Below are 53,800 nucleotides of genomic sequence, written 5' to 3' on the forward strand. Positions count from 1 at the left end.
TCCCACTGGCTTGATCCCTTCTTAAAGCCCTCTTTTGCGAGCTCTGGAATACTTTCCCAACAAGACCCGCTTGGGGGGGTCCCCGGTGTCCCCCCGGCCCCCCCCCCCCGCTGCCGTCGGTGCCGGTGGCGTCGGACGCGGCGGATACGCTGGATCCCATGCGCATCGCCACCTGGAACGTCAACTCGATCCGCACCCGCGTCGGCCGTGTCGTCGACTGGATGGTGCGCGAAGACGTCGACGTGCTCGCGATGCAGGAGATTAAGTGCAAGCCCGAGCAGTTCCCGCACGAGGCGTTCGAGCAGGCCGGCTACGAGCTCGCGATCCACGGACTCAACCAGTGGAACGGCGTCGCGATCGCGAGCCGTGCGCCCATCCACGACGTCGAGCACGAGTTCCCCGGCATGCCCGGCTTCCTGAAGGGGCACGAGGGACCCGATCTACCCCGCGAGGCGCGGGCGATCGGCGCGACCGTCGACGGCGTGCGGGTGTGGAGCCTCTACGTGCCGAACGGCCGCGCCCTCGGCGACCCGCACTACACCTACAAGCTCGACTGGTTCGCGGCGCTCACCGAGTACACCCGTGCCCAGACGAGCGCGCACCCCGAGGTGCCGTTCGCGCTCATGGGCGACTTCAACGTCGCCCCGCTCGACGTCGACAACGGCGACCCCACCGTGATCGTCGGCCAGACGACGCACGTCTCCCCCGCCGAGCGCGAGGCGTTCTTCACGCTCGAGAACGCCGGCGTCAGCGACGTGGTGCGCGCCCGCGTGCCCGAGGGCCTGTACACCTACTGGGACTACAAGCAGCTCCGCTTCCCCCGCAACGAGGGCATGCGCATCGACTTCATCCTCGGCTCCGAGGCCTTCGCCGAGGCCGTCACGAGCGCGTCGATCCACCGCGACGAGCGCAAGGGCGACGCCCCGAGCGACCACGTGCCGGTGCTCGTCGAGCTCGACCTCGGCGGCGACGACGACGGCGACCTGCCGATGATCTTCGGCTGACGATCCCGCCGGCTCCGCACGCCCCGTGTTACGCCATGGGTCGTGACGGGCTGACAGCGCGGGCGCGGGCTGGGTACCGTCGGGGCATCCACCACCGCCCTGCGCGCTGATCTCCCCCGATGGGCGCCGCCGATCGGTTCCGGCGAGCCCGGGACCCGGGAGCCCAGATGCCAGCGACGCCGACGAGCACGAGCGCAGCCGCGCTGCCCGTGGAGTTCCGCGGCCTCGGTCGCGCGTTCCCGACCGCCGCGGGCGCCCGGCCGGTGCTCCGCGACGTCGACCTCGTCGTCGAGGCGGGTGAGATCCTCGCGATCCTCGGCCCGAGCGGCTGCGGCAAGTCGACGCTGCTGCGCATCGCGGGCGGCCTCGACCGGCCGACGAGCGGTCGGGTGACGATCGCCGGCAGCCCCGTCGCCGACTACGACACGCGCAGCGCGATCGGCTTCCAGGAGCCCCGCCTGCTGCCCTGGCGCACCGTCGCCCAGAACGTCGCCCTCGGCCTGCCCCGCGGCACCGCGCGCGCCGCGGGCCGGGCGCACGTCGCCCGCCTGCTCGAGCTCGTCGGACTCGCCGAGTTCGCCGAGCACCGGCCGCGCGAGATCTCCGGGGGGATGGCGCAGCGCACCTCGCTCGCCCGGGCGCTCGCCCGTTCGCCGCACGTGCTGCTGCTCGACGAACCGTTCGGCGCGCTCGATGCGCTCACCCGGCTGCGCATGCAGGACCTGCTACTCGAGATCCACGCCGCCGAGCCCACCACGGTGCTCCTCGTCACCCACGACGTCGACGAGGCGCTGCAGCTCGCCGACCGCATCGTCGTGCTCGGCACCGAGGCGGACACCGACGCGACGCCGGGCGCGGGCATCCGCCAGACCGTCGTCGTGCCCGGCACCCGGCCCCGCGACCGCGGCTCCGCCGAGCTCGCCGAGCTCCGCGGCCGCCTGCTCGACGGGCTCGGCATCGACCGGCACGGCGCCGCCCGCGGCATCCAGTCCACCAGCACCATCCCGGCGTTCCCCTACTGAGCGCGCCGGGCCCCGTCTGCATCCCACCCCCGAGGAGTCACATGTCCCGCACCAGTCTCATCCGCACCGCGCTCGTCGCGGGCGCCGCCGCGAGCGCCCTGCTGCTCTCCGGCTGCGTCGCCGGCGAGGGCCAGGCCGCCGAGCCGGCCCCGAGCGCCGAGTCCGGCTCGCTCGAGGGCCAGACCCTCGCGATCGACTTCGCCACCTACAACCCGCTGAGCCTCGTCATCAAGGACCAGGGCTGGCTCGAGGACGCCGGGCTCGACGTCACCTGGGTGCAGTCGGCCGGCTCGAACAAGGCGAACGAGGCGCTGCGCGCCGGGGCGATCGAGGTCGGCTCGACCGCCGGCTCCGCGGCGCTGCTGGCCCGCTCGAACGGCTCGCCCATCCAGGTCATCGACCTCTTCTCGCAGCCCGAGTGGGCCGCGCTCGTCACGGTCGACGGCACCGGGATCTCCTCGGTCGCCGATCTGAAGGGCAAGCAGGTCGCCGCGACGAAGGGCACCGACCCGTACTTCTTCCTGCTGCAGTCGCTCGAGGCCGAGGGTCTCCAGCCGTCCGACATCACCGTGCAGAACCTCCAGCACGCCGACGGCTGGGCCGCGCTGCAGAACGGCTCGGTGCAGGCGTGGGCGGGCCTCGACCCGATCATGGCCGGTGCCGAGGAGCAGGGCGCGAGCCTCTTCTCCCGCAACGTCGACTTCAACTCCTACGGCTTCCTGAACGCCACGGAGGACTTCATCCAGAACAAGCCCGAGGTCGCCCAGGCCGTCGTCGACGCCTACGAGCACGCCCGCCAGTGGGCCGAGGAGAACCCCGAGGAGACCGCGCAGATCCTCGCCGACGTCGCGGGCCTCGACCTCGCCGTGGCCACCAAGGTGATCGACGAGCGCACGAACCTCGACGTCGACCACGTGCCCGGGGATGCGCAGATCGCGGTGCTCGAGAAGATCGGCCCGATCTTCGTCGAGCTCGGCGACGTCGCCAGCCAGCAGCAGGTCGACGAGGCGCTCGCCTCGATCGTGAACGACACGTTCGCCGCCAAGGCGGACGCGTCGCGCTTCGAGTAAGGCGGATCCGATGACGGCGGATGCCTCGCGCGGGAACGCGCTCACGAGCACCGACCCCGGCACCGGCCGCGCCGGCGCCGAGGACGGGCGCGCGGGCGTGAGCTCGGGCGTGACCTCGGTCGACCGGCAGTCGAACGCGCCCGTCGCGGACGGCGGCCTCGCGGTCGCCGCGGGGCCGCTCGGCGTCTCCGGGATCGACCGGCGCGAGGCATCCGCCGTCTCTCCGCGCCGCCGCCTCGTCGACCGGCGCTGGTTCCGCATCGCGGGCGGGGCGCTGCTCCCCCTCGTGCTGCTCGTCGCCTGGCAGCTCGCCTCGACCTCGGGCGCCGTGCCCGTCTCGATGCTGCCGAGCCCGGAGATGGTGTGGACGGCCGGGGTCGACCTCGCCGAGCGCGGCCTGCTCGGCCTCTACATCGCGATCTCGACGCAGCGCGTGTTCGTCGGCTTCGCCGTCGGCGCCGCGCTCGGCCTCGTCGTCGGTGCCGTCGTGGGACTCTCGAAGCTCGGCGACATCCTGCTCTCGCCGACGCTCGGCGCGATCCGCGCGGTGCCCTCGCTCGCCTGGGTGCCGCTGCTCATCCTGTGGCTGAAGATCGGCGAGGAGTCGAAGGTCGTGCTCATCGCGATCGGCGCCTTCTTCCCCGTGTACACGATCGTCGCGGCGGCGCTGCGGCACGTCGACCGGCAGCTGCTGGAGGCCGGCCGGGCGTTCGGCCTGCGCGGCGTGCGGCTGCTCTCGGTCGTGCAGCTGCCCGCGGCGGTGCCCTCGGTCGTCTCGGCGCTGCGGCTCGCGCTCGCGCAGTCGTGGCTGTTCCTCGTCGCCGCGGAGCTCATCGCCAGTTCGATGGGACTCGGCTTCCTGCTCGTCGACTCGGGCAACAACGGCCGGATCGACCGCATCATCCTCGCGATCATCCTGCTCGCCGTGCTCGGCAAGCTGACCGACGCGGTCGTCGGCCTGTTCGAGCGCTGGGCCGTGCGCAAGTGGGCCTGAGCCGCGGACGGCGCTGAAGGGACTCGCACCCTTCCGACTTGCCCGACTTTCATGAAAGTTGGGCAAGTCGGGTGAGGGTCAGTCGGGGTGAGAGCCAGTCGGGGTGAGCGTCAGTCGGGGTGAGGCTCAGTCGGGGCGCGGCAGCACCGTGAGCACGCGCGTCGTGAACTCCAGGAAGCGCCGCATGAACGTCGCCAGGAACTCCTCGGTGCTCTCGACGGTCACCTGCCCGTCCGGGCCGATCAGCCCCGGCGTGAACTGCAGGTAGGCCTCGGGCGAGTTCATCTGCGGCGCGTTCGAGAAGCTCAGGATGCTGCGCAGGCTCTGCTGCGCGACCGCGGTGCCGATCGCCCCGGTCGACGCGCCGATCACCGCGCTCGGCCGCCCGGTGAGCACGTTCTGCCCCCAGGGCCGGCTCGCCCAGTCGATCGCGTTCTTGAGCGGGCCGGGCAGCGAGCGGTTGTACTCGGGCGTGACGAACAGCAGTGCGTCGGAGTCCTGAATGGCCGCCTTGAAGTCGCGGGCGACCTGCGGGTAGTCGGCGTCGTAGTCCCGGCTGTACAGCGGCAGCTCGCGGTAGACGATCTCGTGGAACTCCAGCTCCGGCGGAGCCAGCCGCTCGAGCGCCGTCGCGAGGAGGCGGTTGATCGAGTCGCTCGCGAGGCTGCCGATGAACACGCCGACCCGGTACGGCGGCTCGTGGTGGATGGGTTCGATCTGCATGGTGCGGTCCTTCCTGCGCCGAGGCGGCACCGAACCGGCGCCGCGCCCCGCTCCAGCCTGCACCCGCGGCCGGGCGCGCACCACCCCGTTCAGCGCAGCGCGCGGTAGCGGGCCCGCTCCTCGGGAGAGAGGTGCTCGCACGCGTAGCTCAGCATGGTGCGCGGCATCCGCGCGGCGAAGCGGTCGAGGAACCCGGTGAGCGCGGCCCGGTCGACCCGCTTGCCCACCTCGCGCAGCATCCAGCCGACGGCCTTGTGCAGGAGCGGTTCGCGGTCGTCGAGGAGCATTTCGGCGACGGCGAGGGTGGGCGCGGCATCCCCGCCCTTGATCGCGGCGAAGGTCGCGAGCACGGCGACCCGGCGCTGCCAGAGCGAGGCGGATGCCGCAAGCTCCGCGATGAGCGGCGGCAGCGGTTCGGCGCCCGGCGCGGGGGAGACGACCTCGCCGACGAGCACCTCGGCGCTCGCGTCGACGAGGTCCCAGTTGTCGACCCGGCCGGCGCGCACGGCCTCGAGGTACGCCTCGTGCTCGGCCCGCCGTACGGCCTCGCCGCGACCGCGCGGCCGCCCGGCCCGGCGGAAGCGCTCGACCATGACGAGGAGCCCGGCGAGGCGTTCCTCGTGGATCGGGCTGGCGACGAGCTCCGCGGTCTCCGCGGGCGGCAGCGCGAGCGAGCGTCGCACGATGGCGCGCGTCGCGGGCACGGTGACCCCGATGAAGACGTCGCCCTCGGCGTACTCCCCGGGGCCCGTCTTGAAGAAGCGGGCCGCCCCGGCGGCGCGCTCGGGCGAGGATGCCGCGGCGAGCGCGGCCCGCACCTCGGCGGCGGTGCGCAGTTCGGTCATCCCTGCACGGTACCCGCCGCCGCCGCTGCACAACTCAGGAACATCCGGCGGATATGCGGAACGCCCGGCGGCGCGCCCGCGTGCTCACGCGGCTGCCGGCCGGGCGTTCCTGAGTTGTGTGCGTGGCCCGATCAGGCGCGCGGCGCGGCGGGGTCGGGCGCGTCGGCGGGGTCGGCCGGGTCGGCGGGGTCGGGCGCGTCGGCGGTGGGCTCGGCCGGCGCGGCCGCCTCCACGACGACCTCCTCGACGACGGTCTCCTCGACGACGACCGGCTCGAACTCGGCGGACTCGGCGACGAGTGCGGGCACGGACGCGCGCCGCGACAGCGCGCCGAAGCCGATCAGCACGGCGAACAGCGCGAGCGAGACGACGAGGCCGACGATGCCGCCGGTGAGCAGTCCCGACGACACGACGATCTCCGACTGGCTGCCGTAGACGTCGACGGCGGTGCCGGTGCCGCTCGTGAGCGCGGCGGTGAGCGTGGCGTTCGCCTGCGACGTCCACATCGCGCCGATCACCGTCACGACGGCGGAGCCGGCGAGGGCGATCGTCGGCACGACGAGCGCGACGGCGGCGGAGGGGCGGGAGTGGGTCATGAGGGACTCGTTTCGTCTGGTCGAATTCGGCGGACGCCGAGTCGGATGCCGGCGCGCCGGGCCAGTGCGGAGGAGTCCGTCGCCCGGCCTCGAGCGACGGTACGCACGCTCGCTATGCATCCCCTATGCGCCCGCTATCGGAATCGTGTGCGGGCAGGCGATCGCCAGCGCGGATTGTTTGATCGGCGCAATATTCCCGCGTCGCACCGCAACCAATCGCGGAGCGCGTGCGCCTACCCTGGGATGGGCGGCGATTCTGCGCTGCCGCAGACCACCACGACGACGGGAGGTTCCGAATGTCACAGACCACTCTTGACACCATCGTTGGCGAACCCGAGGTCCTGGAGGACGCGGTCACGCCGGAGACGATGGCCCTCGCGGCCGGGGTCGAGCACGACCCCGCCTGGCTGGCGCTGAAGGACGCGGCGACCCGGCTGCAGGCGCTCCAGGTGAAGGACGGCTCGGTGCCGGTCGAGACCGACCGCCCCGAGGCATCCGCGCTCGTCGACACGATCGTCGAGTCCGTCGCCGCGCTCGCCCCGCGCTTCCCGCACGAGGCCGCGTACCTCACGGCGTTGCAGGCCGATTTCCGCGCCTGGCAGGGCGCCGGCTTCGGCGTCCCCGACTTCCTCGACTCCCTCGTCGAGTTCCAGCCGCAGCGGCACCGCGTCGACGGCATCCGCCACCTCGTCGTGTTCCCGATGGTCACGCAGAACGGCTCGTCCGATCGGCACGTCGAGGCGCTCGTCGTCGAGACCATCTGGCCGGAGTTCATCGCCGCGCTCGAAGCCGGCGACTACGGCAACAAGCTCTTCGTGAGCCTGCGCCTCGTCGACTTCACGCCCGGCTACGACACGAACTCGGCGGTGCTCTTCCCCGAGACGGTCGCGATGCGCGAGATCCCGCCCTTCACCTGGGGCGCGATCTTCCAGGACCGCGAGGCTGCCCGCTACCGCCGCGTTGTGCGCGCGGCGAGCGAGATCACGAAGCTCGAACTGCCCGAGGACGCCGCGAGCCTCCTCGACGACCAGCAGCTGGCCGAGCGTACCTTCGTGATGTGGGACATCATCCACGACCGCACCCACATGCGCGGCGACCTGCCGTTCGACCCGTTCATGATCAAGCAGCGGATGCCGTTCTTCCTGTACTCGCTGGAGGAGCTTCGCTGCGACCTGACCGCGTTCCGCGAGTCGGTGAAGATCCAGCGCGGGCTCGACGCCCGCCTCGCGGCCGGCGAGGAGCTCACCGAGGTCGAGGAGCAGATGCGCTCCACCGGCAAGCTCGTGCAGTACGCGGTCATCTTCGACCGCATCTTCCGCTTCGCGATCACCGGCAGCCGGGTGCGCAACTACGACGGCCTCGGCGGGCAGCTGCTGTTCGCCTGGCTGCACCGCAAGCACGTGCTCGAGTGGCGCGACGTCGAGCTGAGCTTCGACTGGGACGCCGTCGCCGACGCGGTCGTCGAGCTCGGCGACGCGATCGACCAGCTGTACTGGGAGTCGATCGACCGCCCGAAGACGGTGCACTGGCTGAAGGCCTACGAGCTCGTCTCCTCGGTGGTCACGCCGAACCCCGCGTCGGTGTGGGCCGAGGGCCTGCCGCGCGAGGTGCTCGCCGGTCCACCGAAGGGCTACACCGACCTCGTGATGGACGACGAGTTCCCGCTGTCGATGTTCTTCGAGGCCCTCGACAAGAAGATGAAGCCGGTCATCGAGTCGACGGTCGGCATCACGGGCGACGCCGAGGCCTGAGCCCTGGATTCACCGGATCACCCCGAGCGCACGGAGCTTCCGTTCCGGCGCTCGGGGTGATTCGCTTTCGATGGAGCACGCACGGAGCGCACGGATGGAGAACGACATGGTGGATGACTCGACGAAGGGGCCCGCGGGCCGGGTCGTGCTGATCGCGGGCGCGACGAGCGCCTCGGGCCGCGCCGTGGCGCGCGCCCTGCTCGACGCGGGCGCCGTGGTGGTCGCGGTCGGTAGCGACCGGGGGCGGCTCGAGGCGATGGCGGCCGAGTTCCCCGGGCTCGTGACCGAGCTCGCCGACCTCACCGATCAGCAGCAGGTCTGGCCGCTCGCGATGCGGGTACACGGCCGCGTCGGCGATGTCGACGGTGTCGTACACCTCGTCGGCGGCTGGCGGGGCGGCGGCGGGCTCCCCGGGCAGACCGAGGAGGACTACCGCGTGCTCGAGCGCTCCTTCTCCGCGCTGCGCCACCTGAGCCGCGCACTGTGGGACGACCTCGTCGGCTCCTCCGCGGGCCGAATCACGATGATCTCCTCGACGACCGTGGAGCACCCCACTGCGGGCGGCGCCAACTACACCGCGGTGAAGGCCGCGAGCGAGTCGTGGATGCAGAGCGTGGCGCAGGGACTCGGCAAGGCCGGCGACCGCGGCGCGGCCGTCACCTTCCGGGTGAAGGCGCTCGAGGGGCTCGAGGACCGCTTCGCCGAGCGGGTCGTCGCGCTCTGGCACGAGGATGCCGCGTCGCTCAACGGCCGCGTGGAGACGCTCACGGCGGAGTGAGCGGGGCGGCAGCGTTCGGCTAGGCTCGCTGCGGGTCTCAGAGAGGAGAGCGCCCGTGCTCCGTCAACGTTCTTCCGTCTTCGACGCCATCGCGCATCCCGTGCGGCGGCACATCCTCGAGGCGCTCAACGGCGCCCACTGGGTGTCGATCACCGACCTCGCCGAGCGCATCGAGGTCTCCCGTTCGACCGCCTCGCGCCACCTCGACATCCTCCGCCGCAGCGGCCTCGTGAAGGCCCGCCGCGTCGACCAGGCCACGCTGCACCATCTGCGGCGCGACGCCCTGGAGCCGGTCTTCGAGTGGATCGAGCCGCTCGTCGCCGAGGACGCGCTCGCGGGCTGAACCGCGGCCCGCCCGGGCTACTCGGCCGGCGGTTCGATGGAGTCGGGCGACTCGATGGCCCCCGGGGCGGGCGCCCCGCTCGCGGGCGGCGCACCGCTCGCGGGCGGCGCACCGGAATCGGGACCGGCACCGGAGCCGGGCGTCTCCGTCGGCGGCGCGGGCTCGGGGCTGAGGCCCGGCGGCACGGCCTCCGGCGGGATCGTCGGCGCGTCGCCCGCCTCGGCGGCGCAGCCCGCGGTGCCCTCATCGCCCTGGAGGGCGACGCGCCACGCGGCGTCCCGCGGTCCGTCGAGCCCCGCGGGCTTCGGGGTGCCGCCGTTCCACCACTCCCACTCGCGGTACTCGAAGCCCGCCTCGGCCATGCACGCGCGCACCGCCCGCTGCCCGGCCGACCACGCGGCCCGGTCGGCTTCGGAGACGAAGCGCGGGTCGGCCGGGTCGAGGTAGGGGTTCTTCGGCGGGGTCGACGGGGTCGGCTTCGGCGACGGGGGCGTCGGCGACGGCCGCTCCGGGCGGGGGCTCGGCGCGGGCTCGGGCGAGGGCTTCGGAGCGGGCAGGGTCGGCAGCGGGGTGGATGGGGCCTCGGGCGGAGCCGTCGGCGCCGGCGTCTCGGGGGAGCCGGCGGCGGTGCCGTCACTCTGGCCGGTCGCCCCGCCGCGCTCCGCATCGGGCCGGAGGTCGACGCCGCGGTGGGCGAATTGCACGGCGGGGCCGTCGTTGTCGCCGATCGCCGCGTGCACGCCGACGACCGCACCGACGGTGCAGAGCACGGCGACGCCGGCCGCGGCGATCGCGATCATGGGGCCCGAGGCTCGCGCCGGACGGTCCCGATGCGCGTGCCTGGAGTGCAGCTCGGCGCCCGGCTTCGTGCCACTCGCGTTCGTGGTCCCCGCGCTGCGCCGGGTCCGCTCGGGACGCGGCGCACGAGGAACGTCGCGCGATCGGGGCATCCCTTTCCACCGTAGGCGAGGGATCCTCCCCCTGCAAGGGGGGCATTTCGCCCCGCCCCGTGAGCGAAGGTCGAAGCAGAACCCCCGCCGAGGACGCCCCGCACGCTACGCTCGCGCCATGGTGCGCTTTCTGATCCGACTGGCGATCTCGCTCGTGACGGCCGCCCTCGGCCTCCTCGTCGCGTCGTGGGTGCTGCCGGACTTTCACCTGGAGTGGGGAGGCTTCTTCGTCGCGATCATCGTGTTCTCGGTGGCGCAGGCGATCCTCGGCCCCTTCGTCTTCAACCTCGCCCGGCAGTACGCCTCGGCCGTGCTGGGCGGCATCGGCCTGGTGACGACCTTCCTCGCGCTGCTCATCGCCTCGCTCTTCCCGGGCGGCATCCACATCGACGGCGCGGTCACCTGGGTGCTCGCGACGCTCATCGTGTGGATCATCACGGCGCTCGGCGGCTGGCTGCTGCCGCTCATCTTCTTGAAGGACCGCGCCGAGAAGCGCAAGTAGCGGCCGGCATTCGGGGCGGATGCCTTGACAGCGCTCCGCCGTCGGCATAACGTAAGCAAATCCTTAATTAAGGAGTTGCTCACATGACCGACCAGCTCAGCCTCGTCTTCCAGGCCCTCGCCGATCCCACGCGCCGCGCGATGCTCTCGCGGCTCCGCTCGGGCGCCGCGACCGTCGGGGAGCTCGCCGAGCCGTTCGCGATCAGCCGGCCTGCGATCTCGCAGCACCTGAAGGTGCTCGAACGCGCCGGCCTCATCGAACGGACCGCACAGGCCCAGTGGCGCAGCTGCACCCTGCGCACGGAGCCCCTCGACGAGGCATCCGACTGGGTCGAACGTCACCGCGGCGAGTGGAACGAGCGCTTCGATCTGCTCGACGAGCAGCTCCGCCGACTGAAGGGAACCGGCGATGACCGAGCCTGACGACCGACCGCAGTTCACGATCACCCGCATCCTCGACGCCCCGCGCGAGCTCGTCTGGCGCGCCTGGACCGAGCCGGAGCGGGCGGGCGCCTGGTGGCACCCGCGCGGCATCGACGTCGAGGAGGGCAGCCTCGAGCTCGACGTGCGACCCGGCGGACGGTACCGCTACACGATGGTGAACCCCGAGGACGGCTCCCGCTACCCCACCGCCGGCGTCTACCGGGAGGTGCGGCCGCCCGAGCGGCTCGTGTTCACCTGGGGCTCGCCGGGGGATGCCGACGAGGAGGCCCCGCTCATCACGGTGCTGCTGCGCGAGCTCGACGGGGAGCGCACCGAGATGCTGTTCCACCTCGTCGGCATCGACGCGGGCCCCGGCGACGACAACGTCTACGACGGCTGGACCTCCGCGTTCGACGTGCTCGACGAGCATCTCGCGGGCGGAGCGCGCTGATGGGCCGCCTCACGCTCGAGCAGATCGTCTCCGCCGACGGCTACGCGGCCGACGAGCACGGCGGGCTCGATTTCGTCGAGGCAGTGCCCGCCTTCGACGTGACCGACGACGACCAGCTCGCCTACCTCGAGGACGTCGACGCGATCCTCCTCGGTGCGAACAGCTACCGGATGTTCGCCGAGTACTGGCCCGTCGCCGACCCCGCGACGCAGCCCGTCGCCGAGCCGATCGCCCGGCTGCCGAAGTTGGTCGTGTCGAACACGCTCGAGCGGGCGCCCTGGGGCGACGGCGAGGCGACGCTGCTGCGCGGCGAACCGGCGGAGTCGGTCGCGGCGCTGAAGGCGGAGCGCGAGCACGTGATCGTCTGGGGCAGTCTGCAGCTCGCGGGCGCGCTGCGCCTGCGCGTGGTGCCGGTGCTGCTCGGCGCCGGGCGCTCGTTCACGCCGGACGCGCCCGCCCTGCAACGCCTGGAGCTCGACCACGTGGTGAGCTTCCCGACCGGGCACCTCGGGCTCACGTACCGGCTGGCGCGCTAGCGGGAATCGGGGGCGGCGGGCTGCGCCGCTGCTTCCCCGGCCTGCGCTTCAGCGGGCGTCGTCGCCTCGGCGGTGCGGTAGCCGGCCGAGAGCGTGCGGTACGCCCGGGTGGCGAAGGCGCCCAGGCCGAGGGCCGCCGTCGCGAGGCCGCTCACGAGGAACACGAGCGCGATGCCGCGCGCCTCCCCGTCGCCGAGGAGCCATCCCCAGGTCTCGTACCCGGCGTCGGAGCGCATGAACGGGATGATCCAGAACTGGGCGATCGGCGCGATCAGGAACGCCGTGATCGGCGCCGCCGCGGCCTCGAACGCCGCCGCGAAGCCGAAGACGCGCCCCTGCCTGGTGAACGGCACGACCTTCTGGATGACGGTCTGCTCGGCGGCCTCGACGGCCGGCACGAGTGCCATGTAGAGCCAGATGCCGACCGCGTACAGCCACCACCACTCGCGCACGGTGAAGAACGCGCCGAGCAGCCCCATGCCGATGACGACCAGGAGCATCGTGCGGATCGGATTGCGACCGAGCCCCCACGTCGCGATGATCACGCCGCCGACGATGAACCCCGTCGACGCGATGCCGAAGACGACGCCCCACCACTCCACCTCGAAGAGCGTCAGGCCGTACGGGTCCATCAGCGCCATGTAGACGCCGCCGATGAGGTTGTTGAAGGTCGAGAACAGGATGAGCGCGAACAGCCCGGGCGCCTGACGGATCGCCGCGATGCTGCCGCGGAAGTCGATGGCCGGCGGGCGGCCCTCCTCGGCCACGGGCTTCGCCTCGGGGATGCGCACGAACAGCAGGTGCAGCAGCGAGACGAAGGTCAGCCCCACCGCGATGATCATGGTGCCGCCCATGCCGAGGAGGCCGATCGCGAGCCCGGAGAACACGCTCGTGACGATGAACGCGAGCCCCTGCACGGTGCCGACCAGGCCGTTCGCGTTGGCGTGCCGTTCGACGGGCACCAGCAACGTGACCGTGGTCGACAGGGCGATGTTGCGCAGGTGCTCGACGACCGCGCCGAACAGGATGACGCCCGTGAACACCCAGAACCACGGCCCGCCGAGATCGAGCAGGACCCGCTCGGGCTGCAGCAGGTAGAGCAGCCCCGCGATGGCGAACGCCGCCAGGGTGACGATGCTCGACAGCATCATGACCCGGTACTTGCGGTGCCGGTCGACGATGGTGCCGAACAGCATCGAGAAGAAGGCGATGAGGAGCATGTACGCCCCGCCGATGATGCCGGTCGCGAGCACCGACTCCGTCTCGAGGTAGACCCAGAAGGTGAGCGCGAACCAGAGGAAGCTCGTCGTGACGTTCGCCACCATCGTGTTCACGAGCACCTGCGCGAAGGTGCGCATGCCGTTCGCAGGCGGGGCTGGCGCGATCTGCGCCGTGCCCTTCTCGGCGGTCGGGCTCCGCTGCTCGTCCACGGTGCGAGGGTACTCACCGCCGCCGACATCCGGAACTCCCTTCGCTCCTCTCGCTACTCCGTGCGGGAGGAGTTCGGCCGCCGGGGAGGAGATTCCCGGCCTAATGCCCCTCCGTCGGGCACAATCTCCTCCCGCAGAGCGGGTCCAACCGGGGGTGGGGGGAGGGAGGAGAGAGATGGGGGCCGGGGCGCGGCTCCCCCGCACGGCGGATGCCCCGAGGCATCCGCCCCGATAGCGTGAAGGGATGCAGCCGCCGCCCCCGACCCAGCCCGTGCTCGAGGGCGTGGAGTGGGTCCGGCAGGGGCCGACCCGACGGCAGCTGCGCAACGACCTGCTGCTCGCCCTGGTGCTCGCCGCGGCGAGCGCGGCGAGCCTCGTGCTGTACCGGGCGGCGGGCTACAACCAGGACGGGCCGTGGTGGGCCTCGCTCAGCTGGGCCGCGGCGATGACGCTGCCCTTGGCGCTGCGGCGGCGCTTCCCGGACGTCATCGCGGTCGTCGCCTCCGCCGCGTTCGTCGCCGGCGCGGTGCTGTACGTCAGCGAGGCCCTGTTCAGCAACATCGCCCTGTTCATCGCGATCTACACGGTCGGGGCGTGGGGGCGCAGCCGCCGGCGCGCGTTCGTCGTGCGGCTCGCGATCGTCCTCGCGATGTTCAGCTGGCTGCTCTGGTCACTCATCTACTTCTCGACGGTGCAGGAGGTGGCGCCCGAGCTCGGCCGTGACGGCGTCTTCTCCCCGTACCTGGCGTACGGCCTCGTGAACGTGCTGACCAATCTGCTGTACTTCGGCGGCGCCTGGTACTTCGGGGACGCGAACTACCGCTCGGCACGCGAGCGAGCGGCCCTCGAGCAGCGCACGGCCGAGCTCGCCACAGAGCGCGAGCGCTCCCGGCGACAGGCGGTCGCCCTCGAGCGCGTGCGCATCGCCCGGGAGCTGCACGACGTGGTCGCTCACCACGTCTCGGTGATCGGGGTGCAGGCGGGGGCGGCGCGGCGGGTGCTCTCCTCGAACCCGGATGGCGCGGCCGACGCGCTCTCGGCGATCGAGACGAGCTCCCGCGAGGCCGTGACCGAGCTGCACGCCCTGCTCGGCACGCTGCGCGCCGACGGCGAGCCGGAGCCCACCGCCAGCACGCTCGGCATCGCCCAGATCGAGGCCCTCGCCGCCGAGGCGAACGCCGCCGGGCTGCCGACCGCGTTCGCGGTGGTCGGCGAACCGCGCCAGGCGCCGACCCTCGTCGAGGCGAGCGCGTACCGGGTCGCGCAGGAGGCGCTCACGAACGTGCGCAAGCACGCCGGGGCTGCGGCGACCGCCGATGTGCGCATCCGCTGGACGGCTGAGCGCGTCGAGCTCGAGGTCGCGAACACGGGGATCGTGCGGCGCAGCGCGGGCGACGGCGGGCAGGACTCGGGGCTCGGTCTCGTCGGCATGCGCGAGCGTGTCGCGGCCACGGGCGGGGAGCTCGAGCTCGGGCCGCGGGCGCGCGGCGGCTATCTCGTGCGGGCGGCGTTCCCGCTGCAGAACGACGGGCGGCGGCCCGAGAGGAACGGAGACGCCCGATGATCCGCGTGCTCGTGGTGGACGATCAGAGCCTGGTGCGCGCCGGCTTCCGCACGATCCTCGATTCGGAGCCCGGCATCGAGGTCGTCGGCGAGGCGGAGGACGGCGAGCTCGCCGTCGCCCGCACCCTGGAGCTCGCGCCCGACGTCGTCTGCATGGACGTGCAGATGCCGAACGTCGACGGCCTCGAGGCCACCCGCCGGCTGACCGCCGACCCGCGCGTCGACGCCGCCGTGCTCGTGCTCACGACCTTCGACCGCGAGGACTACCTCTTCGCGGCGCTCGAGGCCGGCGCGAGCGGCTTCCTGTTGAAGAACTCCAGCCCGGAGCGGCTCATCGACGCCGTGCAGGTGCTCGCCGGCGGCGAGGCGCTGCTCGCGCCCGACGTCACCCGGCGGGTGATCGAGGCGGCGCGCCGGCACGGCGTACTCGCCGCGGGCGGCGGGGCTGGCGGCGCGGATGCCCCGGGCGCGGCCGTGCCCGCTCCCGCCTCGGGCCCCGGCGACGAGGCATCCGCCCCGCCCGCGCGCCCGAGCGCGCCGCCGGAGCTCGACACCCTGACCGATCGGGAGCGCGAGGTGCTCGTGCTGCTCGCCGAGGGGCTGTCCAACGCCGAGATCGCCGGACGCATGTGGGTCGGCGAGGCGACGGTGAAGAGCCACGTGTCGAAGGTGCTGATGAAGCTCGGCCTGCGCGACCGCGTGCACGCCGTGGTCTACGCGTACGAGCACGGGGTCGTCTCCCCCGCGGGGTGAACGGCACCGCCCCTGCCGACTCCCGGGCGGGTCTCCCCCGCAGGGGGGAGGCGCGCGGCGGCGCGGCCGGGGGAACCCGCCGTGCGGCGGATGCCCGCGGCATCCGCCGTGCCTAGCGTGGGAGCATGCTCGAACTCCACCACCTCGGCAAGCGCTTCGGCGAGCGCGTCGCCCTCGACGACGTGTCGTTCCGCGTCGCGCCGGGCCGGCTCACCGGCTTCGTCGGCGGCAACGGCGCCGGGAAGACGACCACCATGCGGATCGTGCTCGGCGTGCTCGGCGCCGACACCGGCACGGTCACCCTCGACGGCCACCCGCTCGACACGGCCGACCGGCGCAGCTTCGGCTACATGCCGGAGGAGCGCGGCCTCTACCCGAAGATGCGGGTGCTCGAGCAGACCGTCTACCTGGCGCGGCTGCACGGCTGGTCGCCGGCCGCGGCGCGCCGCAACGCCGAGGAGCTGCTCGACCGGCTCGGCCTCGCCGAACGGCACGACGACCCCGTCGAGAGCCTCTCCCTCGGCAACCAGCAGCGCGCGCAGATCGCCGCCGCGCTCGTGCACCGCCCCGAGGTGCTCGTGCTCGACGAGCCGTTCTCGGGCCTCGACCCCATCGCGGTCGAGACGGTGCAGTCGGTGCTCTCCGACGCCGCGGATTCGGGCGCACGCGTGCTGTTCTCCTCGCACCAGCTCGACATCGTGGAGCGCATCTGCGACGACCTCGTCATCATCGCCGGCGGTCGCATCCGCGCCGCCGGCTCGGGCGACGAGCTCCGCGCGGAGCACGGCTCCGAGCGCTGGGAGCTGCTGACCGACGGCGACGCCGGCTGGGTGCGCGAGCTGCCCGGCATCGTCGTCACCGACTTCGACGGCGGCTGGGCGCGCTTCGAGGCGGACTCGGATGCCGCGCGCCGCGCCGTGCTCGCCGAGGCCCTCCGCCGGGGCGAGGTCGCCGGCTTCACCCGCGAGCACACGACGCTCGCCCAGATCTTCAAGGAGGTCGTGCAGTGAGCACGTCACGCAGCACCGCCGAGCTCCACACGCCGAAGTTCACGGAAACGGTGGGCCTCATCGCGGGCCGCGAGGTCACGACGCGCCTGCGCAGCAAGGCGTTCCTCATCTCCACCGGCATTCTGATGCTCGCCGTGCTGGCCTCGGTCGTGCTGGGCGGCATCTTCGGCGGCAAGTCCGACTCGGCGAAGGTCGCCGTCGTCGGCACGGCTGCGACGGCGGTCGAGGGCAATCCCGCCCTCGAGGCGGTGCCGGTCGACGACCGGGCCGCCGGCGAGGCGCTGCTCCGCGACGGCGAGGTCGACGCGATCATCGTGCCCGAGGCATCCGACCCGACCGGCCTGCAGGTCATCGGGCTCGATCGCGCACCGGGCGGGGTGGTGCAGGCGCTGTCGGCGCAGCCCGGCGTCGAGCTGCTCGACCCGGCGACGGTCGATCCGCTGCTGGCCTACTTCATCGCCTTCGGGTTCGGCATCGTGTTCTTCATGTCGGCGATCACCTTCGGCTCGACCATCGCGCAGTCGGTCGTCGAGGAGAAGCAGACCCGGATCATCGAGATCCTGCTGTCGACGGTCTCGGCGCGCGAGCTGCTGACGGGCAAGGTGATCGGCAACAGTGTGCTCGCGTTCGGGCAGATCATCGCGATCGCGGTGCTCGCGCTCGTCGGGCTGCTCGCGACGGGGCAGCGGGTGCTGCTCGGGGTGCTCGGCTCCTCGGTGATCTGGTTCGTGGTGTTCTTCGCGATCGGCTTCGTGATGCTCGCAGCGCTGTTCGCGGCGTCGGCCGCGCTCGTGTCGCGCGCCGAGGACGTCGGCTCGGTGACGTCGCCGGTGACGATGCTCGTGATGATCCCGTACTTCGCGGTGGTGTTCTTCTTCGACAACCCGACGATCCTGACGGTGATGAGCTACATCCCGTTCTCGGCGCCGGTGGGGATGCCGGTGCGCATCTTCCTCGGGCAGGCCCAGTGGTGGGAGCCGGTGCTCTCGCTGCTGATCCTCGTGGCGACGACGCTCGGCGCGCTCGCGATCGGCGACCGCGTGTACCGCAACTCGCTGCTGCGCACCGGCACCCGGGTGAAGCTCGCCGAGGCCCTGCGGGGGGAGCGGGCCGGTCTGACCCTCTAACCCTCTGACTTGCCCAACTTTCATGAAAGTTGGGCAAGTCGCACCGCTCGCGCGCCCGGCTCCGCCTCCCTCCCGAGGGGGTCGGATTCCGACGAGGATGCCGTCGCAGCACCTGACCGGTGTCGGAATCCGACCCCTTCGCGGCGCAGGGGGCTCCACTGGGCGGGGGCAGGGCGGGCAGCGCGGGCGCCCGCCCGTTCAGGCGGCGGTCGCCCGAGCGAGCTCCCCGGTGGCGTCGAAACCGAACGCTCCGCCCACCATCGTCGCGCCGACGGAGAGGTCGCGGATGCGTTCGGGCGCCACTTGCAGCGGGTCGTCCGAGAGCACCACGAGGTCGGCGAGCTTGCCGCGCGAGAGCGCGCCCTTCCGCGCCTCCTCGTGCACGGCGTACGCCGAACCGATCGTGTACGCCCGCAGCGCCTGCGCCGGGGTGAGCGCCTCGTGCAGCCCGATCGGCGCCCCGCTGGCCGAGCGGCGGTTCACCATGTCGTGCAGGCTGATCAGCGGCTCACCGGGCACCACCGGGGCATCCGTCGATCCGGGCAGTTCGACCCCCGCGTCGACGAAGCTGCGCATCCGGTACGCGAGCCCGGCGCGGTCCTCGCCGAGCGCGGCGAGGAAGCCGTCGCCGAGCGCCGAGACGAAGCGCCCCTGCGGCACGGGCACGAGCCCGCCCGCGACGATCCGTCGCACCTGCTCATCGGAGGCGACGCCGACGTGCTCGATCCGGTGCCGGGCGTCGGCCCGGGGCATCCGCCGCTGCGCCTCCTCGTACGCGTCGAGCACGACCTCGAGCGCACCGTCGCCGATCGCGTGCGTCGCGAGCTGCCAGCCGTTCTCGTGGCCGCGCAGGATGAAGCGGCGGATCTCCTCGGCCTGCCACTGCAGGTAGCCGGCGTTGCCGGGGGTGTCCGCATAGTCGCAGCACATCGCCGCGGTGCGCCCGATGAGCGAGCCGTCGGAGACGACCTTGATGGGACCGATCCGCAGCCACTCGTCGCCGAGCCCGCTGCGGATGCCGAGGTCGACGCCCCAGCCGTCGACCCCGTCGCCGATCGGCCCGAGGTCGTGGATCGCGTCGATGTAGGGCATGAGCGTCACGCGGGTGCGCAGCAGGCCGCGCTCCCGGGCGAGCTGGAACGCCCGCACGTCGGCGGGGCCGTGCCCGATCAGGGTGCCGCCGATGCCCGGCTCGGTGACGCTCGTGACGCCGTTGCGCAGCGCCCACTCGCTCGCGGCGGCGAGCGCGGCGACGAGTTCCTCCTGCGGCACGGGCTTCAGCACGTGGTTCACGAGCTGCATCGCCTGCTCCTGCAGCAGCCCGGTCGCCCGGCCGCCCTCGCGCACCATGCTGCCGCCGGCGGGCGCCTCGAGCGCGTCGGGGTCGGCGTGCCCGGCACGGCGGAAGGCCTCGGTGTTCGCGACGGCCATGTGGTTGGAGTTGTGCACGAGGTACACGGGGCGGCCGCCGGCGATCCGGTCGAGCACCGCCCGGTCGGGGTGGGCGCCGATCTTGTTCTGGTCGTAGCCGTTGCCGATGATCCAGGCGCCCTCGGGCTTCGCCGCGGCCCAGGCCTCGACCCGCGCGTAGAGCGCGTCGAGCGTGGGCGCCTGCTCGAAGGCGAGGTCGAGCTGCACCTGCTCCTTGCCGAGCATGGAGAAGTGCAGGTGGGCGTCGTTGAAGCCGGGCACGACGGGAGCGCCGCCGAGGTCGAGCCGCTCGTCGGCGGTGACGCCGTGCAGCTCCTCGTCGAAGCCGACGACGCGGCCGCCGAGGATGCCGATGGCGCTCGCGCTCGGGCGGTGCGGGTCGAGGGTGGTGATGCGGGCGTTGCTGAGGATCGTGTCGATGCGCATGTCGGGGTGCGGCTCCTTACTCCGCGGTCCGCAGTTCGCGCTCGCGCGCCGCGGAGAATCCGGTGATCGCGGCGAGCGCGAGCACGCCGGCGACGGTGATGACGATGAGGGCGATGAAGAACCCGGCCACGCCGCCCCAGTGCCCGCCGCCGAGGTTCAGGAACAGCTGGGCGAGCAGCGGCGTCGTTCCGCCGATGAGGGTCGAGCAGAGCTGGTACGAGAGCGAGACGCCGCTGTAGCGGACCTCGACGGGGAAGGCCTGCGCGAGGAAGCCCGCGAGCACCGCGTAGTAGCCGGTGCCGGCGATCATCGACATGCCGATGCCGAGCAGGATGAGCCAGGGCTCGCCGGTCGTGACGAGGAGGAACAGCGGCACGGCGAGCAGGGCGCTCGCGGCGAGACTCCAGATCATGAACTTCGTCGTGCCGACCCGTTCGGCGATGCGGGTGCCGATCGGCTGCCAGATGAACTGGATCACCGCGCCGACGAGCAGGATGTTCAGCATCACCTGGCGGTCGACGCCGAGGGTGGTGGTGGCATAGGAGAGCATGAAGGTGCTGACGAAGTACGCCATGCCGATGCCGAGGCCGCTCGCGAAGACGGCGGCGACGACGGTCTTCCAGTGGTGCTTCAGCAGCTCGAAGAGGGGCACCTTCACGGTCTCGGCGGCGGCCTTCGTCTGGGCGAACTCCTCGGGCTCCTCGAGGCGGAGGCGGATGACGAGGCCGATGACGACGAGCAGCGCGGACAGCAGGAACGGCATCCGCCAGCCCCACGCGAGGAACGCCTCGTCGGGCAGGAACGCGGCGAGGGCGAAGGCGGTCGTCGCGAGGATGTTGCCCGCGGGCGAGCCCTGCTGCACGAACATGCCGCCGCGCACGGCCTTCGACTTCGGCCCCGACTCGGCGGCGAGCAGCACGGCGCCGCCCCATTCGCCGCCGACGGCGAAGCCCTGCAGGGCGCGCAGCAGGGTGAGCAGCACGGGCGCGGCCACGCCGATGGTCGCGTAGCCGGGGAGGATGCCGATGCAGAACGTCGCGACGCCCATGATCAGCAGGGTGGCGACGAGGGTGTTCTTGCGGCCGAACTTGTCGCCGAGGTGGCCGAAGACCATGCCGCCGATCGGGCGGGCGAGGAAGCCGGCCCAGAAGGTGGCGAAGGAGGCGAGGATGGCGGTCGAGGCATCCACGTTCGGGAAGAACACGGGCCCGAAGGCGAGGGCGGCGGCGGTGCCGTAGATGTAGAAGTCGTACCACTCGACGGTCGTGCCGAGGAAGGCGGCGATGCGGGCGGTGCGGCCCTGCCGCTCGGGGGAGGTGCGGGCGCTGGGGCGCGTCTCGGTCTGTGCCATGGGTGCTCCGTTGCGGGGGATGGGTGCTGACGAGGTGGATGTCCCGGGGTCGCCCCATTCTGCGCGCGGCCGTGCCATGCTGTCGAATACCGAATCTGCACTGATTTCATGCCTTGGAGGCATCGCTTGTGGATGAGCGGCGTCTCGAGAGCAGGCCGGTCGCTACGGTCCAACCATGACCCGCTCGCGCATTGACGGGCATGCCGGACCACACCAGACGCTCGCGTGAGCGGCTGCCTTCAGCATGCATCTCTGCTACGTAGACGACTCCGGTGATTCGAGGCGCGGCACGACCCTCACCGCACTGATCGTCGAGGACACCCAATGGACGTCGGTGCTCGATGCCTGGCTTTCGGGGAGGCGGGAGATCCACCGGGCATTCGGGGTTCCGAAGCTCCGCGAACTGCACGCGAACGAGCTGTACAAAGGTCGAGGGAGGTACTGCGAGTCGGCCGCCGACACCGCCGCTTCGGCGCGGCGCAGCGCGCAGCGACCGGTCGGATCATGCTCAGCCATCTCAGCAAGCGCAGTGACTTCACGGTCTTCACCGTCGGCTCGACGGATCGCTCGCCCGCCACCCTCTACGCGCATTTCGTCGCGCGCCTCGAGGACTGGGCGGAGGCACGGCGCACTCACGTTCTCGTCTTCTACGACGGGCAGCAGGGAACCGACGAATCACCCGAGCTGGATGCCGCGCAGCGTCAGCACATCTGGGAACGCGCCCTCCGATCGGCGGCACCGTACCGCGCGGCGCACCGCGCCCTCGACCTCCGCTCGCGGCGCATCCTCGAGGACCCCATGATGCAGGACAGCCGCTACAGCCAGTTGATTCAGGCCGCCGACCTGCTGGCGTATGGCGCCTACCACCGCCACCGGCAGGGCCACCCCGAGATCTGGACGACGCAGCATGCTACGAGTCCGGCAGCCATCCGCGCATACCTGCAGGCGCGCGCGCACTGGCCCGAGGACAGTGACGACGGGGTCTACTGGCTCGGCTGAGCGAGGTGCGCCAACGCAAGAACCCCCGGCCGAGACCAGGGGTTCGCGGGGTGCAAGACCCTCCGAGCGACCACGGAGATCGCATAGGGCCTTGCATGAAGAAATGTACCAGTCCGTATCGACGGCCGCGCTCGTCCTCCACACGCAGCGACGCCTCGTGGCATGCTTTCGACATCCCAATCAGCCAGATGGCATGCCTTGGAGGCATCGATGGAACTCCGCGTCGTGAAGTACTTCCTGGCGGTCGCCGAGGCGGGCTCGATCACGGAGGGCGCCCGCCAGGTGCGGATCTCGCAGCCCGCGGTGTCCCGGCAGCTGCGCGCGCTCGAGCAGGAGCTCGGCGTCGAGCTCTTCGAGCGCGGCCACGGCGCACTCCGGCTCACCCAGGCCGGGCGGCGCTTCATCGAAGTGGGGCGCGACCTCGTCCGCCGCGAGCAGATGGCCCGCAACGCGGTCGGCGTCGAGCGCCCGCTCGAGACCCGGCTCGTCGCCGTCGCGCCGTTCGCCACGATCCTGCGCACACTGGCGCCCTTCGCCGCGGCGCACGGCGCGAGGCATCCCGTCATCGACGCGATCGAGTGCGAGCCGAGCCTCGTGTTCGAACGCACCGTCGCCCTCGGCGCGGACTTCGGCGTCTCGACGGTGCCGCCGCCCGCCGACTGGGCCGGGCACCGGCTCTCCCCCATCGGCATCACCGCACAGGTCGCCCCGGGGCATCCGCTGCACGGCCGGCCCGACGTCGAGGTCGCCGAGCTCGTGCGCCATCCGCTGATCCTGATGGACCGCACGAACCAGGCCCGGATGGTCTTCGACGACGCGCTCGCGGAGTCGGGCCTCCCGCTGCCGGACGCCACCGAGCTCAGCTCCTCGTTCATGGCGCAGGGGCTCGCCGCGGCCGGCCGCGGCGCGGCCGTGCTCACGAACGAGGCCGTGTTCGGGCTGCACCCGGTGCGCGTCATGCGCGACGGCCGTCAGGTGCGGATGTCGCTCTACGCGGGCTGGGACCCCAGCCACTACGCCGCCGGGCTGATCGAGCGCTGGGTCGCGGAGTACGGCGACTGGCTGCAGACCGTCGACGACGTCGCCAACGTGGATGCCCCGGCGGCGAGCGCTTAGCGACTCGCGCGGCTGACGCGGGCGACTCTCGAGCCGATCCGCGCGACGATCTCGTGCGGGATCGTGCCGGCCCAGCGCGCCCACTCGGCGACCGTCGGCTCCCCGTCCGCGCCCGGCCCGAACACGGTCACCCGCTCGCCCGGGCGGATCCGATCGGCGCCCGTGTCGACCACGATCATGTCCATCGAGAACCGTCCGACGAGGGGCCTGCGGCGCCCCCGCACGAGCACCTCCGCCCGCCCCGAGGCGGCGCGCGGCAGGCCGTCGGCGTACCCCAGCGGCAGGAGGGCGAGGTTCGTGCGGGCGGGCGCGACGTGGTCGAGCCCGTAGCCGACGCCCGTTCCGGCGTCGACCTCGCGCGAGCCGGCCACCCGCGTGGTCAACGACAGCGCCGGTCGCAACGCGGTCGAGGTGCCCGAGGGATCGATGCCGTAGAGCCCGGCGCCGATCCGATGCAACCCGAGGCCGCTGGCCTCGCCGGTGACCGTCGCCGCGGTCGCCGCGAGGTGCAGCACCCCGGGCCGGAGCCCTCGGCGCCGCGCTGCGAGCACCGCGTTCACGAAGCGCTGCCGCTCGATGCGCGTCTGCGGATGCCCCGCCACGTCCGCGCAGGACAGGTGCCCCATGACGCCGACCACCTGGATCGCCCCCTGCCGCTGCAGCTCGCGCGCCAGCTCGCAGAGGGCCGACCACCCCTCGCGCGGGCAGCCGTCGCGGGCCATCCCGACATCGAGGTGCAGGTGCACCCGGGCCCGCCGGCCGGCCTGCACCGCCGCCCGACTGACCTCGCCGAGCACCACGGGGCTCGGGACCGCGAGATCGACCCCGGCCGCGACGGCACCCGCGAAGTCCGCGCCGGGCGGGTTCAGCCAGCTCAGCACGGGCGCAGCGAGGCCCGCGCTCCGCAGTGCGAGCGCCTCATCGATGGAGGCGGCGCCGAGCCATCCCGCGCCCGCCTCGAGCGCGAGCCGCGCCACCTCCGCGTGACCGTGGCCGAACGCGTCGGCCTTGACGACCGCGAGCAGGCGGCCACCGGTGAGCGCGGCGAAGTGCGCGACGTTCGCACGGATCGCGTCGTGGTGCACGAGGAGCTCGGATGCGGGTGGGGCCATGCGGCCAGTCCAGCGCCGGCCGTGTTGCACCGCCGTCTGCGGATTCCGATACGCCCGCGCAACATCCGGGCGGCTGGACTCGACGGAGAAGGAGGCCGCCATGTCACGACCGCTCACCAGGAAAGAGCCCGTTCGCCGCATCGCCGTCGTCTCCGGCGGCACCAGCGCCGAGCACGACGTGAGCGTCGCGAGCGCCGCCGCCGTCGAGGCCGCGCTCGCCCGGCTCGGCATCGCCGTGGTTCGGCTCCGCATCGAGCGCGACGGCCGCTGGAGCACCCGCGGCCGCCCCCTCGGGCCGAGCCAGGGCGCCGGGCTCGCCGCCGCGATCGAATTGCTGAGCGAGGTCGACGCCCTGTACCCGATGATCCACGGCGCCCCGGGCGAGGACGGCGCACTCGCCGCACTCGCCGCGCTCGCCGGCATCCGGCTGATCGGCTCGCCGCTGACGGCGAGCGCCCTGACCATGGACAAGGAGCTCACGAAACTCGTCGCCGCCGCGCACGGCGTCGACGTCGCGCCGGGCCGGTGCTACGGGGCGGGCGAGCTCGACGCCGGCATCCCGTTCGTCCGCCCCGTCATCGTGAAGCCGGCGACCGCCGGGTCGAGCCACGGCGTTCGGCTCGCGAGCACCGCGGCCGAGCTCGTCGAGGCGATCGCCGAGGCTCGCCGCTTCGGCGAGCGCGTACTCGTCGAGCAGCCGGTCGTGGGCCGCGAGATCGACGTCGCCGTGGTCCGCGCGGCGGACGGCGGGCTGCTCCTGCCGCCGCCGCTCGAGATCCACGGCGAGGGCGTCTTCGACTCGGCCACCAAGTACGACGGCTCCGCACGGTTCACGGTGCCGGCGGCGATGGACGACGCCGTCGCGCGACGGCTGCAGGAGTCCGCGCGCAGTCTCTTCGAGCTGCTGGGCTGCGACGCGATCGCGCGCTTCGATTTCTTCGTCGTGCCCGACGGACGCCTCGTGCTGAACGAGATCAACACGATCCCGGGCATGACGGCGCACTCGCAGGTGCCGCGGATGTTCGCCGCCGCCGGGGTCTCCTACGACGAACTGATCGCCGCCGTCGTGGGCGTGCACCGAGGTCCACGAGATCCGAGTTGCCCGACTTTCATGAAAGTCGGGCAACTCGAGGCCTGAGCCGCCGAACCAGGGCGGGCGCTTCGACGGGCTCAGCGAACCAGCCAGCGCGCTTCGCCGGGCTCAGCGAACCAGCGGGCGCGGCATCCGTGCGTCGCCGGGGCGCGCGGCGCGCGTTCCGTGCGCGACCCGGCGAGACGCTGCCAGGGAGCGGGTGGCAGGATGGTTCGGTGACTTCGCAGCTCCACGACACGACGTTCCGCGGCTTCGCCAGCGACAACTACTCGGGCGTGCACCCCGCCGTGCTCGCCGCCATCCAGGCCGCGAACGATGGCCACCAGGTCGCCTACGGCGAGGACGCCTACACCGAGCGCCTGCAGGAGGTCTTCGCCGGGCACTTCGGCGAGGGCGTCGAGGCGTTCCCCGTGTTCAACGGCACCGGCGCGAACGTCACCGCCCTGCAGTCGATGCTGCCGCGCTGGGGCGCCGTCATCAGCGCGAAGACCGCGCACATCAACTCCGACGAGGGCGGGGCGCCCGAGCGCGTCGGCGGCATGAAGCTGCTCACCGTGCTCGCCGAGGACGGCAAGCTCTCCCCCGAGCTCATCGACCAGGAGGCGTGGGGCTGGGGCGACGAGCACCGCGCCCAGCCGCTCGTCGTGTCGATCACGCAGACCACCGAGCTCGGCACCGCGTACACCGTCGACGAGGTGCGGGCGATCGCCGATCACGCGCACTCGCTCGGCATGAAACTGCACATGGACGGCGCCCGTCTCGCGAACGCCGGCGCCTCGCTCGGCGTTCCGCTGCGCGCCTTCACCCGCGACGCGGGCGTCGACGTGCTGAGCGTCGGCGGCACCAAGAACGGCGCCCTCGGCGCGGAAGCCATCGTCGTGCTGAACCCCGAGGCATCCGAGGGCCTCAAGTACCTGCGCAAGCTGAACATGCAACTCGCCTCGAAGATGCGCTTCGTCTCCGCCCAGCTCATCGCCCTCTACGAGGGCGAGCTGTGGCTCGAGAACGCCCGGCACTCGAACGCGATGGCCCGCCGCCTCCGCGACGCGCTCGACGCCGGCATCGCGGCGGGCGAGCTGCCGGGCCTCGGCTTCTCGCAGGAGACGCAGTCGAACGGCGTCTTCGCGGTGCTCCCCGAGGGCGTCGCCGACCGGCTCCGCGAGCGCGGCTTCCGCTTCTACGACTGGGATGCCTCGCGCGGCGAAGTGCGCTGGATGTGCTCCTTCGACACCACCGAGGCCGACATCGACGCCTTCGTCGCGGGCATCCGGGAGGAGCTCGCCGCGCGCTGAGCGGCGCTCGTCACGCTCTCTCAGCGGGTGGCGGCGGCGACGTGGGCGCGGAGCGGGTTGCCGGGCGACATGGCGACGAGCCGGGCCGCGCCGTCGAGCGGGTCGGTCGAGCCGATCTCGACCTCGGCCGCCGGGATCTCGCGCTGCACCGCGCGCTCGAAGGCGTCCGCGAGGCGCGTCGAGCCGAACACCCCGCCGACGGCGCGCACGGTCGGCGCGGCGGCGAGATCCTGGCCGACCCGGCGGAGGCCGGTGACGGCGGCGTGGGCGAGTTCGCGCGCGGCGGCGTCGAGGATGCTGGCGGCGACCGGGTCCGTCTCCGCGAGCTCGGCGACGGCGCGGGTGTAGCGGGCGACCCGGCGGATGCGCTCCCCGTCGCCCTGCAGCACGATGTACGCGTCCTCGAGCTCGGGGAACTCCTCGCGCACCACCGCGGTCAGCGCCGTCGCCTCGCCGCGCCCGTCGTGCGCGCGCATGACGGCCTCCAACGCGGCCCGGCCGATCCAGTAGCCGCTGCCGGCATCCCCCATGATGTTGCCCCAGCCGTCGATGCGCGCGACGGCCGACTCCCCCACCGCGAGCGTGACGACGCCCGTGCCGGCCGCGACGACGACGCCGGGCGCCTCGTCGAGGGCGCCCAGGTAGGCGGTGATCGAGTCGTGCGCGAGGATCAGCTCGCGCGTGCCGAGGGGCGCGGCCGCCTCGATGAGCGGCTCGGCGTCGAAGTCCGGCGAGGTCAGGCCGGTCGTGCCGATGCCCACGGCCTCGGCCGAGAGCCCGCGCGCGGCGGCGCCCCGGATCGCGTCGGCGAGCTGCGGCAGCAACGGCTGGTCGGTGCGCACGCCCGGCTCGGCCCACTCGACGACGCCCGCGGACGAGCGGTGCCGGACTTTCACCCCGGTCTGCCCGGCGTCGATCGCGAGCACGCTGGCGGGGACGCGCGCGGGCGCGTCGGCTGCGGAATCCATACGGGTATTGTGCCCGCTCGCGAGCGCGCCGTCTGACGCGCGCGGAATAGGCTCGAAACTCGATACGTTCGAATAGACGGGTCAAGGGCGCCCCGGCAGAACTCCACCTCCACGAAAGCCGCACCATGACCCTCGTCACCGATCTCACCAGCCGCAAAGCCGCCACCGAGGCCCCGCTCATCGATCCGCTCGCCGAGCGCTGGAGCCCGCGCGCCTTCGACCCGGAGGCCGTCGTCGAGTCCGAGCAGCTCCGCACCATCCTCGAGGCGGCGCGCTGGGCGCCGTCGGCGAACAACTCGCAGCCGTGGCGCTTCATCGTCGCCCGCCGCGGCACCGCCGCCTTCGCGTCGCTGCACGGCGCCATGGCCGGCTTCAACAAGGAGTGGGCCGACTCGGCCGCCGTCCTCATCGTGAACATCGCCGAGACGGTGGATGACGAGGGCCGGCCCCGCCCGTGGGCCCGCTACGACCTCGGCCAGGCCGTCGCGCACCTCACCGTGCAGGCGCAGCACGAGGGGCTGCATACGCACCAGATGGGCGGCTTCGACGCGGCGGCGATCCACGAGGCGTTCGGCCTCGACGAGCGCCACGAGGTCGTCTCGATCACCACGATCGGCGCGCTCGGCGACGTCGACCGGCTCTCGGACGTGCTCCGCGAGCGCGAGGTCGCGCCGCGCCAGCGCAAGCCGCTCGCCGAGTTCGTCACCGTCGGCGAGTAGCCGCCCCTCCCACCCCCCACACAACTCAGGAACATCCGCCCGTTATGCGGCGCGTCGTTTCGGCGAGCCCCGGAAGCCCGGGGCTCGCCGCGCGGCGCTCCTGAGTTGTGTGCGGCCATCAGGGCGGCCGGCCGGCCGGGCGGGGCGTCAGTGCAGCGGCACCGGCGCGGTCGGCGGGTCGACCCGTTCGGACGCCGCGGGCGCCGGCATCGCCTCCATCGCCCGCTTCACCCGCCACGCCGCGAACACGGCGATGACGCTCACGGCGAGGTGCATGCCGAGGAACACATCGGCGAGCCCGGCGCCGAGCAGCACGCCCGCCACGAGCGGACCGGCCGCCGAGAACGCCGTCTGCAGCGCGCCGATCGTGCCGAGCGTCTGCCCGACCATGCCCTTCGGCGCGAGCTGCGCGGTGAGCGGGTTCAGCACGGGGCTGTAGATCGTCTCGCCGATCGCGAAGACGCCGTACGTCGTCACGAACAGCGCGGTCGCGATGCCCGGCGCGAACTGCGCGGCCGAGAGCGCGAGCCAGGACACCACCCAGATCATGCCGACGACCATGAGCAGCGACGGCGCGCTCCGCTTGGCGGTGAGCTTCACGACGAGCACCTGCAGCGCGACGATCACGATGCAGTTGACGGCGGCGGCGATGCCGATCGCCGAGGCGTCGACGCCGAGCACCGTGAGCCCGTAGGCGGGCAGTCCGGACTCGAACTGCGCGTAGAAGCCGAGCGCGAGCGTCACGGTGACGATCGCGGTCCACCGCAGCGCGGGCGTGCGCAGGATGGCCCGGACCACGCTCCGGTCGCGCTCCGCCGCGCGCACGTCGACGGCGGCGATCGCGCCGGTGGCGGCCTCGATCGCGCCGACCGTTCCGGTGACCGGGCGGCCGTCGGCGACCGCCGCGACCGCGAACTCGCTCGGCACGACCGCGCCGCGCCCGGCGAGCGCGATGATCGCCGAGGAGAGCACGAAGCCCGCCGCCGCCATCGCGAAGCCGACGTCGAGCCCGTCGGGGCGGCCGAGGTCGACGATCTGGCCGGCGAGGAACGCACCCGCCGCCATGCCGAGCGACTCGCCCGTGAACTTGTACGCGAACACCCTGCGCCGGTCGTCGCTCGTCGACCACTGCAGCGCGAGCACCTGCTTCGCCGGTACCGCCGCGGCGAGGCCGAGCCCGAAGACGAGCATGCCCGCGAGGAAGAATCCCGGGCTGTCGACGAAGGCGAGCGCGCCGACGCCGGCGGCGCCGATGAGCTGCGCGATCACGGCGACGAGCACGGGGTTGAAGCGGTCGCTCAGGCGTCCGGCGATGGGGGCCGCGACGAGGGCGCCGATGGAGAAGAGGGAGGATGCCCCGGCGGCCACGAGCGCGCCCCAGCCGCGCGTATCGGCGGCGTAGGCGTACTGGTAGGGGAGCACGGCCCCCCAGCCGAGCATGCCGATGGCAGAGGCGAAGATCAGCAGTTTCGCGCGCACGGGGTCGCGCCCCCTTTCGGAGTCTCAGGTTCGGATGGTGCTCGCGGCGGGCTCCCCCGGCGCCGCACCGGGCCGAGGCATCCGCGCGCTTCGAATACGAACTATTCGATGTCGAAATATTAGCAACCGAACGAGCCGTGCGAGAATTCCCAGATGGCCAGACGCATCCCGAGCGCGCCGGAGCTGCACCGCAGAGCCGTCGCCACCTACGTCGCCGCCGGCGGCGAGGAGTCCGTGCAGCGCGTCATCACGGCCGTGCAGAGCCTCACGAAGAAGCTCGACCAGTGGTACGTCCGCCAGCTCGCGGATCTCGACATGACGGCCGGCGAGTGGGCCGTCGTCACCTCGCTCGCGAAGGCCGGCGAACCGCTCACCCCGAGCCAGCTCGCCGATCTCACGAACGTCGCCCCCTCGTCGATGACCCACCGCCTCGACAAGCTCGCCGGGCGCGGCCTCATCGAACGCACCCCCGACGACACGAACCGCACGCGCGTCTTCGTGAGCCTCACCGAGGAGGGATGGCAGCTGTTCAGCCTCGCCATCCGCGGCTCCGACGTCGTCGAGTCCGACGTGCTGCAGGACCTCAGCGATCAGGAGCGGGGCGAGCTCGCCCGCCTCCTCGAGGTGGTCATCGACCGCCTCGACGACATCGACGCCTAGCCCCGGCCGCGGCAGCGGGGCCGCAGAGCACCGGACCCCGGCTCAGCCGGCGGCGCGCTCCCGCTCGGGCCGCGGCTGCCACTCCTCGAGCCTGCGGTGCAGTTCGGCGTGGGCGACGGCGGCCGCGATGAACCGCTCGCGGAACCGCTGCACGGCGGGCCGCTCGTCGGTCGCCCGCTTCGCCTGCTCCAGACGGCGAGTAACCGGCCCGACGCGCGACGCGAGGCGGTGCAGGGCGGGCGGCAGCTCGGGCAGCGTCGTCGCGGCGGCGAGCTCGGCGGGCACGAGCACGGCACCGTACTCGGCGCTCTCGAGCACGCCCCACGGCTCGACCCCCTCGGCCTCGCCGTCGAAGACGGCCGCCGAGGTGATCGTCAGCCGCGCGTAGAACGACCGCTGCAGCTCGCCCTGCCCCACCACGCCGACCGGCCGGCGCGCGCGGAAGTGCGCGTGCAGCTTCGCGACGGCGTCGTCGGGCACACGTCCGGGGTCGTACCAGTCGATCGACTCACGCACCGACGCGCACCGGGCACGGGTGCGTCGCATGGTCGCGGGCGAGAGGACACGGTCGGGGGAGGAGTGCACGCATAGGACCACTGAATCACACCGCGCCACCGCCGGTGAAGCCTGCGCGGCGGATTGGCGATCCGGCCGCCGGAGAGTCGAGCGATGGTCACGGATTGGAGGTCGTGGCATCCCGTATGCGCCTCGTCCAGCCAAGCTTCGTCGATATCGACGAAAGTCGACCCGCGGACCCCGGCGCCGACTACGCTGCCACCGGGATCCCCCTCGCCGCCGCCATCGGGTTGCGTCGGCGGCGAGGGCCACGGGGGTCGCCGATCCCTGCGGCGACCCCCGTGGCACCCACCCCTTGCCGAGTGGTATCCCCAGAGCTACACTCCAGCCGTGGGGCATGCGCCCGACCTCCGGCCGTGACGGGTCCCGACCGGTGAACCGGTCGGCGGGTGCCGTCTGCCGGCCCCCGGTTCGGGTTCCGGAGGCAGGCGGACCCGGGCGGCCGCCCGGTCCCTCGGGGCGGCCGCCCGGCTTCGCTCGCGCGCAGCGCCCAGCGCTCAGCGCCCAGCGCGCAGCGCTCAGCGCCTGCGCAGCGCCGTGGCCAGCTCCGGGGCGAGCCCGGGCACCTCGTCGACCGGCACCGCGAGGGCGAGCAGCGCCCGGCTGAAGTAGTTGCGGGCGGCCGCGGCGAGCGTGAGATCGACGATCTGCCGGTCGCTGAAGCCGGCGTCGCGCAGTTCCTGCGTGTCCGCATCGGTCATCGACTCGGGGTCGCGCGAGAGACGTTCGGCATAGCGGACGACGAGCTGCTCGTCGGCTCGGAGCGCCGAGTCGTCGCCGGCGGCGAAGGCCGCGAGCCCGGTCTCGTCGACGAGCCCGGCACGGAGCGCCTTGCGCCCGTGCGCGAGCAGGCAGTGCTCGGAGCCGATGGCGCGGGCGGCGCCGAGCGTGGCGGCCTCGTACAGGCGGACGCCGATCGACGGCACGACCGCGCGGACCAGCTCCTCGAACGCCCGGTACGCCTCGGGGTTCGTCGCCATCGCCGCGGTGTGGGCGTAGACCAGCCCGTCGGCTCGCAGGTCGTCGTCATAGAGCTCGGCGACCGTGCCGGTCGCGGTCTCCGCCGGGGGAGGGGTGATGATCATGGCCGCAGGCTAGGCCCGCGCACCGGCGACCATGCGGATCGGCGGACGTATGGCCGCGACCGGCGGCAGGCCGGGGCCGTCCGGCCACTCGCGCGCCGGCAATTGCGCCTGCGCGACCGCGCTGGCCCAGATCCGGGTCGCGAAGGCGCCGCGACGGGCGAGCGCCTCGGCGATGGCGTCCCGCTGCGATTCGTCGAGCTCGGCGAACGGGGCGAACAGGGCGACCACGGCTCGCGTCGCCCGCCCGTCGAGCTGATCCCGGCAGGCCGTCACGACCCCTTCCGGCAGCCCCTCGACGTATGCCTGCAGGTCGGCGGCGAGCCGACGGTCGAGCCGCCCCCGGGTCGGCCGCGGCAGCTCCTCGTCGGCGGCGACGGCGCCCCACAGCTCGAGCTTCGCCTCACGGCGGGTCACCCGCCCGCGTTCGAGCCGGTCGAGCAGGCGGTCGCACGCCCCGCCGGCCGTGGCGCCCGCGAGACCCGCGACCGCGGCATCCGCGGTGACGTCGACCGAGGCCCGCGCGTCGATCGCCCGCGAGAGCAGCACGTCGACGACGTCGGCGTCGTAGCGATCGATCGAGAGCGGCTTCGAGAACCCCTCGACGAGGTGGAAGCGCTCGACAGGGCGATGCCGGGGATTGAAGTCCGGGCCGAGACGCACCTCTTCGGCGAGCGCGGCGACCGCGCGGCTCGAGAGCGCCCGGCCGAGGAGGGCCTCTTCCGTCGCCACGCGTTCCTTCAGGATGCGCAGCGCCTTCGCCGTCTCGTGCCGGACCGGGCCGTTCACGAAACGGGAGCACACGGTGGTCGCCACGCGCTGCACGATCGCGCCGGGCACCGGATGGCCCGCCTCGAGCCGTTTCGCGAGCTCCAACAGGGTCTCGCCGATGGCGTCCTGCACGTCGGCGTCGCCGAGGCCCATGCGGGCGCGCAGTCCGCGGACGGCGCGAACGGTCTCGTCGAGGAGCTCGGCGGCGGCGCGACGCGCCTCGTGCGGGTCCTCGCTCGCGAGGTCGACGGTCCAGTCGCGGGGGGTCGCGGCGTGCTGCGCAGTCCGGGCCGGGCGGTCGAGGTGTTCCACGCGCCCATCGTGCGCGGCGCCGAATCACCCGGAGCCCCCGCGAATCCCCCGGATCCGACTCGGTGGTCGCGGGCGATCCACTCCCCCCGCGGATCCGGCCGTCTCGCCCGCCGCACGGCGCGGACTCCACCGGATCCCGGCGAGGCATCCGTCGAAGCGATTCACGGATCCCGCAGCGGGAATGCGCCGCCCCCGCGTCCGGGGGCCGTCGGAGGTCCGCCGCGCATGTACTGAGCGCCGGGTGACCGTCGCGGGAGCGCGATGGCCCGGCACTGAGAGTGAGGGACCCCCGGTGAAGACCGACGAACGCGATCGGATGATCGTCGAGCACCTGCCGCTCGTGGGCTTCCTGGTGTCGAAGGTGATCGCGAGCGCCACCCATCTCTCCCGCGACGATCTCGCGCAGGCCGGCGCCGTCGCCCTCGTCAAGGCGGTCGACGCGTACGACGCCGAGCGCGGGGTGCCGTTCGGCGCCTACGCGCGGGAGCGCATCCTCGGCGGCATCCGCGACGAGATGCGCGCCACCGACTGGGCGAAGCGCAGCACCCGCCAGACCATCAAGGAGACGGTCGCCGTGCAGGAGCAGCTGACCGCCGCACTCGGCCGCCGCCCCTCGACGGGCGAGCTCGCCTCGGCGCTGGGCGTCGACCGCGCCACCGCCTCCGAGTACGAGGGCCTGGCGTCCCGCCGGGTCGGCCCCTACGACGAGACCTTCGTCGGCGACGAGGCATCCGAGGTCATGCTGCCGGAGGCGGAGCTCGTCGTGCGCGAGCGGATCGAGTTCGCGCACGCCGCCGTCTCGGCGCTGCCCGAGCGTCTGCGCTACGTGATCGAGGAGATCTACTTCCACGACCGCGCGGTCACCGAGCTCGCCGAGGAGCTCGGCGTCACCCACTCCGCGGTCTCACAGCAGCGCAGCGAGGGCCTGCGCCTCCTGCGCCTCGGCGCGGCGGGCTACCTCGCCGACGAGACCGAACTGCCGTTGCAGGTGCCCGCCCCGAGCACGACCCGGGCGAAGAAGTACCTCGACGACCTCGGCGGCGCCCTCAGCGGGCGACGCAGCACCACGCTCGCCTGAGCCGGGCTCCCCCCGGCCCGGCTCAGGCGACCCTCCCTGCGCCCCGGCGCCTGCCGCCGAGCCGCATGCCGTCAGTATTCGCGGGTGCGGAGGCCCGGCGACCCGCAAATACTGACGTCGCTCGCGCTCTCCGAACGTAGGTCGCGCCGGTGCGGCTCGTCCGACTAGAGCGTCTGCGAGGCGCCGGCGCTCGCGGCGGCCGCGACGGCGATCACGATGATCACGGCGGCGACGGCGACCCAGACGAGCAGGATGAGCCCGCTGATCACGATGCCCGTGATCGCCATGCCCCGACCTGCCGGCTCCTTCTTCACCCCGACCACTCCCAGGATGAGCGACAGCAGCGGGAGGAGGAAGGTGAAGCCGAAGACGATCGAGACGAGCGCCAGCACCATCGAGGTGATGCTGAGCCCACGGGGCGGGGGCGGCGGGGCGGCGGCCACCACGATCTGCGGCGGGAGCTGAGGCGGGACGGGCGGCTGGGTCGTCATTGGGATCCTTCTCTGCGCGAATGCGGTCCGGCGCTCGTGCGCGGCCCTGGAATTCCGGCCGACACGCGCGAACACGTGGCATCCCGAAGCCTACCCGGTGCGGGTGCACGCCCCGCGCGAGGTAGGTGTCCTAACGGAGCCGGATGCCGCGACCGAGAGTGGCTCTCGACGGTCCACGGATGGACCGCGACCGATCAAGGAAGAGATCACACCATGGGTATGCAGATCAACACCAACGTTGCGGCGTTCAACGCGCACCGCAACCTGACCAACACGCAGAACGAGCTGTCGAAGTCGCTCGAGAAGCTCTCGAGCGGTCTGCGCATCAACCGTGCTGCCGACGACGCCGCGGGCCTCGCGATCTCGGAGGGCCTGCGCTCGCAGATCTCCGGCACCAAGGTCGCGGCGCGCAACGCGCAGGACGGCATCTCCGTCATCCAGACGGCGGAAGGTGCGCTGACCGAGGTCCACAACATCCTCCACCGCATGCGCGACCTCGCGGTGCAGGGCGCCTCCGACTCGAACAACGCCGAGTCGCGCGCCGCGATCCAGAAGGAAGCCGACGCGCTGAGCCTCGAGCTCCACCGCGTCTCGGAGGGCGTGAACTTCAACGGGATCGACCTGCTCAAGGGCGGCTCGCTGAACTTCCAGGTGGGCGCCGGCGACACCGCGAACGACACGATCGCGGTGAACCTCGCCAACGTGGGCACCGCGGTCGGCACGCTGGCCTCGGCCGACGGCACCGCCGCCGGTGCGGGCTTCGTCGTCACCAGCAACGCGACCGCGAACACCACGCTGACCTCGATCGACACCGCCATCACGGCGATCTCGACCGCTCGCGCCGACCTCGGTGCGCAGCAGAACCGCTTCGAGTCGACCATCCGCACGCTGAACGTCTCGGCCGAGAACCTCTCGGCGGCCGAGTCGCGCATCCGCGACACGGACATGGCGGCCGAGATGGTCAGCTACACCCGCGCCAGCATCCTCTCGCAGGCCGGTACCGCGATGCTCGCCCAGGCCAACCAGGCCAACCAGGGCGTGCTGAAGCTCCTCGGCTAAGCCGCAGGGATCACCTGACCGAACCCGGCGGTGACCGAGGCGCTGCACTCCGCCCCGTCACCGCCGGGTTCGTCCCGTTCCACCGCACCACGACCGCAAGGAGCAACGCATGGGGATCTCCCTCGACGGCCTCGTGAGCGGCCTCAACACGACCGAGCTCATCGCGAAGCTCATGGCCGCCGAGGCCGCGCCGCGCGCGCTCCTCGTGCAGAACAAAGCGAAAGCCTCCTCCGTCGTCACCGACCTGCTCTCGCTGAACGCGCGCCTCGCCTCCCTCATGGAGCTCGCCCAGGGCGCGGCGAAGCCCGAGGCGCTGTCGAAGTTCACGACCTCCGCGTCCGACCCCTCCGTCTCGGTCGCGACCCGCCCCGGCGCCTCCGCCGGCGGTATCGACCTCACCGTGACCCGCGTCGCGAGCGCGCACGTCATGGTCTCCGCCGCGATGCCGAGCCTGCCGGGCGTTCCGCCCGTGCTCACCATCGTGCGCCCCGACGGCACCCGCACGCAGCTCGTCGCGAGCAGCAGCTCCATCGAAGACGTCGCCCGCGCCGTGAACAACGCGGAGCTCGGCATCCGCGCCACCCGCATCCAGGCCGGCACCGACGCCGGCGGTGCGGCCCTCTCGCGACTCCAGCTCGCCTCGGCCGAGACCGGCGCCGCGGCATCCTTCCGCGTCTTCATCGGCAGCGAGGCGGATGTCGACGCCGGCACCGCGACCGAGCTCACCGATCAGCCCGGCGCGGCGCTGCTGCGCCAGGGCGCCGACGCCCAGGTCACCCTCTTCGCCGGCACCGCGGCCGAACAGCAGCTGACGAGCGCCTCGAACACCTTCACCGACCTGCTCCCGGGCGTCGACGTCACGATCTCGAAGGTCACCTCGACCCCGGTCACGATCGACATCGCGCCGAACACGAAGGAGTCGGCCACGGCGGCGCAGGCGTTCCTCGACAAGATCAAGGACCTGCTCGCCTTCATCGACGCGAAGTCCGCGAGCACGAAGTCGACGGATGCCTCGGGCAACCCCATCACGGTCGTCGGCAGCTTCACGAGCGACTCGAACATCCGCACGCTCCGCCAGGCGCTCGTCTCGGCCATCCAGGGCCCGGTCGCCGGCAACTCGATCGCCCCCTTCGGCATCAGCGTCTCGAAGGACGGCGAGCTCGAGTTCGACGCCGAGAAGTTCCAGAAGGCGCTCGAGACGAACCCGGCCGCGGTGCGCTCGGCCTTCGCCACCGTCGCGACCCGCATCGAGGAGGTCACCGACCGGTACTCCGATCGCTTCGACGGCCTGCTCACCAAGCAGATCCAGGGGCGCCAGACGACGATCGCCGACATGGACAAGCAGATCGAGTCCTGGACGCGGCGGCTCGAACAGCGCGAGGCGACCCTGAAGCGCACCTATTCGGCGCTCGAAGTCGCCCTCAGCAGCATGAACAAGCAGTCCGACTACCTCGCCTCGCAGCTCGCGAACCTGCCGACGTGGTCGAGCTCGAACAAGTGATCCCCGCCCGGAAGGAGTCGGCATGACCGATCGGCTGAACGACTACCAGCGCACCGCCATCCTCTCGGCGAGCCCGGCGCAGCTGCTCACCATGCTCTACGACCGCCTGCTGCTCGACCTGGACCGTGCCGAGCAGGCCCAGCTCGCCGAGCAGTGGGGCGAGGCGAGCGCGCAGTTGCTGCACGCCCAGGACATCGTGAGCGAGCTGCAGCGCACCCTCGACGTGCGCGTCTGGGACGGCGCGAGCCGGCTCATGGCGATCTACGACTACGTGTACCAGTCGCTCGTGCGGGCGAACATTTCCCGCGACGTGGAGCTCACCCGCGAGTGCCAGGCGCGGCTCGAGCCGCTGCGCCAGGCGTGGCACGAGGCCGCCGCGATGCCGGTCGCCGCGCCGGTCGGCGGGGTCGCCCGTGTCGGCTGAGCCGACCGGCTCTGGAGCGGAGGACTCGGAGACGGCCGCGTTGGGGGCGGCCGCCTCGGAGCCACCGGTGGGCTGGGCCCGATGGCTCGACGAACTGGAGCTGGCGCTCGCGGCGGATGGCCCGGTCGCGCTACCCGAACCCGCCGGGCTCGATCCCCTGCCCGCCGAGCTCGCCTCCCGCGCGGCCGCCGTGCGCGAACGGATCGACGCGCGGGCCGCCGAGCTGCGCCGCGACCGCGACGAGACCGCCGCCGAGCTCGCCCGGCTCGGTGCGGCGGGAGCCGCGGCATCCTCCGCCCCGCGCCCCGCCTACCTCGACGCCACCGCCTGAACGGCCCGGCGCACCCGAGCGGCACCGCAGCTAACGGCGGCGGCACCCGCGACCGAGAGTGACCTTCGAGCACGGATCGCTCGAGACGAGGCCAGGGATCGGCCCCCCACCACGCACCCTGGGAGGATCGTGCTCGAATCCGTCTCCTCGCTCGCCCTCGCGAGCGCGCTCGACGGCCTCGCCGAGCGCCAACGGGCGATCGCGAACAACATCGCGAACGTGAACACGCCGTTCTACACGGCCAAGCGCGTCCAGTTCGAGGACGCCCTGGCCGCCTCCATCGAGGCCGGCGACGGCCGCGTGCGCGCGACCACCCAGAACTCGCTGGAGCCGACGAAGCTCAACGGCAACAACGTCAACCTCGACACCGAGACGCTGTCGAACATCGACACCGTGCTGCGGTACCAGTTCGCGGCGCAGGCCGCGAACGGCCAGTTCACCTCCCTGCGCACCGCGATGCGCACCAACGGATGACCCGGAGGACCCCATGACCTTCGACGCGATCGGCATCGCCGGCTCCGCTCTGACCGTGCACCGCAAGTGGCTCGACGCGGTCTCGGACAACCTCGCCAACATCAACACGGCGACGCCCACGAACGGCGACGCCTTCCAGGCGCGCTACGTCATCGCCCAGGCCGGCGAGGGCACCTCGGGCGTGTACGTGCAGGGCGCCGCGTACGGCGACGCCGAGGGCCGCATGGTCTACGAGCCGGACCACCCGCTCGCCGACGCGGAGGGCTACGTGCGGTACCCGGACATCGACCTCTCCAGCCAGATGGGCTCGCTGATCATGGCGCAGCGCGGCTACCAGGCGAACGCGGCCGTCGTCGACCGCGCCCGCGAGACCTACATGTCGGCCCTGCAGATCGGACGCAGCTGATGCCCATCCCCGGAGTGAACGGCGTGCAGGCCGGCGTGCAGGCGGTGGCGCAGAGCGGCTACCTCGAGCCCGACGCGAGCCGCACGGGCGGGGTCGCCGGCACCGGCGGCGCGGCCTTCGCGGGCGTGCTCGGCGCCGTCGACGGGGCCCAGGCGCTGCAGGCCGAGTCGAAGACGCTCGCGCTGAAGGCCGTCACCGGCGACCTCACCGACATCCACCAGGCCACGCTCGCGTCCTCGCGCGCGGCCGTCACGCTCGAGCTCGTCGCCGCCGTGCGCAACAAGGGCGTCGAGGCCTTCAACGAGATCATGCGGATGCAGGCCTGATGCCCGCCCCCGTCAAGGCCGGCCTCGCCCGGATCGGTGCGTTCGTCGGCGGCTTCAGCACCGCGCAGCGGGTGCTCGCCGTGCTCGCGGTCGGCCTGCTCGTGCTCGGCGTCGTCGGGCTCGCCGCCTGGCTCACGAAGCCGTCGTACACGCCGCTGTTCAGCGGGCTGTCCGGCTCCGACGCGAGCGCCGTCGTCGAGCAGCTGCGCTCCGGCAACGTGCCCTACGAGCTCGCCGACGGCGGCACCACGGTCCTCGTGCCCGAGCAGGTCGTCTACGAGGAGCGGATCAAGGCGGCCTCCGCCGGCCTCCCGGCGAACTCCGACGGCGGCGGCTACGCGCTGCTCGACGACCTCGGCATGACCACCTCCTCCTTCCAGCAGTCGGTGACGTACAAGCGCGCCATCGAGGGCGAGCTCGCGTCGACGATCAAGGCGATGAAGGGCGTGCGCTCGGCCTCCGTGCAGCTCGCGCTGCCCGAGGAGACCGTGTTCGTCTCCGAGAAGGTCGACCCGACGGCATCCGTCTTCATCGAGACCGAAGCCGGTACGAGCCTCTCGACGACGCAGGTCAACGCAATCACCCACCTCACGAGCGCCGCGGTCGAGGGCATGAAGGCCTCCGACGTCGCGGTCGTCGACGCCGACGGCAACGTGCTGTCCGCGGTCGGCGTCGGCGCCTCGGGCGGGGCCGAGAGCCGCGCGGCCGACTACGAGACCCGCACCACGACGGCCGTGCAGCAGATGCTCGACCGGATCGTCGGTTCCGGCAACTCCAGCGTCGCGGTCGCCGCGACGATCAGCGACGAGTCAGCCGAGGTCACCACCGAGCGCTTCGAGGGCACCGACGAGACGCCCGCGCTGAACGAGTCCGTGAACACCGAGACCTACACCGGCACGGGCGGAGCCCAGGCCGGCGTGCTCGGCCCCGACAACATCGCGGTCCCGGGCGGCACGGGCGGCGACGGCACGTACACCTCCGAGCAGCGGGTGCAGAACAACGCCGTCGACAAGGTCACCGAGACCCGCAGCATCCCGGCCGGCGCCGTCGCCAGGCAGACCGTGTCCGTCGCGATCGACCGCACCGCGGCGAAGGGGCTCTCCTCGAACGCGATCCAGGATCTCGTCGCGGCGGCGGCAGGCATCGACCGCCAGCGCGGCGACGCCGTGAACGTCGAGCTCGTCGACTTCAGCACCGCCGACTCGGAGCGGGCCACCGAGGCGCTGCGCTCCGCCGAGGCGCAGGCCGAGCAGGACCGCATCGCCGAACTCATCCGCTGGGGCGCCATCGCGCTCGTGACGCTCGTCGTCGGCGTCGTCGGCGCGATCATCATCGCCCGCCGCCTGCGCCCGCGCCGCGAGCCGCTCGAGCTCGAGGAGGCCGTGCCGCACTACACGCAGGTGCTCGAGTCCGCGCCGGAGCCCATCGCCCTCGACGCGCCGACGGAGCCGATCGGCCCCGACCCGGCCGAGAGCCGCCGCAGCGACATCGCCCGGATGGCCCAGCAGGACCCCGAGCGCACCGCGAAGCTGCTGCGCGCCATGCTCGATGATCGGAGCGCCGGGTGAACGACGCCGCGACGATGACGGGCGCCCAGAAGGTCGCCCTCGTGCTGATGAACCTCGAGCGCGACCAGGCGGCCGCGCTGCTCAAGGAGTTCAGCGAGACGGAGGCGGAGGAGATCGCCGCCGAGATCATCCGGCTGCAGCGCGTCGACCTCGACGCCGCGGACCACGCGATCGCCGAGTTCCACGAGCTCGCGATGCGGGGCCGGCTCGCGGCCCGCGGCGGCCTCGACGTCGCGGAGGGGCTGCTCGAGTCCTCCTTCGGCAGCGAGCGCGCCACCGGCGTGATGAACCGCGTCGCCTCCTCGCTCGCCGGGCGCTCCTTCGAGTTCCTCGACACGGCGGAGCCCGCCCAGGTCATCTCGCTGCTCGAGGCCGAGATGGCCGAGACGGTCGCCCTCGTGCTCACCCACTTGCGCACCCCGCAGGCCTCGAACATCCTCGCCGCGCTGCCCGACGTCCGTCGCGCCGACGTCGCCGAGTGCATCGCCGGGCTGTCGAGCGCGACGCCCGCCGCCGTGGCCATCGTCTCCCAGGTGCTGAAGTCGCGCGCCGCCTCGATGATCTCCCCGCGCAGCGCCGCCGAGGTGACCGGCGGCGTGCAGCCGCTCGTCGACATCATCAATCGCGCCCCCGTCGCCACCGAGAAGGCCGTGCTGGAGGCGCTGGAGCAGCGCAACCCCGAGCTCGCCGCCGAGGTGCGCAGCCGGCTGCTGACCTTCACCGACCTGGTGCGCTTCGAGGACCGCGACGTGCAGCTCATCGTGCGCGGCATCGACATGGGCGTGCTCGCCCTCGCCCTCCGCGGGGCGCCCGCCGCCGTCGAAGAGAAGATCCGCGGCAACCTCTCGGAGCGCAACCGCGAACTGCTGAACTCCGAGGTCGAGCTGCTCGGCCAGGTGCGCGTCTCGCAGGTCGAGGAGGCGCGCGCCGAGCTCGTGCGCACCATCCGCGAGCTCGCCGAGGAGGGCCGCATCACCGTGCAGCGAGGGGACGCCGATGAGTTCGTCTCGTGAGGCCGCCTTCGGCACGATCGACTTCCCGCGAATCGGGCGCCAGGGCGAGGCGGATGCCGCGGCCGAGGAGCGCGGCTACGCGCAGGGGCTCGCCGCCGCGCGCCGACGCACCGAGGCCGAGCGCGAGGAGCTGCTGAGCGCGATCGCCGCGCAGGCCGCCGAGCGTGAGGCGCGCCGCGACGCCGAGCACCGGGCCGCGATCGAGGCGCTCGTGCTCGCCCGCACGGTGCTCGAAGCGGCCGCGCTGCCGGTGCTCGCCGCAGCCGAGCGGCAGCTCGCGGAGGGCGCGCTCGCCCTCGCCGAGACGGTGCTCGGCGCCGAGCTCGCCGCGGACCCGGACGGCGCGGCCCGGGCGGCCCTCGGCCGGGCGCTCGATCACGACGACGCCGCGCTCGTCGTGCGCGTGCGGATGCATCCTTCCGCCCTCGCCCGCGTCGCCGACGCGGCGCCCGAGCACCTCGAACTCGTCGCCGACGCCGCCCTCGGCGAGGCGGACGCCGTCGCCGAACTGCCCGACGGCCTCGTCGACGCCCGCATCGCCGCGGCCCTCGACCGGGCCCGCCGCGCCATCCGGGAGTCGCGATGACGACGCTCCTCGAGGCCCCCGCCTTCCGCTCCGCGCTGGACGCGGCCCGACCGGCCCGCCTCGGCCGGGTGCGCAGCGCCGTCGGGCTCGCGCTCGAGGTCGAGGGCCTGCCGCTCGCGGTGGGCGAGGTCGTCGAGCTCGGCGGGGCTTCCGCGGAGGTCGTCGCCGTGCGCCCGGGCGCGGCCTCGTGCATGCTGCTCACCCCGCTCGATGCCCCCGCCGTCGGCCTGCCCGTGCACCGGGTCGCGGGCACCGCGACCGCCCCGGTCGGCCGCGGCCTCCTCGGCCGCGTGATCGACGGCCTCGGGCGCCCCATCGACGGCCGCGGCCCGATCCGCGCCGAGGCGCAGGTGCCGCTGCGGCATCCCTCGCCCCCGCCGCTCGACCGCGCCCGCATCGACCGCCGGCTGCAGACCGGGGTGCGCGTGCTCGACGCGCTCGTGCCGCTCGGCCGCGGGCAGCGACTCGGCCTCTTCGCGGGTTCGGGCGTCGGCAAGTCGACCCTGCTGTCGATGATCGCCCGCGGCTCCGAGGCGGAGGTCTCGGTCATCGCGCTCATCGGCGAGCGCGGCCGCGAGGTGCGCGAGTTCCTCGAGGACGACCTCGGCCCCGCCGGCCTCGCCCGCTCGGTGGTCGTCGTGGCGACGGCCGACGAGCCGGCGCCGATGCGCCTGCGCGCCGCGCAGCTCGCCACCCGCATCGCCGAGCACGAGCGCGAGCGCGGCGCCCATGTCGTGCTCATGATGGACTCCCTCACCCGCGTCGCCATGGCGCAGCGCGAGGTCGGCCTCTCGGCCGGTGAACCGCCCGCGACCCGCGGCTACCCGCCCTCGACGTTCGCCCTGCTCGCACGGCTCCTCGAGCGTGCCGGCGCCGGCACGAGCGGCTCGGTCACCGGGCTCTACACCGTGCTCGTCGACGGCGACGACCACAACGAGCCCATCGCCGACCAGGCCAGGTCGCTGCTCGACGGGCACGTCGTGCTCGATCGGCGCATCGCCGTGGCCGGACGCTACCCCGCGGTCGACGTGCTCGGCTCGGTCTCCCGCGTCGCCGGCCGGATCACCCCGCCCGCGGAGCTCGCCGATGCCGCCGCCCTGCGCCGCGCCCTCGCCGCGCGCACCCAGGCGCAGGACCTCATCGACGTCGGCGCCTACCAGCCCGGCGCGAACCCGCTCGTCGACGCGGCGCTCGCGAACGAGCAGGCGATCGACGCGTTCCTCCGGCAACGGCTCGGCGAGTCGACGCCGCTGGAGCAGACCACCGCCGCGCTCGCGGCGCTCGTCGCTGCGATCGGAGGTGCCGCGGCATGAAGGGATTCCGCTTGGACGGCCTGCTGCGGGTGCGGCGGGTGCAGGAGGAGCGCACGGCGAGCGTGCTCGCCTCGCGCACCGCGAAGCTGCGCGACAGCGAGGCCCTGCGCGCCCGGGCGCATCGTGAGCTCTCCGCGTACGGGGAGCCGGGCACCCAGCTCGAGACCCTGCGCGCGATCGCCGCGGCACGGGCGTCGAGCGAGGCGATGCTCGCCGAGCTCCTCGCCGCGAGCACCCTGCTCGAGGCCGAGGTCGACGAGGCGAAGCTGACGCACGACGAGGCGCGCCGCCGCGTGCGCACCCTCGAGCGCATGGAGGCCGCGCACGTCGAGGCCGAGCTCGCGACCGAGCTGCGCGTCGAGCAGAACCGACTGGACGAGATCGCGAACGGGCGCAGAGCCCGCGGAGGGGAGGAGTGATGGCCGCCGTCGACGCCGTCGCCCGCATGCAGGAGATCAGCCAGACCGTCGCCGCGCTGCAGGGCCGCCAGGCCGCCGCGAGCGACGGCACGGCCTTCGCCCAGGCGCTGCTCGCCGCGCTCGGCGCGAACGGGACCACCGCCGCGAACGGGGCCTCCGGCGCCTCGCTCGACCGCAGCGGGTCGCTCGCCCAGGGCGTCACCGGGGAGGACCTCGTCGCCGAGGCGAAGACCTGGGTCGGCGTGCCGTACGTGCTCGGCGGCAACGACCGTTCGGGCGTCGACTGCTCGGGCCTCGTGCAGCAGGTGCTCGCGAAGTTCGGCATCGACGCCGAGCGCCGCGTCTCGCTGCAGACCGATCTCGGCGTCGAGGTGCCGTCGATGGCGCAGGCTCAGCCGGGCGACCTCATCATCACGAACAACGCCGACCACGTCGTGATCTACGCGGGCGACGGCATGATCGTGCACGCGCCGTACGAGGGCCGCACGGTCTCGTACCAGAAGAACTACCTCGACGAGTCGGACGTGCTGACGATCCGCCGGGTCGTGCCGGATGCCGGGCAGCCCGTCGCGGCTGCTCCGGCGGCGGCCACGGCCGGAGCCGGCGCGCTCGGCGGCGCGGAGGTCGCGGCGCAGCTGCAGGCGCTGCTGGCCTCGTCGGGCGGCGGGCTCAACGGGCTCGGAACGGCCGGCATGCTGAGCGCCCTGCTCAGCCTCGGCGGCACGGGCGGGCTGGGCTCCGGGCTCGGCACGCTCGGCTCCGGCCTCGGTTCCGTGGGAGCCGCCTCCAGCCTCGGCGCGGGTGCGCAGGGCGCCGGCGGGCTCGGCGACCTCGTCGCCGCGGCCCAGCTGCAGGCCATCCTCCGGAGCGCCGCATGACCGCGATCGCCCCCGCGCTCCCCGCGCCCGCGCCCGCCGCGCGGACGGGCGGCACGGCGAGCGGCGGCACGGCGAGCGGCGGCGGGGCGCACGACGGCGGCTTCGCGGCCGCGCTCGCGGGCGTCGCGAGCACGGCGCAGCCGGCGGATGCCTCGACCGCCGCGCCCGGCAGTGGCACGAGCACCGGCACGACGCCCGACAGCGGCGCCGCGCAGCAGCCGGCGAGCGAGGCCGCCCTCGATGCAACCGTCGCCGCTGCACTCCCCGCGGCCTTCGCCCCGACGGCCCCGGCGCCGGCTCCCTCCGCGGAGCCCGGGCTCCCGCTGGCGCAGACCGAGCCCGGTGCGGTCCAGGACGGGGCGCTCGTCGTGAGCGGTGCGGGCGACGGCGACGCCGCGGTCGATGCCGCGCTCGCCTCGGCCGCTGCTCCCGCGGCTGCCGCGAGTCCGAGCACGAACGGCGCGGCGGCGAGCAGCACCCCGGCCGGCACGCCGAACAGCGCCCCGGGTGTCGCGGGCGGCGGGCCTGCCGACGCGATCGCCGGCGACGGGCTCGGCGGCGGGCCGGGCTCCGAGCTCGGCGGCGGGGCGGGCGGCGGGGCGCAGGACGGCACTGCCTCGAGCACCGCACGGGCGGCCGCGGAACCGAACGGTGCCGCATCCGCCGCACCCGCCGCATCCGCGCGCGAGAGCCGGACCATCGGCGACGCCCGGGCATCCGCTTCCGCCGCGGCCGAGGCATCCACCGCACCGACCGGCTCGGCCGGCGCGGCGAGCCCCGCCATCCCCGCCCCCGCTCCGTCGGCGGTCCCGGCGACGCCGACCACGGCGGCATTGGGAGACGGGATCGCGGCGCTCGCGGCATCCGCACCCAGCTCGCCCGCGGCGACCACCGCGCCGACGGCGCCCGCCGCGGCCCCGGCCGCAGCCTCCGCCGCGACCGCCCCGCCGCTCGCCGAGCAGCTCGGCGGCCACCTCGTCTCGCTCGCCCGCCGCGGCCCCGGGGAGCACCTCGTGTCGGTGCGGGTCGCGCCGGAGGAGTTCGGCCCCGTCACCGTGCGCGCCGTCGTCGGCGCCGACGGGCACGTGCGCGTCGAGCTGCATGCCCCGAGCGACGCGGGCCGCGAGGCCCTGCGCCAGGCGCTCGGCGACCTCCGCCGCGACGGTGCGGCCGCCGGCCTCTCCGGCTCGCTCGACCTCGCCTCGCAGGACCGCGACGGCGGACGCCAGGCCGGCGACGACGCCCGCACCGCCGCCCCCGCCGAGGAGCCGCGCGTCGCCGCGCCCGCGCGCGCCCTCGCCCCGACCCCCGTCCCCACCGGACCGATGCCGCTCGGCACCGGCCTCGACGTGATCGCCTAGGAGGCACCGGATGACCGTCGACTCCGTGAACGCGACCGCCGGCAGCGCCGGTGCGAGCATGTACACCGGCCAGGTGGCGACCCGCCGGCCGAAGCAGGAGATGGACGGCGAGCTGTTCCTCAAGCTGCTCGTCACCCAGCTCGCCAACCAGGACCCGAGCTCGCCCATGGACACCAACGCCATGATCGGGCAGACCACGCAGCTCGCCACGATGGAGCAGCTGACGGCGCTGTCGAAGCGGCAGGAGGAGTCCTTCTCCCTGCAGATGCGCACCGCCGCGGCCGCCCTGATCGGCAAGGAGGTGGAGTACCTCGACGCCGACGGCAAGACCGTGAAGGGCGTCGCCGGCTCCGTGTCCTTCGCCGGCCCGATCCCGACCGTCGACGTGGGCGGGGTCTCCGTCGCGCTCGACAAGCTCTCCGCCGTCCGCACCTGACCCCGTCGCGGCATCCGCTCGCGACCGCACCGACCACCACGACCGACCCCGCGCTCCAGCGCACGACCGAAAGGACGCCACCGTGCTCCGCTCGATGTTCTCCGGGATCTCCGGACTCCGCGCCCACCAGACCATGCTCGACGTCACCGGCAACAACATCGCCAACGTCAACACCACCGGGTTCAAGGGCTCGGCGACGCAGTTCCAGGACACGCTGTCGCAGCTCATCCAGGGCGGCGGCGCGCCCGGCGCCGCGATCGGCGGCACGAACCCCGCCCAGATCGGCCTCGGCGTGCAGATCGCCGGCATCAGCACGAACTTCACCCAGGGCTCCGCGCAAGCGACCGGTCGCGCGAGCGACCTGATGATCTCGGGCGACGGCTTCTTCGTCGTCAACGCGGGCGGCGAGACGCTGTACACCCGGGCCGGCTCGTTCGACTTCGACGCGCAGGGCCGCCTGGTGTCGCCGAACGGCGGCTTCGTGCAGGGCTGGATGGCCCAGAACGGCGTCGTGAACCAGGGCGCCGGGCTGCAGAACATCACCCTCCCCCGCGGTGTCGTCGCCCCGGCCGTGCCGACCACCTCGGTGCGGTTCACCGGCAACCTGCCGCTGGACGCCGCCGCCGGCACCGAGATCGTCCGCGACATCGACGTCTACGACGCCTCGGGCAACGCCACGAGCGTCACCCTCTCGTTCACGCGCAGCGCGACCGGTTGGGACGTCGCCTCGGGCGGCACCAACCTCGGCGCGATGACCTTCGTCGACGGCCAGCCGACGGGCATCACCTCGGTCACCGTCGCGGGCGCGACGATCGACCTCGCCGGGGTCACCGGCTTCGCCGACCTCAGCACGCTGAAGGTCGCCGGGCAGGACGGCCGCCCCGCCGGCACGCTCGACGCCTACTCGATCGGCCCGGACGGCACGATCACGGGCACCTTCTCGAACGGCGCCACGCAGGCCGTCGGGCGCATCGCCCTCGCGACCTTCGTCAACCCGGGCGGCCTCGAGAAGGCCGGCGACTCCTCGTACCGGGCGACCGCGAACTCGGGCGCCGTCGAGCTCGGCGCCGCCGGCGACCCCGGCTACGGCAAGCTCGCGAGCGGCTACCTGGAGATGTCGAACGTCGACCTCTCGCAGGAGTTCACGAACCTGATCATCGCGCAGCGCGGCTTCCAGGCGAACGCCCGCATCATCACCACGAGCGACGAGGTGCTGCAGGAGCTCACGAACCTGAAGCGGTAGTCCGGCGAGCCCGGCTTCCGGGTCGCTTCCGCGTCGGTTCCGCATCGCGGGCACCGTCTGCGCCACTTCGTGCTCCACGCGCCATCTGTACTGGCGCAGCGCGGTCGAAGTGGCGCAGACGGGCGGCGCACGCCATCCCGGCCCGGTCGTCCCTAGGCTGGAGCGGTGCGGCGGGCGATCGAGTGGTGGGACCGGCACCAGCTCGCGCTCGCCATCGCCGCCATCCTCGGGGGCGCGGCGATCGGCCTCACGGCGCCGGCCGTCGCCCCGGCGCTCTCCTCGGCGACGAATCCGGTGCTGGCCCTGCTGCTGTTCGCGACGTTCCTGGGCGTGCCGATCGACGGCGTCGGGCGTGCGCTGCGGGACGCCCGCTTCCTCGGCACGGTGCTGCTCGTGAACTTCGTCGCGGTGCCGCTCCTCGTCTTCGGCCTCTCGCGCCTCGTCGCCGACGACCGGGGCCTGCTCCTCGGCGTGCTGCTCGTGCTGCTCACGCCGTGCGTCGACTACGTGATCGTGTTCACGGGCCTCGCCGGCGGGGCGCGCGACCGGCTCCTCGCCGCGACCCCGCTGCTCATGGTGCTGCAGCTCGTGCTGCTGCCCGGCTTCCTCTGGCTGTTCGCGGGCGCGGACGCGCTCGCCCTCCTCGACCCCTGGCCGTTCCTCGAGGCGTTCCTCGTGATCATCGTCGTGCCGCTCGCCGCGGCCGTCCTCGTGCAGGCGCTCGCCCGGCGCTACCGAACCGCCCGCGCGCTCGAGCGGGGCCTGGCCGGGGCGATGACCCCGCTGCTGATGCTGACGCTCGCGGTCGTCGTCGGCTCGCAGATCGCGGCGGTCGGCGCCGAGGCCGTCGCGGTCGCGCGGCTCGTGCCCCTCTCCCTCGGCTTCGCCGCGGTCATGGTGGGCGTCGGCATCCTGGCGGGGCGGATGGCCCGCCTCGACGTCCCGCGCACTCGCGCCGTCGTCTTCAGCGGGGTCACCCGGAACTCGCTCGTCGTGCTCCCGCTCGCCCTCGCCCTGCCGGCGAGCCTCGCGATCGCCCCGCTCGCGGTCGTCACGCAGACGCTCGTCGAGCTGGTGTGCCTGCTCGTGCTGGTGCGGCTCGTGCCGAGACTCGTGCCCGCGGGCGTGGCCCCGCTCAGTCGTCGATCGTGATGTAGGTCTTGCGCAGCGTCTCGTGCACGTGCCAGACGCCCTCCCAGCCGCTCGGCATCACGAGCGTGTCGCCCGCGCCGATGGTGGCCCGCTGCCCGCCCGTCGTCTCGACGGTGACGGAGCCCGAGAGGATCTGGCAGATCTCGGTGTAGCCGTCGCGGCGGGCCGTGAAGCTGCCGGGCGAGCACTCCCAGAAGCCCACCTCGGTACCGCCCCCGCTCCAGAGCGGGCTCGTCGCCTCGACGACGCCCGGCGTCGTGGCGGTCGGCTTCGGGGCCGGCTCGCCGAGGTCGGTGGCGAGCGGCTGGGACTGGATGACGAACTCGACGGTCATGCTGGTTCCTCTCGTGAGCGTGGAATCGTGGCCCGGTGCCGTGCGCGGCCTCAGTGCCGTCCGGCGATGAGGTCGGCGAGCCTGGCGGTCGGCGCGGTCGTGCGGCGCCCGGCGAACTCGGCCCGGTCGGCGTTGCGGTAGAGCCCGTAGATGCCCTGCACGGCGAGCCAGCGCAGCGGCTCGAACTCCCACTTGCGCGCGCGGTGCCCCACCCAGGGCAGCCGCACGAGCTCGGTGTCGCGCTGCAGCACCAGGTCGGCGAGGGTGCGCCCGGCGAGGTTCGTCGCGGTCACGCCCGTGCCGACGTAGCCGCCGGCCCAGCCGAGCCCGGTCGAGGCATCCAGTCCCACCGTGGCGGCCCAGTCGCGCGGCACGCCGAGCACGCCCGCCCAGCCGTGCGCGATCGGCACGTCGGCCGCGGCGGGGAAGAAGCGGCGCAGCAGCGCCGTGAGCGACTCGATCGTCTGCGCCTGGGTGGCCCCGTCGGTGTCGACGCGCGAGCCGTAGCGGTACGGCACGCCGCGGCCGCCGAACGCGATGCGGTCGTCGGCCGTGCGCTGCGCGTACATGTAGACGTGCGCGAAGTCGCCGAGGGTGTCGCGGCCGGCCCAGCCGAGCTCGTCCCACACCGCGGCGGGGATGGGGTCGGTCACGATCATCGAGGAGTTCATCGGCAGCCAGCGCCGGTGCTCGCCCTTCAGATTCGCCGTGAAGCCCTCGGTCGCGCGCAGCACGTGCCCCGCGCGCACGACGCCGCGCTCGGTGACGGCCTCGCCCGGACGGATCTCGGTGACGAGCGTCTGCTCGAGGATCGGCACGCCGAGCGCCTCGACCGCGGCGGCGAGGCCGCGGGCGAGCTTCGCCGGGTGCACGCGGGCGCAGTGCGGGTGCCACACGCCGCCGAGCGTGCCGGCGACGTTGACGCGGGCGGCGGATGCCTCGGCCGAGAGCAGCTCGACGTCGGCGCCGGGCCACTCGGCCTCCGCCGCGGCGAAGGCCTGCAGGCGTGCCAGCTGGGCGGGGGCGTACGCCACGTTGAGCTCGCCGCCCTTCACGAGGTCGGCGTCGATGCCCTCGGCCTCAGCGACCCGGGCGACCTCGTCGACCGTCTCGTTCAGGGCGCGCTGCTGGGCGATGGCGGCCTGCCGGCCGTGCGACTTCGCGTAGCGCTCCCGGCCGCCGGTCACGGAGTTGGTGAGCCATCCGCCGTTGCGCCCGGAGGCGCCGAAGCCCGCGAAGCGCGCCTCGAGCACGACGACCCGGAGGTCGGGCTGCAGCGTCTTCAGGTAGTACGCCGTCCAGAGGCCCGTGTAGCCGCCGCCGACGATCGCGACGTCGACGTCGAGATCGCCGTCGAGTCCCTTGCGCGGCGCCGGGAGCCCCAGCTGCTGCCACCACCACGACACTCCGCCGTTGCCCGTCATCCCTGCCTCCTTGCGACGTTCCGTCCGACGACGGCCGTCCGTTCGATCATGCGGGACGCCCCGGCCGGGGCGCCACCGTCCAACTGCTGGCTTTCCGGACTCCGTCCGGACGATATGTCGTGCGGGCGCGGCCGGCGCTCACCGGCGCTCCGCGACCGTGCGGCCGCCGACGATCGTGCGCTCGACGCCGATCCCGCCGATCTCGCCGGGCGCGACCGTGTAGGGGTCGGCGTCGAGCACCACGAGGTCGGCGCGCAGGCCGGGAGCGATCCGCCCCTTCTCCCGTTCCTCGCCGACGCCCTCGGCCGCCCAGCTCGTGAACATCCGCACGGCGTCGCGCACGGGGATCCGCTCGGGCGAGGGCCCGCCGTCGGCGCCGGTGCGTCCGGCCGCGCCGGCGATGTTCGCGAGCGGGCCGACCGCGTCGGGCACGGTGCCCGTCGAATCTGTCGCGCCGATCACCCGGTGGCCGGCGGCGACGAGGCTCGCAAGCGGCTGGAAGCCCTCCCGGTCGGCGTCGGACGAGGTCGCGAAGTGCGGCGTCGCGACGAGCCCGACCCCGGCGGCCGCGATCCGCGGCAGATCCGCGAGGTCGACGTAGTCGCCGCCGTGCTCGATCCGGTGCCGCACCCGTGCGGGCCGCACGCGGCGGGCCGCGCTCACGGCGTCGCAGGCGAGGCGGATGGCCCGGGGCGTGACGGCGTGCATCATGAGCTGCACCCCCGCGGCATCCGCCCGGTCGACGAAGCGCGCGAGCTCCTCCGGCGCCCACTTGACGTCGTCGCGAGCATGGCCGAGCCCGTCGCCGCCCTCGCCGTCGACGAAGATCTTCACGCCACCGAAGCGCAGCCACTCGTCGCCGAAGCCCGACTCGGGGCCCCAGGCGAGCACCTCGTCGAGGCTCGCGGTGCGCGGCACGTGCGTGAACCAGCGCACCCGGAACGGCAGCTCACCCGCCTGCGCCAGCCGGTGCAGGGCGCGCACGTCGTCGGCCGAGGTCGAGATCGTGCTGAGGCTCGTGGTGCCCTGGCGGGCGAACACCGGCACGGCGTGGGCGCGGAGCGCGGCCATCGCCTCCTCGACGGTGCACGTGGGCAGCCGGTCCCACACCTCGGTGAAGACGCCCGTGGGGCCGTCCGCGTCGCGGTGCACGGTGATCCAGTCGGGCAGCGCGTCGGGGTCGGCGAGGCCGAGCTCGCGCATCGCGGCCGTGTTCAGGCAGGCGACGTGGAGGCCGGCGAGCACGACGACTGGCTGCGCCGGGCTCACCCGGTCGAGCTCGACCCGGTGCGGCAGCCGGCCCTCGGCCACGTCGCGCTGCAGCCCGAAGGGGCCGCGGCCGATGATCCAGCCCTCGGGCTTCGCCCGGCGCGCGGCGGCGAGCACGTCGAACATCTCGGCGAGGCTGCGGTGACCGTGCAGCGGCACGTGGTGCTCGAGCGCCTGCACGGTGAGCTCGAGGTGGCAGTGCCCGTCGACGAAGCCGGGCAGCACGACGAGCCCGTCGAGCTCGACCGTCTCGTCGGCGTCGCGGATCCCGCCGGGCTCGGCGACGCGCACGATGCGGCCGTCACGCACGAGCAGCTCGGCGGGGCGGGGTGCGTCCTCCTCGTCGACGAGCACGCGGGCGCCGCGGTACGCGACGGCGGGGCCGGGAACGAGGGATGCCTCGTCCGCCACGATGCCGCTCACGCCGCCCGCTCCGAGGCCACGGGAGCAGGCACGACGACGGCGTGCTCGGCGTCCCAGCCGACCACGACCGTGTCGCCGAGGGCGATCGGGGCGGGAGCGTCGACGCCGTCGTGCAGCAGGCCGCCCGAGCCGTCGGCGTAGCGCAGGGTCACCCGGCGGAACGCGCCGAAGTACGCGATGTTCACGACCCGCGCCTCGACCCGGTTCTCGCCGCCCGAGCCCGCACCGCCCGAGGCATCCGCCGCCCTGACGAGGCGCAGCCGCTCGGGGCGCACGACGACCGCGGCCGAGCCGCTCGCCGGGCCGTCGCCCGTGAAGCGCAGCGTCTGCTCGCCGAAGCGCAGCGCGCCGGGACCCGCGAGCTCGCCCCGGAACACGTTCGACTCGCCCAGGAACTCGGCAGCGAAGAGCGAGGCGGGCCGCTCGTACAGCTCCGCGGGCGTCCCGACCTGCACCACGCGGCCCCGGTCGAAGAGCACGATCCGGTCGGAGAGGCCGAGCGCCTCGCCCTGATCGTGCGTGACGAAGAGGAACGTCGTGCCGACCTCCCGGTGGATGCGGCTGATCTCGACCTGCATCCGGTCGCGGAGGGCCTTGTCGAGCGCGCCGAGCGGCTCGTCCATGAGCAGCACCGGAGGCCGGTAGACGAGCGCGCGGGCGAGGGCGACGCGCTGCTGCTGCCCGCCCGAGATCTGCTTCGGCGTGCGGTCGCCCAGGCCGTCGAGGCGCACCATCGCGAGCGACTCCTCGATGCGCGCGCCGATCTCGGCCTTCGACAGCCCCCGGCCGTGCAGGCCGAAGGCGATGTTCTCGCGCACCGTCATGTGCGGGAAGAGCGCGTAGTTCTGAAACACGACGCCGAGGTTGCGCTTGCTCGGCGGCAGCGCCGTGACGTCGGCACCGGCGATCTCGATCCGGCCCGAGCTCGGCTTCGCGAAGCCCGCGATCGTGTTCAGCGTCGTCGTCTTGCCCGAGCCGCTCGGGCCGAGGAACGTGACGAACTCGCCGGGCTCGACGGTGAGGGAGACGTCGTC

Annotated in this window: 57 protein-coding genes (1 of these 57 cut by a window edge); 39 read left to right on the forward strand and 18 right to left on the reverse strand. The window is 73.4% G+C overall.

Annotated features, from left to right (window positions below):
• The first annotated feature begins 158 nt into the window (after positions 1-158).
• From ACFWE1_RS07595 to ACFWE1_RS07610, 4 genes are all read left to right on the forward strand, one after another.
• Positions 159-1,004 carry an exodeoxyribonuclease III gene (locus ACFWE1_RS07595; RefSeq protein WP_376932853.1) on the forward strand — a complete coding sequence of 282 codons (846 nt, stop codon included), beginning with the start codon at positions 159-161 and terminating at the stop codon, positions 1,002-1,004.
• 167 nt (positions 1,005-1,171) lie between these two features.
• Positions 1,172-2,026, forward strand: coding sequence for an ABC transporter ATP-binding protein (locus ACFWE1_RS07600; RefSeq protein ID WP_376932854.1), 855 nt, complete (start codon positions 1,172-1,174; stop codon positions 2,024-2,026).
• A 41-nt stretch (positions 2,027-2,067) separates the two neighbouring features.
• Positions 2,068-3,096 carry an aliphatic sulfonate ABC transporter substrate-binding protein gene (locus tag ACFWE1_RS07605; protein WP_376932855.1) on the forward strand — a complete coding sequence of 343 codons (1,029 nt, stop codon included), beginning with the start codon at positions 2,068-2,070 and terminating at the stop codon, positions 3,094-3,096.
• A gap of 10 nt (positions 3,097-3,106) precedes the next feature.
• Positions 3,107-4,090 (forward strand): ABC transporter permease, encoded by a 984-nt coding sequence (locus ACFWE1_RS07610; RefSeq protein WP_376932856.1) that lies wholly within the window; start codon positions 3,107-3,109, stop codon positions 4,088-4,090.
• 126 nt (positions 4,091-4,216) lie between these two features.
• On the opposite strand, the gene ACFWE1_RS07615 is transcribed toward ACFWE1_RS07610, so the two are convergent.
• From ACFWE1_RS07615 to ACFWE1_RS07625, 3 genes are all read right to left on the reverse strand, one after another.
• Positions 4,217-4,813, reverse strand: coding sequence for an NADPH-dependent FMN reductase (locus tag ACFWE1_RS07615; RefSeq protein WP_243570206.1), 597 nt, complete (start codon positions 4,811-4,813; stop codon positions 4,217-4,219).
• Positions 4,814-4,902: 89 nt separating this feature from the next.
• The gene (locus tag ACFWE1_RS07620; RefSeq protein WP_376932857.1) at positions 4,903-5,658 is read right to left on the reverse strand and encodes a DNA alkylation repair protein; all 756 of its coding nucleotides are present in this window, start codon (positions 5,656-5,658) and stop codon (positions 4,903-4,905) included.
• 131 nt (positions 5,659-5,789) lie between these two features.
• On the reverse strand, positions 5,790-6,254 hold the full coding sequence (locus tag ACFWE1_RS07625) for a hypothetical protein (protein ID WP_376932858.1): 465 nt from the start codon (positions 6,252-6,254) through the stop codon (positions 5,790-5,792).
• Positions 6,255-6,550: 296 nt separating this feature from the next.
• On the opposite strand from ACFWE1_RS07625, the gene ACFWE1_RS07630 reads away from it, so the two are divergent.
• The 3 genes from ACFWE1_RS07630 to ACFWE1_RS07640 all read left to right on the forward strand — a co-directional run bounded on the left by ACFWE1_RS07630 (position 6,551) and on the right by ACFWE1_RS07640 (position 9,126).
• Complete coding sequence (locus ACFWE1_RS07630; RefSeq protein WP_376932859.1) at positions 6,551-8,005, forward strand: DUF6421 family protein; 1,455 nt, start codon at positions 6,551-6,553, stop codon at positions 8,003-8,005.
• Between the two features lie 106 nt (positions 8,006-8,111).
• Positions 8,112-8,783, forward strand: a complete 672-nt coding sequence (locus ACFWE1_RS07635) for an SDR family NAD(P)-dependent oxidoreductase (protein ID WP_376932860.1) — start codon at positions 8,112-8,114, stop codon at positions 8,781-8,783.
• A 55-nt stretch (positions 8,784-8,838) separates the two neighbouring features.
• A complete protein-coding gene (locus ACFWE1_RS07640) occupies positions 8,839-9,126 on the forward strand; it encodes a helix-turn-helix transcriptional regulator (RefSeq protein WP_243570201.1) in 288 nt (95 codons plus the stop codon).
• A 17-nt stretch (positions 9,127-9,143) separates the two neighbouring features.
• Here the strand turns inward: ACFWE1_RS07640 and ACFWE1_RS07645 are convergent, their stop codons facing one another.
• Positions 9,144-9,926: a hypothetical protein gene (locus ACFWE1_RS07645; protein WP_376932861.1), complete on the reverse strand. Its 783-nt coding sequence runs from the start codon at positions 9,924-9,926 to the stop codon at positions 9,144-9,146.
• Positions 9,927-10,194: 268 nt separating this feature from the next.
• Here ACFWE1_RS07645 and ACFWE1_RS07650 point away from each other — a divergent pair, with 268 nt between their 5' ends.
• The 4 genes from ACFWE1_RS07650 (at position 10,195) to ACFWE1_RS07665 (ending at position 11,987) form a co-directional block, all read left to right on the forward strand.
• A complete protein-coding gene (locus ACFWE1_RS07650; RefSeq protein ID WP_376932862.1) occupies positions 10,195-10,578 on the forward strand; it encodes a phage holin family protein in 384 nt (127 codons plus the stop codon).
• A gap of 83 nt (positions 10,579-10,661) precedes the next feature.
• Positions 10,662-11,000, forward strand: coding sequence for an ArsR/SmtB family transcription factor (locus tag ACFWE1_RS07655; protein WP_376932863.1), 339 nt, complete (start codon positions 10,662-10,664; stop codon positions 10,998-11,000).
• Positions 10,987-11,451, forward strand: coding sequence for an SRPBCC domain-containing protein (locus ACFWE1_RS07660; protein WP_376932864.1), 465 nt, complete (start codon positions 10,987-10,989; stop codon positions 11,449-11,451). The genes ACFWE1_RS07655 and ACFWE1_RS07660 overlap by 14 nt, the downstream gene beginning before the upstream one ends.
• Positions 11,451-11,987 carry a dihydrofolate reductase family protein gene (locus tag ACFWE1_RS07665; protein ID WP_376932865.1) on the forward strand — a complete coding sequence of 179 codons (537 nt, stop codon included), beginning with the start codon at positions 11,451-11,453 and terminating at the stop codon, positions 11,985-11,987. Before ACFWE1_RS07660 ends, ACFWE1_RS07665 begins: the two co-directional genes overlap by 1 nt.
• Here the strand turns inward: ACFWE1_RS07665 and ACFWE1_RS07670 are convergent.
• Positions 11,984-13,345: an MFS transporter gene (locus ACFWE1_RS07670; RefSeq protein WP_376933081.1), complete on the reverse strand. Its 1,362-nt coding sequence runs from the start codon at positions 13,343-13,345 to the stop codon at positions 11,984-11,986. The two genes, ACFWE1_RS07665 and ACFWE1_RS07670, sit on opposite strands and share 4 nt — an antisense overlap.
• A gap of 316 nt (positions 13,346-13,661) precedes the next feature.
• Between ACFWE1_RS07670 and ACFWE1_RS07675 the strand changes: the two genes are divergently transcribed.
• From ACFWE1_RS07675 to ACFWE1_RS07690, 4 genes are all read left to right on the forward strand, one after another.
• Positions 13,662-14,981 carry a sensor histidine kinase gene (locus ACFWE1_RS07675; RefSeq protein WP_376932866.1) on the forward strand — a complete coding sequence of 440 codons (1,320 nt, stop codon included), beginning with the start codon at positions 13,662-13,664 and terminating at the stop codon, positions 14,979-14,981.
• Positions 14,978-15,733 carry a response regulator gene (locus tag ACFWE1_RS07680; protein WP_376932867.1) on the forward strand — a complete coding sequence of 252 codons (756 nt, stop codon included), beginning with the start codon at positions 14,978-14,980 and terminating at the stop codon, positions 15,731-15,733. The genes ACFWE1_RS07675 and ACFWE1_RS07680 overlap by 4 nt, the downstream gene beginning before the upstream one ends.
• Before the next feature lie 125 nt (positions 15,734-15,858).
• Complete coding sequence (locus tag ACFWE1_RS07685; protein ID WP_376932868.1) at positions 15,859-16,743, forward strand: ABC transporter ATP-binding protein; 885 nt, start codon at positions 15,859-15,861, stop codon at positions 16,741-16,743.
• Complete coding sequence (locus ACFWE1_RS07690; RefSeq protein ID WP_376932869.1) at positions 16,740-17,870, forward strand: ABC transporter permease; 1,131 nt, start codon at positions 16,740-16,742, stop codon at positions 17,868-17,870. Before ACFWE1_RS07685 ends, ACFWE1_RS07690 begins: the two co-directional genes overlap by 4 nt.
• A gap of 198 nt (positions 17,871-18,068) precedes the next feature.
• Here ACFWE1_RS07690 and ACFWE1_RS07695 read toward each other — a convergent pair whose 3' ends face one another.
• Both ACFWE1_RS07695 and ACFWE1_RS07700 read right to left on the reverse strand, forming a co-directional pair.
• Positions 18,069-19,727: an amidohydrolase gene (locus tag ACFWE1_RS07695; RefSeq protein ID WP_376932870.1), complete on the reverse strand. Its 1,659-nt coding sequence runs from the start codon at positions 19,725-19,727 to the stop codon at positions 18,069-18,071.
• A 16-nt stretch (positions 19,728-19,743) separates the two neighbouring features.
• Positions 19,744-21,078 carry an MFS transporter gene (locus ACFWE1_RS07700; RefSeq protein WP_376932871.1) on the reverse strand — a complete coding sequence of 445 codons (1,335 nt, stop codon included), beginning with the start codon at positions 21,076-21,078 and terminating at the stop codon, positions 19,744-19,746.
• 324 nt (positions 21,079-21,402) lie between these two features.
• On the opposite strand from ACFWE1_RS07700, the gene ACFWE1_RS07705 reads away from it, so the two are divergent.
• Both ACFWE1_RS07705 and ACFWE1_RS07710 read left to right on the forward strand, forming a co-directional pair.
• Positions 21,403-22,077 carry a DUF3800 domain-containing protein gene (locus ACFWE1_RS07705; RefSeq protein ID WP_376932872.1) on the forward strand — a complete coding sequence of 225 codons (675 nt, stop codon included), beginning with the start codon at positions 21,403-21,405 and terminating at the stop codon, positions 22,075-22,077.
• A gap of 210 nt (positions 22,078-22,287) precedes the next feature.
• Entirely contained in the window at positions 22,288-23,193 is a 906-nt protein-coding gene (locus ACFWE1_RS07710; RefSeq protein WP_376932873.1) for a LysR family transcriptional regulator, read from the forward strand.
• Here ACFWE1_RS07710 and alr read toward each other — a convergent pair.
• The gene (gene alr, locus ACFWE1_RS07715; RefSeq protein WP_376932874.1) at positions 23,190-24,305 is read right to left on the reverse strand and encodes an alanine racemase; all 1,116 of its coding nucleotides are present in this window, start codon (positions 24,303-24,305) and stop codon (positions 23,190-23,192) included. The two genes, ACFWE1_RS07710 and alr, sit on opposite strands and share 4 nt — an antisense overlap.
• A gap of 100 nt (positions 24,306-24,405) precedes the next feature.
• On the opposite strand from alr, the gene ACFWE1_RS07720 reads away from it, so the two are divergent.
• Both ACFWE1_RS07720 and ACFWE1_RS07725 read left to right on the forward strand, forming a co-directional pair.
• Complete coding sequence (locus ACFWE1_RS07720) at positions 24,406-25,443, forward strand: D-alanine--D-alanine ligase (RefSeq protein WP_376932875.1); 1,038 nt, start codon at positions 24,406-24,408, stop codon at positions 25,441-25,443.
• Positions 25,444-25,613: 170 nt separating this feature from the next.
• A complete protein-coding gene (locus ACFWE1_RS07725) occupies positions 25,614-26,690 on the forward strand; it encodes a threonine aldolase family protein (RefSeq protein ID WP_376932876.1) in 1,077 nt (358 codons plus the stop codon).
• 20 nt (positions 26,691-26,710) lie between these two features.
• Here ACFWE1_RS07725 and ACFWE1_RS07730 read toward each other — a convergent pair whose 3' ends face one another.
• Positions 26,711-27,658 carry a BadF/BadG/BcrA/BcrD ATPase family protein gene (locus ACFWE1_RS07730; RefSeq protein WP_376932877.1) on the reverse strand — a complete coding sequence of 316 codons (948 nt, stop codon included), beginning with the start codon at positions 27,656-27,658 and terminating at the stop codon, positions 26,711-26,713.
• Between the two features lie 125 nt (positions 27,659-27,783).
• Here ACFWE1_RS07730 and ACFWE1_RS07735 point away from each other — a divergent pair, with 125 nt between their 5' ends.
• Positions 27,784-28,377, forward strand: coding sequence for a nitroreductase family protein (locus ACFWE1_RS07735; protein ID WP_376932878.1), 594 nt, complete (start codon positions 27,784-27,786; stop codon positions 28,375-28,377).
• 147 nt (positions 28,378-28,524) lie between these two features.
• On the opposite strand, the gene ACFWE1_RS07740 is transcribed toward ACFWE1_RS07735, so the two are convergent.
• The gene (locus ACFWE1_RS07740; protein ID WP_376932879.1) at positions 28,525-29,856 is read right to left on the reverse strand and encodes an MFS transporter; all 1,332 of its coding nucleotides are present in this window, start codon (positions 29,854-29,856) and stop codon (positions 28,525-28,527) included.
• 153 nt (positions 29,857-30,009) lie between these two features.
• Between ACFWE1_RS07740 and ACFWE1_RS07745 the strand changes: the two genes are divergently transcribed.
• Positions 30,010-30,516 carry a MarR family winged helix-turn-helix transcriptional regulator gene (locus ACFWE1_RS07745; protein ID WP_376932880.1) on the forward strand — a complete coding sequence of 169 codons (507 nt, stop codon included), beginning with the start codon at positions 30,010-30,012 and terminating at the stop codon, positions 30,514-30,516.
• 42 nt (positions 30,517-30,558) lie between these two features.
• Here the strand turns inward: ACFWE1_RS07745 and ACFWE1_RS07750 are convergent, their stop codons facing one another.
• The 3 genes from ACFWE1_RS07750 to ACFWE1_RS07760 all read right to left on the reverse strand — a co-directional run bounded on the left by ACFWE1_RS07750 (position 30,559) and on the right by ACFWE1_RS07760 (position 33,257).
• Entirely contained in the window at positions 30,559-31,062 is a 504-nt protein-coding gene (locus ACFWE1_RS07750; protein WP_376932881.1) for a hypothetical protein, read from the reverse strand.
• A 548-nt stretch (positions 31,063-31,610) separates the two neighbouring features.
• Positions 31,611-32,177, reverse strand: coding sequence for a carboxymuconolactone decarboxylase family protein (locus ACFWE1_RS07755; protein WP_376932882.1), 567 nt, complete (start codon positions 32,175-32,177; stop codon positions 31,611-31,613).
• A gap of 9 nt (positions 32,178-32,186) precedes the next feature.
• The gene (locus ACFWE1_RS07760; protein WP_376932883.1) at positions 32,187-33,257 is read right to left on the reverse strand and encodes a hypothetical protein; all 1,071 of its coding nucleotides are present in this window, start codon (positions 33,255-33,257) and stop codon (positions 32,187-32,189) included.
• A 292-nt stretch (positions 33,258-33,549) separates the two neighbouring features.
• On the opposite strand from ACFWE1_RS07760, the gene ACFWE1_RS07765 reads away from it, so the two are divergent.
• Complete coding sequence (locus tag ACFWE1_RS07765) at positions 33,550-34,335, forward strand: sigma-70 family RNA polymerase sigma factor (protein WP_376932884.1); 786 nt, start codon at positions 33,550-33,552, stop codon at positions 34,333-34,335.
• A 164-nt stretch (positions 34,336-34,499) separates the two neighbouring features.
• Here the strand turns inward: ACFWE1_RS07765 and ACFWE1_RS07770 are convergent, their stop codons facing one another.
• Positions 34,500-34,826 (reverse strand): hypothetical protein, encoded by a 327-nt coding sequence (locus ACFWE1_RS07770; protein ID WP_376932885.1) that lies wholly within the window; start codon positions 34,824-34,826, stop codon positions 34,500-34,502.
• A gap of 213 nt (positions 34,827-35,039) precedes the next feature.
• On the opposite strand from ACFWE1_RS07770, the gene ACFWE1_RS07775 reads away from it, so the two are divergent.
• From ACFWE1_RS07775 to ACFWE1_RS07855, 17 genes are all read left to right on the forward strand, one after another.
• Positions 35,040-35,885 carry a flagellin gene (locus ACFWE1_RS07775; protein ID WP_376932886.1) on the forward strand — a complete coding sequence of 282 codons (846 nt, stop codon included), beginning with the start codon at positions 35,040-35,042 and terminating at the stop codon, positions 35,883-35,885.
• A 109-nt stretch (positions 35,886-35,994) separates the two neighbouring features.
• Positions 35,995-37,386 carry a flagellar filament capping protein FliD gene (gene fliD, locus ACFWE1_RS07780; protein ID WP_376932887.1) on the forward strand — a complete coding sequence of 464 codons (1,392 nt, stop codon included), beginning with the start codon at positions 35,995-35,997 and terminating at the stop codon, positions 37,384-37,386.
• Between the two features lie 22 nt (positions 37,387-37,408).
• On the forward strand, positions 37,409-37,810 hold the full coding sequence (gene fliS / locus ACFWE1_RS07785; RefSeq protein ID WP_189084217.1) for a flagellar export chaperone FliS: 402 nt from the start codon (positions 37,409-37,411) through the stop codon (positions 37,808-37,810).
• 67 nt (positions 37,811-37,877) lie between these two features.
• Positions 37,878-38,141 (forward strand): hypothetical protein, encoded by a 264-nt coding sequence (locus tag ACFWE1_RS07790; protein WP_376932888.1) that lies wholly within the window; start codon positions 37,878-37,880, stop codon positions 38,139-38,141.
• A gap of 129 nt (positions 38,142-38,270) precedes the next feature.
• Positions 38,271-38,615: a flagellar basal body protein gene (locus tag ACFWE1_RS07795; RefSeq protein ID WP_189084215.1), complete on the forward strand. Its 345-nt coding sequence runs from the start codon at positions 38,271-38,273 to the stop codon at positions 38,613-38,615.
• Between the two features lie 13 nt (positions 38,616-38,628).
• Positions 38,629-39,021, forward strand: a complete 393-nt coding sequence (locus tag ACFWE1_RS07800; RefSeq protein WP_376932889.1) for a flagellar basal body rod protein FlgC — start codon at positions 38,629-38,631, stop codon at positions 39,019-39,021.
• Positions 39,021-39,347 carry a flagellar hook-basal body complex protein FliE gene (locus ACFWE1_RS07805; protein ID WP_376932890.1) on the forward strand — a complete coding sequence of 109 codons (327 nt, stop codon included), beginning with the start codon at positions 39,021-39,023 and terminating at the stop codon, positions 39,345-39,347. The genes ACFWE1_RS07800 and ACFWE1_RS07805 overlap by 1 nt, the downstream gene beginning before the upstream one ends.
• Complete coding sequence (gene fliF, locus ACFWE1_RS07810) at positions 39,347-40,915, forward strand: flagellar basal-body MS-ring/collar protein FliF (RefSeq protein WP_376932891.1); 1,569 nt, start codon at positions 39,347-39,349, stop codon at positions 40,913-40,915. Before ACFWE1_RS07805 ends, fliF begins: the two co-directional genes overlap by 1 nt.
• The gene (fliG, locus tag ACFWE1_RS07815) at positions 40,912-41,928 is read left to right on the forward strand and encodes a flagellar motor switch protein FliG (protein WP_376932892.1); all 1,017 of its coding nucleotides are present in this window, start codon (positions 40,912-40,914) and stop codon (positions 41,926-41,928) included. Before fliF ends, fliG begins: the two co-directional genes overlap by 4 nt.
• A complete protein-coding gene (locus ACFWE1_RS07820) occupies positions 41,912-42,514 on the forward strand; it encodes a FliH/SctL family protein (protein WP_376932893.1) in 603 nt (200 codons plus the stop codon). The genes fliG and ACFWE1_RS07820 overlap by 17 nt, the downstream gene beginning before the upstream one ends.
• Positions 42,511-43,827: a FliI/YscN family ATPase gene (locus tag ACFWE1_RS07825; protein ID WP_376932894.1), complete on the forward strand. Its 1,317-nt coding sequence runs from the start codon at positions 42,511-42,513 to the stop codon at positions 43,825-43,827. Before ACFWE1_RS07820 ends, ACFWE1_RS07825 begins: the two co-directional genes overlap by 4 nt.
• Positions 43,824-44,246 carry a hypothetical protein gene (locus ACFWE1_RS07830; protein WP_376932895.1) on the forward strand — a complete coding sequence of 141 codons (423 nt, stop codon included), beginning with the start codon at positions 43,824-43,826 and terminating at the stop codon, positions 44,244-44,246. The genes ACFWE1_RS07825 and ACFWE1_RS07830 overlap by 4 nt, the downstream gene beginning before the upstream one ends.
• Complete coding sequence (locus ACFWE1_RS07835; protein ID WP_376932896.1) at positions 44,246-45,124, forward strand: C40 family peptidase; 879 nt, start codon at positions 44,246-44,248, stop codon at positions 45,122-45,124. The genes ACFWE1_RS07830 and ACFWE1_RS07835 overlap by 1 nt, the downstream gene beginning before the upstream one ends.
• Positions 45,121-46,485, forward strand: coding sequence for a flagellar hook-length control protein FliK (locus ACFWE1_RS07840; protein ID WP_376932897.1), 1,365 nt, complete (start codon positions 45,121-45,123; stop codon positions 46,483-46,485). Before ACFWE1_RS07835 ends, ACFWE1_RS07840 begins: the two co-directional genes overlap by 4 nt.
• A 10-nt stretch (positions 46,486-46,495) precedes the next feature.
• Positions 46,496-46,921 carry a flagellar hook assembly protein FlgD gene (locus tag ACFWE1_RS07845; protein WP_189084206.1) on the forward strand — a complete coding sequence of 142 codons (426 nt, stop codon included), beginning with the start codon at positions 46,496-46,498 and terminating at the stop codon, positions 46,919-46,921.
• Positions 46,922-47,003: 82 nt separating this feature from the next.
• Entirely contained in the window at positions 47,004-48,164 is a 1,161-nt protein-coding gene (locus ACFWE1_RS07850) for a flagellar hook protein FlgE (RefSeq protein ID WP_189084205.1), read from the forward strand.
• 165 nt (positions 48,165-48,329) lie between these two features.
• Positions 48,330-49,316, forward strand: coding sequence for an arsenic resistance protein (locus tag ACFWE1_RS07855; protein ID WP_376932898.1), 987 nt, complete (start codon positions 48,330-48,332; stop codon positions 49,314-49,316).
• On the opposite strand, the gene ACFWE1_RS07860 is transcribed toward ACFWE1_RS07855, so the two are convergent.
• The 4 genes from ACFWE1_RS07860 to ACFWE1_RS07875 all read right to left on the reverse strand — a co-directional run.
• Positions 49,300-49,650, reverse strand: coding sequence for a cupin domain-containing protein (locus tag ACFWE1_RS07860; protein WP_376932899.1), 351 nt, complete (start codon positions 49,648-49,650; stop codon positions 49,300-49,302). The genes ACFWE1_RS07855 and ACFWE1_RS07860 overlap by 17 nt on opposite strands.
• 50 nt (positions 49,651-49,700) lie before the next feature.
• On the reverse strand, positions 49,701-51,074 hold the full coding sequence (locus ACFWE1_RS07865; RefSeq protein ID WP_376932900.1) for an NAD(P)/FAD-dependent oxidoreductase: 1,374 nt from the start codon (positions 51,072-51,074) through the stop codon (positions 49,701-49,703).
• A 138-nt stretch (positions 51,075-51,212) separates the two neighbouring features.
• The gene (locus ACFWE1_RS07870; protein WP_376932901.1) at positions 51,213-52,766 is read right to left on the reverse strand and encodes an amidohydrolase; all 1,554 of its coding nucleotides are present in this window, start codon (positions 52,764-52,766) and stop codon (positions 51,213-51,215) included.
• Positions 52,763-53,800 carry the 3' portion of an ABC transporter ATP-binding protein gene (locus ACFWE1_RS07875; RefSeq protein ID WP_376932902.1) on the reverse strand. The gene runs 108 nt beyond the window's last position, so the window shows 1,038 of its 1,146 coding nt (coding positions 109-1,146); its start codon lies off the right edge, out of view; it ends in the stop codon at positions 52,763-52,765. The genes ACFWE1_RS07870 and ACFWE1_RS07875 overlap by 4 nt, the downstream gene beginning before the upstream one ends.

The sequence above is a fragment of the Agromyces sp. NPDC060279 genome (assembly GCF_042726785.1).
Classification (GTDB): Bacteria; Actinomycetota; Actinomycetes; order Actinomycetales; family Microbacteriaceae; genus Agromyces.

What these genes read in the sequence shown, in the direction of transcription:
- ACFWE1_RS07595 (WP_376932853.1), top strand. Translation starts at nt 159, where the DNA reads ATGCGCATCGCCACCTGGAACGTCAACTCGATCCGCACCCGCGTCGGC.
- ACFWE1_RS07600 (WP_376932854.1), top strand. Translation starts at nt 1,172, where the DNA reads ATGCCAGCGACGCCGACGAGCACGAGCGCAGCCGCGCTGCCCGTGGAG.
- ACFWE1_RS07605 (WP_376932855.1), top strand. Translation starts at nt 2,068, where the DNA reads ATGTCCCGCACCAGTCTCATCCGCACCGCGCTCGTCGCGGGCGCCGCC.
- ACFWE1_RS07610 (WP_376932856.1), top strand. Translation starts at nt 3,107, where the DNA reads ATGACGGCGGATGCCTCGCGCGGGAACGCGCTCACGAGCACCGACCCC.
- ACFWE1_RS07615 (WP_243570206.1), bottom strand. Translation starts at nt 4,813, where the DNA reads ATGCAGATCGAACCCATCCACCACGAGCCGCCGTACCGGGTCGGCGTG.
- ACFWE1_RS07620 (WP_376932857.1), bottom strand. Translation starts at nt 5,658, where the DNA reads ATGACCGAACTGCGCACCGCCGCCGAGGTGCGGGCCGCGCTCGCCGCG.
- ACFWE1_RS07625 (WP_376932858.1), bottom strand. Translation starts at nt 6,254, where the DNA reads ATGACCCACTCCCGCCCCTCCGCCGCCGTCGCGCTCGTCGTGCCGACG.
- ACFWE1_RS07630 (WP_376932859.1), top strand. Translation starts at nt 6,551, where the DNA reads ATGTCACAGACCACTCTTGACACCATCGTTGGCGAACCCGAGGTCCTG.
- ACFWE1_RS07635 (WP_376932860.1), top strand. Translation starts at nt 8,112, where the DNA reads ATGGTGGATGACTCGACGAAGGGGCCCGCGGGCCGGGTCGTGCTGATC.
- ACFWE1_RS07645 (WP_376932861.1), bottom strand. Translation starts at nt 9,926, where the DNA reads ATGATCGCGATCGCCGCGGCCGGCGTCGCCGTGCTCTGCACCGTCGGT.
- ACFWE1_RS07650 (WP_376932862.1), top strand. Translation starts at nt 10,195, where the DNA reads ATGGTGCGCTTTCTGATCCGACTGGCGATCTCGCTCGTGACGGCCGCC.
- ACFWE1_RS07655 (WP_376932863.1), top strand. Translation starts at nt 10,662, where the DNA reads ATGACCGACCAGCTCAGCCTCGTCTTCCAGGCCCTCGCCGATCCCACG.
- ACFWE1_RS07660 (WP_376932864.1), top strand. Translation starts at nt 10,987, where the DNA reads ATGACCGAGCCTGACGACCGACCGCAGTTCACGATCACCCGCATCCTC.
- ACFWE1_RS07665 (WP_376932865.1), top strand. Translation starts at nt 11,451, where the DNA reads ATGGGCCGCCTCACGCTCGAGCAGATCGTCTCCGCCGACGGCTACGCG.
- ACFWE1_RS07670 (WP_376933081.1), bottom strand. Translation starts at nt 13,345, where the DNA reads ATGCGCACCTTCGCGCAGGTGCTCGTGAACACGATGGTGGCGAACGTC.
- ACFWE1_RS07675 (WP_376932866.1), top strand. Translation starts at nt 13,662, where the DNA reads ATGCAGCCGCCGCCCCCGACCCAGCCCGTGCTCGAGGGCGTGGAGTGG.
- ACFWE1_RS07680 (WP_376932867.1), top strand. Translation starts at nt 14,978, where the DNA reads ATGATCCGCGTGCTCGTGGTGGACGATCAGAGCCTGGTGCGCGCCGGC.
- ACFWE1_RS07685 (WP_376932868.1), top strand. Translation starts at nt 15,859, where the DNA reads ATGCTCGAACTCCACCACCTCGGCAAGCGCTTCGGCGAGCGCGTCGCC.
- ACFWE1_RS07695 (WP_376932870.1), bottom strand. Translation starts at nt 19,727, where the DNA reads ATGCGCATCGACACGATCCTCAGCAACGCCCGCATCACCACCCTCGAC.
- ACFWE1_RS07700 (WP_376932871.1), bottom strand. Translation starts at nt 21,078, where the DNA reads ATGGCACAGACCGAGACGCGCCCCAGCGCCCGCACCTCCCCCGAGCGG.
- ACFWE1_RS07705 (WP_376932872.1), top strand. Translation starts at nt 21,403, where the DNA reads ATGGACGTCGGTGCTCGATGCCTGGCTTTCGGGGAGGCGGGAGATCCA.
- ACFWE1_RS07710 (WP_376932873.1), top strand. Translation starts at nt 22,288, where the DNA reads ATGGAACTCCGCGTCGTGAAGTACTTCCTGGCGGTCGCCGAGGCGGGC.
- alr (WP_376932874.1), bottom strand. Translation starts at nt 24,305, where the DNA reads ATGGCCCCACCCGCATCCGAGCTCCTCGTGCACCACGACGCGATCCGT.
- ACFWE1_RS07720 (WP_376932875.1), top strand. Translation starts at nt 24,406, where the DNA reads ATGTCACGACCGCTCACCAGGAAAGAGCCCGTTCGCCGCATCGCCGTC.
- ACFWE1_RS07730 (WP_376932877.1), bottom strand. Translation starts at nt 27,658, where the DNA reads ATGGATTCCGCAGCCGACGCGCCCGCGCGCGTCCCCGCCAGCGTGCTC.
- ACFWE1_RS07735 (WP_376932878.1), top strand. Translation starts at nt 27,784, where the DNA reads ATGACCCTCGTCACCGATCTCACCAGCCGCAAAGCCGCCACCGAGGCC.
- ACFWE1_RS07745 (WP_376932880.1), top strand. Translation starts at nt 30,010, where the DNA reads ATGGCCAGACGCATCCCGAGCGCGCCGGAGCTGCACCGCAGAGCCGTC.
- ACFWE1_RS07750 (WP_376932881.1), bottom strand. Translation starts at nt 31,062, where the DNA reads ATGCGACGCACCCGTGCCCGGTGCGCGTCGGTGCGTGAGTCGATCGAC.
- ACFWE1_RS07755 (WP_376932882.1), bottom strand. Translation starts at nt 32,177, where the DNA reads ATGATCATCACCCCTCCCCCGGCGGAGACCGCGACCGGCACGGTCGCC.
- ACFWE1_RS07770 (WP_376932885.1), bottom strand. Translation starts at nt 34,826, where the DNA reads ATGACGACCCAGCCGCCCGTCCCGCCTCAGCTCCCGCCGCAGATCGTG.
- ACFWE1_RS07775 (WP_376932886.1), top strand. Translation starts at nt 35,040, where the DNA reads ATGGGTATGCAGATCAACACCAACGTTGCGGCGTTCAACGCGCACCGC.
- fliD (WP_376932887.1), top strand. Translation starts at nt 35,995, where the DNA reads ATGGGGATCTCCCTCGACGGCCTCGTGAGCGGCCTCAACACGACCGAG.
- fliS (WP_189084217.1), top strand. Translation starts at nt 37,409, where the DNA reads ATGACCGATCGGCTGAACGACTACCAGCGCACCGCCATCCTCTCGGCG.
- ACFWE1_RS07800 (WP_376932889.1), top strand. Translation starts at nt 38,629, where the DNA reads ATGACCTTCGACGCGATCGGCATCGCCGGCTCCGCTCTGACCGTGCAC.
- ACFWE1_RS07805 (WP_376932890.1), top strand. Translation starts at nt 39,021, where the DNA reads ATGCCCATCCCCGGAGTGAACGGCGTGCAGGCCGGCGTGCAGGCGGTG.
- fliF (WP_376932891.1), top strand. Translation starts at nt 39,347, where the DNA reads ATGCCCGCCCCCGTCAAGGCCGGCCTCGCCCGGATCGGTGCGTTCGTC.
- ACFWE1_RS07820 (WP_376932893.1), top strand. Translation starts at nt 41,912, where the DNA reads ATGAGTTCGTCTCGTGAGGCCGCCTTCGGCACGATCGACTTCCCGCGA.
- ACFWE1_RS07825 (WP_376932894.1), top strand. Translation starts at nt 42,511, where the DNA reads ATGACGACGCTCCTCGAGGCCCCCGCCTTCCGCTCCGCGCTGGACGCG.
- ACFWE1_RS07830 (WP_376932895.1), top strand. Translation starts at nt 43,824, where the DNA reads ATGAAGGGATTCCGCTTGGACGGCCTGCTGCGGGTGCGGCGGGTGCAG.
- ACFWE1_RS07835 (WP_376932896.1), top strand. Translation starts at nt 44,246, where the DNA reads ATGGCCGCCGTCGACGCCGTCGCCCGCATGCAGGAGATCAGCCAGACC.
- ACFWE1_RS07840 (WP_376932897.1), top strand. Translation starts at nt 45,121, where the DNA reads ATGACCGCGATCGCCCCCGCGCTCCCCGCGCCCGCGCCCGCCGCGCGG.
- ACFWE1_RS07845 (WP_189084206.1), top strand. Translation starts at nt 46,496, where the DNA reads ATGACCGTCGACTCCGTGAACGCGACCGCCGGCAGCGCCGGTGCGAGC.
- ACFWE1_RS07860 (WP_376932899.1), bottom strand. Translation starts at nt 49,650, where the DNA reads ATGACCGTCGAGTTCGTCATCCAGTCCCAGCCGCTCGCCACCGACCTC.
- ACFWE1_RS07865 (WP_376932900.1), bottom strand. Translation starts at nt 51,074, where the DNA reads ATGACGGGCAACGGCGGAGTGTCGTGGTGGTGGCAGCAGCTGGGGCTC.